Source organism: Bradyrhizobium sp. WBAH42, assembly GCF_024585265.1.
Lineage (GTDB): Bacteria > Pseudomonadota > Alphaproteobacteria > Rhizobiales > Xanthobacteraceae > Bradyrhizobium.
In genome coordinates this window covers 5,606,184-5,661,873 of sequence record NZ_CP036533.1, presented here as the reverse complement: position 1 = coordinate 5,661,873, position 55,690 = coordinate 5,606,184, and the positions used below count along the sequence as shown (strand labels likewise).

At 64.8% G+C, this 55,690-nt stretch carries 58 protein-coding genes, 1 tRNA gene and 1 pseudogene (2 of these 60 only partly in view); 39 read left to right on the top strand and 21 right to left on the bottom strand.

The features are described from left to right. The 8 genes from glyA to DCG74_RS26475 form a co-directional block, all read left to right on the top strand. Positions 1-168: the end of a serine hydroxymethyltransferase gene (glyA, locus tag DCG74_RS26510; protein ID WP_172783453.1), read on the top strand. The gene continues 1,131 nt to the left of window position 1, outside the view; the window shows 168 of its 1,299 coding nt (coding positions 1,132-1,299); the start codon falls outside the window, past its left edge; the stop codon is at positions 166-168. Between the two features lie 29 nt (positions 169-197). Next, entirely contained in the window at positions 198-680 is a 483-nt protein-coding gene (nrdR, locus tag DCG74_RS26505; RefSeq protein WP_172783454.1) for a transcriptional regulator NrdR, read from the top strand. After that, positions 677-1,825 (top strand): bifunctional diaminohydroxyphosphoribosylaminopyrimidine deaminase/5-amino-6-(5-phosphoribosylamino)uracil reductase RibD, encoded by a 1,149-nt coding sequence (ribD, locus tag DCG74_RS26500; protein WP_172783455.1) that lies wholly within the window; start codon positions 677-679, stop codon positions 1,823-1,825. The genes nrdR and ribD overlap by 4 nt, the downstream gene beginning before the upstream one ends. Beyond that, on the top strand, positions 1,825-2,454 hold the full coding sequence (locus DCG74_RS26495) for a riboflavin synthase (RefSeq protein WP_172783456.1): 630 nt from the start codon (positions 1,825-1,827) through the stop codon (positions 2,452-2,454). The genes ribD and DCG74_RS26495 overlap by 1 nt, the downstream gene beginning before the upstream one ends. Before the next feature lie 62 nt (positions 2,455-2,516). Then, positions 2,517-3,008 carry a 6,7-dimethyl-8-ribityllumazine synthase gene (ribH, locus tag DCG74_RS26490; protein ID WP_172783457.1) on the top strand — a complete coding sequence of 164 codons (492 nt, stop codon included), beginning with the start codon at positions 2,517-2,519 and terminating at the stop codon, positions 3,006-3,008. 4 nt (positions 3,009-3,012) lie between these two features. Beyond that, the gene (gene nusB / locus DCG74_RS26485) at positions 3,013-3,507 is read left to right on the top strand and encodes a transcription antitermination factor NusB (RefSeq protein ID WP_172783458.1); all 495 of its coding nucleotides are present in this window, start codon (positions 3,013-3,015) and stop codon (positions 3,505-3,507) included. A 137-nt stretch (positions 3,508-3,644) separates the two neighbouring features. After that, on the top strand, positions 3,645-4,643 hold the full coding sequence (gene thiL, locus DCG74_RS26480; protein WP_172783459.1) for a thiamine-phosphate kinase: 999 nt from the start codon (positions 3,645-3,647) through the stop codon (positions 4,641-4,643). A gap of 237 nt (positions 4,644-4,880) precedes the next feature. Beyond that, positions 4,881-7,001, top strand: a complete 2,121-nt coding sequence (locus DCG74_RS26475; RefSeq protein ID WP_172783460.1) for a sodium-translocating pyrophosphatase — start codon at positions 4,881-4,883, stop codon at positions 6,999-7,001. Positions 7,002-7,175: 174 nt separating this feature from the next. Here the strand turns inward: DCG74_RS26475 and DCG74_RS26470 are convergent, their stop codons facing one another. Further along, positions 7,176-8,189 (bottom strand): tripartite tricarboxylate transporter substrate binding protein, encoded by a 1,014-nt coding sequence (locus DCG74_RS26470; protein WP_172783461.1) that lies wholly within the window; start codon positions 8,187-8,189, stop codon positions 7,176-7,178. A 201-nt stretch (positions 8,190-8,390) separates the two neighbouring features. Then, positions 8,391-8,876 carry an outer membrane protein assembly factor BamE gene (locus DCG74_RS26465; protein ID WP_172783462.1) on the bottom strand — a complete coding sequence of 162 codons (486 nt, stop codon included), beginning with the start codon at positions 8,874-8,876 and terminating at the stop codon, positions 8,391-8,393. 98 nt (positions 8,877-8,974) lie between these two features. On the opposite strand from DCG74_RS26465, the gene DCG74_RS26460 reads away from it, so the two are divergent. From DCG74_RS26460 to DCG74_RS26425, 8 genes are all read left to right on the top strand, one after another. Continuing rightward, complete coding sequence (locus DCG74_RS26460) at positions 8,975-9,526, top strand: ubiquinol-cytochrome C chaperone family protein (protein ID WP_172783463.1); 552 nt, start codon at positions 8,975-8,977, stop codon at positions 9,524-9,526. Beyond that, on the top strand, positions 9,523-10,086 hold the full coding sequence (locus DCG74_RS26455; RefSeq protein WP_172783464.1) for a DUF177 domain-containing protein: 564 nt from the start codon (positions 9,523-9,525) through the stop codon (positions 10,084-10,086). The genes DCG74_RS26460 and DCG74_RS26455 overlap by 4 nt, the downstream gene beginning before the upstream one ends. A 298-nt stretch (positions 10,087-10,384) precedes the next feature. Continuing rightward, positions 10,385-11,446, top strand: coding sequence for a phosphate acyltransferase PlsX (gene plsX, locus DCG74_RS26450; RefSeq protein WP_172783465.1), 1,062 nt, complete (start codon positions 10,385-10,387; stop codon positions 11,444-11,446). Beyond that, the gene (locus DCG74_RS26445) at positions 11,443-12,423 is read left to right on the top strand and encodes a beta-ketoacyl-ACP synthase III (RefSeq protein WP_172783466.1); all 981 of its coding nucleotides are present in this window, start codon (positions 11,443-11,445) and stop codon (positions 12,421-12,423) included. Before plsX ends, DCG74_RS26445 begins: the two co-directional genes overlap by 4 nt. A gap of 132 nt (positions 12,424-12,555) precedes the next feature. Next, the gene (locus DCG74_RS26440; RefSeq protein ID WP_036010431.1) at positions 12,556-12,897 is read left to right on the top strand and encodes an integration host factor subunit alpha; all 342 of its coding nucleotides are present in this window, start codon (positions 12,556-12,558) and stop codon (positions 12,895-12,897) included. 24 nt (positions 12,898-12,921) lie between these two features. Further along, positions 12,922-13,503: a MerR family transcriptional regulator gene (locus DCG74_RS26435; RefSeq protein WP_172783467.1), complete on the top strand. Its 582-nt coding sequence runs from the start codon at positions 12,922-12,924 to the stop codon at positions 13,501-13,503. Positions 13,504-13,614: 111 nt separating this feature from the next. Beyond that, positions 13,615-13,692: transfer RNA gene (locus tag DCG74_RS26430), tRNA-Pro, on the top strand. Between the two features lie 164 nt (positions 13,693-13,856). Next, positions 13,857-14,732 carry an outer membrane protein gene (locus tag DCG74_RS26425; RefSeq protein WP_257187438.1) on the top strand — a complete coding sequence of 292 codons (876 nt, stop codon included), beginning with the start codon at positions 13,857-13,859 and terminating at the stop codon, positions 14,730-14,732. A gap of 179 nt (positions 14,733-14,911) precedes the next feature. On the opposite strand, the gene DCG74_RS26420 is transcribed toward DCG74_RS26425, so the two are convergent. Beyond that, on the bottom strand, positions 14,912-15,418 hold the full coding sequence (locus DCG74_RS26420) for a septal ring lytic transglycosylase RlpA family protein (protein WP_246570722.1): 507 nt from the start codon (positions 15,416-15,418) through the stop codon (positions 14,912-14,914). A 317-nt stretch (positions 15,419-15,735) separates the two neighbouring features. Beyond that, positions 15,736-16,359 (bottom strand): TetR/AcrR family transcriptional regulator, encoded by a 624-nt coding sequence (locus tag DCG74_RS26415; RefSeq protein ID WP_172783469.1) that lies wholly within the window; start codon positions 16,357-16,359, stop codon positions 15,736-15,738. A 121-nt stretch (positions 16,360-16,480) separates the two neighbouring features. On the opposite strand from DCG74_RS26415, the gene DCG74_RS26410 reads away from it, so the two are divergent. Next, positions 16,481-17,455 (top strand): alpha/beta hydrolase fold domain-containing protein, encoded by a 975-nt coding sequence (locus tag DCG74_RS26410; protein ID WP_172783470.1) that lies wholly within the window; start codon positions 16,481-16,483, stop codon positions 17,453-17,455. A 152-nt stretch (positions 17,456-17,607) separates the two neighbouring features. Here the strand turns inward: DCG74_RS26410 and DCG74_RS26405 are convergent, their stop codons facing one another. After that, positions 17,608-17,847, bottom strand: coding sequence for a hypothetical protein (locus tag DCG74_RS26405; RefSeq protein ID WP_025036674.1), 240 nt, complete (start codon positions 17,845-17,847; stop codon positions 17,608-17,610). Between the two features lie 405 nt (positions 17,848-18,252). Between DCG74_RS26405 and DCG74_RS26400 the strand changes: the two genes are divergently transcribed. Together DCG74_RS26400 and DCG74_RS26395 are read left to right on the top strand one after the other, a co-directional pair. Beyond that, a complete protein-coding gene (locus DCG74_RS26400) occupies positions 18,253-19,224 on the top strand; it encodes an SDR family oxidoreductase (protein ID WP_172783471.1) in 972 nt (323 codons plus the stop codon). Between the two features lie 251 nt (positions 19,225-19,475). Further along, positions 19,476-20,588 carry a S9 family peptidase gene (locus tag DCG74_RS26395; protein ID WP_172783472.1) on the top strand — a complete coding sequence of 371 codons (1,113 nt, stop codon included), beginning with the start codon at positions 19,476-19,478 and terminating at the stop codon, positions 20,586-20,588. Positions 20,589-20,602: 14 nt separating this feature from the next. Here DCG74_RS26395 and DCG74_RS26390 read toward each other — a convergent pair whose 3' ends face one another. Beyond that, entirely contained in the window at positions 20,603-21,109 is a 507-nt protein-coding gene (locus tag DCG74_RS26390) for a MarR family winged helix-turn-helix transcriptional regulator (protein ID WP_035712871.1), read from the bottom strand. Positions 21,110-21,520: 411 nt separating this feature from the next. Here DCG74_RS26390 and DCG74_RS26385 point away from each other — a divergent pair. Then, positions 21,521-23,008, top strand: a pseudogene (locus DCG74_RS26385) (porin). 272 nt (positions 23,009-23,280) lie between these two features. On the opposite strand, the gene DCG74_RS26380 reads toward DCG74_RS26385, so the two are convergent. From DCG74_RS26380 to DCG74_RS26370, 3 genes are all read right to left on the bottom strand, one after another. After that, positions 23,281-23,760, bottom strand: a complete 480-nt coding sequence (locus tag DCG74_RS26380) for a GcrA family cell cycle regulator (protein ID WP_172783474.1) — start codon at positions 23,758-23,760, stop codon at positions 23,281-23,283. Between the two features lie 72 nt (positions 23,761-23,832). Further along, positions 23,833-24,030 carry a hypothetical protein gene (locus tag DCG74_RS26375; RefSeq protein ID WP_007603456.1) on the bottom strand — a complete coding sequence of 66 codons (198 nt, stop codon included), beginning with the start codon at positions 24,028-24,030 and terminating at the stop codon, positions 23,833-23,835. 201 nt (positions 24,031-24,231) lie between these two features. Beyond that, positions 24,232-25,173 carry an acetamidase/formamidase family protein gene (locus tag DCG74_RS26370; RefSeq protein ID WP_172783475.1) on the bottom strand — a complete coding sequence of 314 codons (942 nt, stop codon included), beginning with the start codon at positions 25,171-25,173 and terminating at the stop codon, positions 24,232-24,234. A gap of 195 nt (positions 25,174-25,368) precedes the next feature. Here DCG74_RS26370 and DCG74_RS26365 point away from each other — a divergent pair, with 195 nt between their 5' ends. Genes DCG74_RS26365 through DCG74_RS26355 form a run of 3 tightly spaced genes read left to right on the top strand, consistent with a single transcriptional unit; the run spans position 25,369 to position 28,155 of the window. After that, on the top strand, positions 25,369-26,136 hold the full coding sequence (locus tag DCG74_RS26365) for a YdcF family protein (RefSeq protein ID WP_246708728.1): 768 nt from the start codon (positions 25,369-25,371) through the stop codon (positions 26,134-26,136). A gap of 48 nt (positions 26,137-26,184) precedes the next feature. After that, positions 26,185-26,967: a DUF169 domain-containing protein gene (locus tag DCG74_RS26360; protein WP_172783477.1), complete on the top strand. Its 783-nt coding sequence runs from the start codon at positions 26,185-26,187 to the stop codon at positions 26,965-26,967. 9 nt (positions 26,968-26,976) lie between these two features. Further along, complete coding sequence (locus DCG74_RS26355) at positions 26,977-28,155, top strand: trans-acting enoyl reductase family protein (RefSeq protein ID WP_172783478.1); 1,179 nt, start codon at positions 26,977-26,979, stop codon at positions 28,153-28,155. 113 nt (positions 28,156-28,268) lie between these two features. Here DCG74_RS26355 and DCG74_RS26350 read toward each other — a convergent pair whose 3' ends face one another. Further along, a complete protein-coding gene (locus DCG74_RS26350) occupies positions 28,269-29,465 on the bottom strand; it encodes an FAD-dependent monooxygenase (RefSeq protein ID WP_172783479.1) in 1,197 nt (398 codons plus the stop codon). Positions 29,466-29,612: 147 nt separating this feature from the next. Between DCG74_RS26350 and DCG74_RS26345 the strand changes: the two genes are divergently transcribed. Next, positions 29,613-30,089 (top strand): MarR family winged helix-turn-helix transcriptional regulator, encoded by a 477-nt coding sequence (locus DCG74_RS26345; RefSeq protein ID WP_172783813.1) that lies wholly within the window; start codon positions 29,613-29,615, stop codon positions 30,087-30,089. Here DCG74_RS26345 and DCG74_RS26340 read toward each other — a convergent pair. The 3 genes from DCG74_RS26340 to DCG74_RS26330 all read right to left on the bottom strand — a co-directional run bounded on the left by DCG74_RS26340 (position 30,058) and on the right by DCG74_RS26330 (position 34,270). Further along, complete coding sequence (locus tag DCG74_RS26340; protein ID WP_172783480.1) at positions 30,058-31,314, bottom strand: O-antigen ligase; 1,257 nt, start codon at positions 31,312-31,314, stop codon at positions 30,058-30,060. The two genes, DCG74_RS26345 and DCG74_RS26340, sit on opposite strands and share 32 nt — an antisense overlap. Positions 31,315-31,467: 153 nt before the next feature. Next, entirely contained in the window at positions 31,468-33,018 is a 1,551-nt protein-coding gene (locus DCG74_RS26335) for an undecaprenyl-phosphate glucose phosphotransferase (protein WP_172783481.1), read from the bottom strand. Positions 33,019-33,136: 118 nt separating this feature from the next. Then, positions 33,137-34,270, bottom strand: coding sequence for a glycosyltransferase family 4 protein (locus DCG74_RS26330; RefSeq protein ID WP_172783482.1), 1,134 nt, complete (start codon positions 34,268-34,270; stop codon positions 33,137-33,139). 201 nt (positions 34,271-34,471) lie between these two features. On the opposite strand from DCG74_RS26330, the gene DCG74_RS26325 reads away from it, so the two are divergent. After that, a complete protein-coding gene (locus tag DCG74_RS26325; protein WP_172783483.1) occupies positions 34,472-36,772 on the top strand; it encodes an exopolysaccharide transport family protein in 2,301 nt (766 codons plus the stop codon). 306 nt (positions 36,773-37,078) lie between these two features. Here DCG74_RS26325 and DCG74_RS26320 read toward each other — a convergent pair whose 3' ends face one another. Next, positions 37,079-38,260, bottom strand: coding sequence for a GNAT family N-acetyltransferase (locus tag DCG74_RS26320; RefSeq protein WP_172783484.1), 1,182 nt, complete (start codon positions 38,258-38,260; stop codon positions 37,079-37,081). A 129-nt stretch (positions 38,261-38,389) separates the two neighbouring features. On the opposite strand from DCG74_RS26320, the gene DCG74_RS26315 reads away from it, so the two are divergent. Next, entirely contained in the window at positions 38,390-39,436 is a 1,047-nt protein-coding gene (locus tag DCG74_RS26315; protein WP_172783485.1) for a polysaccharide deacetylase family protein, read from the top strand. Here the strand turns inward: DCG74_RS26315 and DCG74_RS26310 are convergent. Continuing rightward, on the bottom strand, positions 39,420-39,641 hold the full coding sequence (locus tag DCG74_RS26310; RefSeq protein ID WP_018320088.1) for a DUF2842 domain-containing protein: 222 nt from the start codon (positions 39,639-39,641) through the stop codon (positions 39,420-39,422). The two genes, DCG74_RS26315 and DCG74_RS26310, sit on opposite strands and share 17 nt — an antisense overlap. Positions 39,642-39,751: 110 nt before the next feature. Here DCG74_RS26310 and DCG74_RS26305 point away from each other — a divergent pair, with 110 nt between their 5' ends. Beyond that, positions 39,752-40,834, top strand: a complete 1,083-nt coding sequence (locus tag DCG74_RS26305) for a COX15/CtaA family protein (protein WP_172783486.1) — start codon at positions 39,752-39,754, stop codon at positions 40,832-40,834. Here DCG74_RS26305 and DCG74_RS26300 read toward each other — a convergent pair whose 3' ends face one another. The 4 genes from DCG74_RS26300 to DCG74_RS26285 all read right to left on the bottom strand — a co-directional run bounded on the left by DCG74_RS26300 (position 40,835) and on the right by DCG74_RS26285 (position 44,234). Then, positions 40,835-41,179 (bottom strand): hypothetical protein, encoded by a 345-nt coding sequence (locus tag DCG74_RS26300; RefSeq protein WP_172783487.1) that lies wholly within the window; start codon positions 41,177-41,179, stop codon positions 40,835-40,837. 106 nt (positions 41,180-41,285) lie between these two features. Further along, positions 41,286-42,566: an O-acetylhomoserine aminocarboxypropyltransferase gene (locus DCG74_RS26295; RefSeq protein WP_172783488.1), complete on the bottom strand. Its 1,281-nt coding sequence runs from the start codon at positions 42,564-42,566 to the stop codon at positions 41,286-41,288. Between the two features lie 150 nt (positions 42,567-42,716). After that, the gene (locus DCG74_RS26290) at positions 42,717-43,301 is read right to left on the bottom strand and encodes a CoA-binding protein (protein WP_172783489.1); all 585 of its coding nucleotides are present in this window, start codon (positions 43,299-43,301) and stop codon (positions 42,717-42,719) included. Between the two features lie 108 nt (positions 43,302-43,409). Then, positions 43,410-44,234, bottom strand: a complete 825-nt coding sequence (locus DCG74_RS26285) for an enoyl-CoA hydratase (RefSeq protein WP_172783490.1) — start codon at positions 44,232-44,234, stop codon at positions 43,410-43,412. Between the two features lie 85 nt (positions 44,235-44,319). Between DCG74_RS26285 and DCG74_RS26280 the strand changes: the two genes are divergently transcribed. The 6 genes from DCG74_RS26280 (at position 44,320) to DCG74_RS26255 (ending at position 48,000) form a co-directional block, all read left to right on the top strand. Beyond that, entirely contained in the window at positions 44,320-44,748 is a 429-nt protein-coding gene (locus tag DCG74_RS26280) for a PaaI family thioesterase (protein WP_025036650.1), read from the top strand. Positions 44,749-44,906: 158 nt separating this feature from the next. Next, entirely contained in the window at positions 44,907-45,371 is a 465-nt protein-coding gene (rplM, locus tag DCG74_RS26275) for a 50S ribosomal protein L13 (RefSeq protein WP_018642440.1), read from the top strand. 1 nt (position 45,372) lies between these two features. Next, on the top strand, positions 45,373-45,852 hold the full coding sequence (rpsI, locus tag DCG74_RS26270; protein WP_018642439.1) for a 30S ribosomal protein S9: 480 nt from the start codon (positions 45,373-45,375) through the stop codon (positions 45,850-45,852). A gap of 229 nt (positions 45,853-46,081) precedes the next feature. Further along, positions 46,082-47,302: a diguanylate cyclase gene (locus DCG74_RS26265; protein WP_172783491.1), complete on the top strand. Its 1,221-nt coding sequence runs from the start codon at positions 46,082-46,084 to the stop codon at positions 47,300-47,302. Positions 47,303-47,362: 60 nt separating this feature from the next. Continuing rightward, positions 47,363-47,599, top strand: coding sequence for a hypothetical protein (locus DCG74_RS26260; protein ID WP_172783492.1), 237 nt, complete (start codon positions 47,363-47,365; stop codon positions 47,597-47,599). A gap of 101 nt (positions 47,600-47,700) precedes the next feature. Continuing rightward, complete coding sequence (locus DCG74_RS26255; protein ID WP_172783493.1) at positions 47,701-48,000, top strand: antibiotic biosynthesis monooxygenase; 300 nt, start codon at positions 47,701-47,703, stop codon at positions 47,998-48,000. Between the two features lie 3 nt (positions 48,001-48,003). Here DCG74_RS26255 and DCG74_RS26250 read toward each other — a convergent pair whose 3' ends face one another. Next, positions 48,004-49,155, bottom strand: coding sequence for an AI-2E family transporter (locus DCG74_RS26250; protein ID WP_172783494.1), 1,152 nt, complete (start codon positions 49,153-49,155; stop codon positions 48,004-48,006). Between the two features lie 137 nt (positions 49,156-49,292). Here DCG74_RS26250 and DCG74_RS26245 point away from each other — a divergent pair, with 137 nt between their 5' ends. The 6 genes from DCG74_RS26245 to DCG74_RS26220 all read left to right on the top strand — a co-directional run bounded on the left by DCG74_RS26245 (position 49,293) and on the right by DCG74_RS26220 (position 54,439). Further along, the gene (locus DCG74_RS26245; protein ID WP_172783495.1) at positions 49,293-49,961 is read left to right on the top strand and encodes a hypothetical protein; all 669 of its coding nucleotides are present in this window, start codon (positions 49,293-49,295) and stop codon (positions 49,959-49,961) included. A gap of 90 nt (positions 49,962-50,051) precedes the next feature. Then, on the top strand, positions 50,052-50,825 hold the full coding sequence (locus DCG74_RS26240) for a gamma-glutamyl-gamma-aminobutyrate hydrolase family protein (protein WP_172783496.1): 774 nt from the start codon (positions 50,052-50,054) through the stop codon (positions 50,823-50,825). Between the two features lie 474 nt (positions 50,826-51,299). Beyond that, a complete protein-coding gene (locus tag DCG74_RS26235; protein WP_172783497.1) occupies positions 51,300-52,028 on the top strand; it encodes an alpha/beta hydrolase in 729 nt (242 codons plus the stop codon). Positions 52,029-52,064: 36 nt separating this feature from the next. Then, positions 52,065-53,447, top strand: coding sequence for a nodulation protein NfeD (locus tag DCG74_RS26230; protein WP_172783498.1), 1,383 nt, complete (start codon positions 52,065-52,067; stop codon positions 53,445-53,447). Then, on the top strand, positions 53,444-54,205 hold the full coding sequence (locus tag DCG74_RS26225; protein WP_172783499.1) for a slipin family protein: 762 nt from the start codon (positions 53,444-53,446) through the stop codon (positions 54,203-54,205). Before DCG74_RS26230 ends, DCG74_RS26225 begins: the two co-directional genes overlap by 4 nt. 63 nt (positions 54,206-54,268) lie before the next feature. Then, complete coding sequence (locus DCG74_RS26220; RefSeq protein ID WP_175421769.1) at positions 54,269-54,439, top strand: hypothetical protein; 171 nt, start codon at positions 54,269-54,271, stop codon at positions 54,437-54,439. Positions 54,440-54,557: 118 nt separating this feature from the next. Here DCG74_RS26220 and DCG74_RS26215 read toward each other — a convergent pair whose 3' ends face one another. After that, a protein-coding gene (locus DCG74_RS26215) for an outer membrane protein (protein ID WP_172783500.1) crosses the window boundary here: on the bottom strand, positions 54,558-55,690 show its 3' portion. The gene runs 349 nt beyond the window's last position; the window shows 1,133 of its 1,482 coding nt (coding positions 350-1,482); its start codon lies off the right edge, out of view; it ends in the stop codon at positions 54,558-54,560.

The following is a 55,690-nucleotide window of genomic DNA, read 5'->3' as shown; positions in this document are numbered from 1 at the left end:
GCGACCAGCCGCGGGTTCGGCGTCGCCGAATTCCAGCAGGTCGGCGGCATGATCGCCGAGGTCCTCAACGCGATCGCGCAATCCTCCGACGGCAAGGCGCCGCTGGTGGAGGCTGCGATCAAGGAACGGGTCAAGGCGCTCACCGACCGGTTCCCGATCTATCAGTAAGGTCCAAGAAAACCTTTCAAGGTACACGGATGCGCTGCCCGAACTGCAACAGTCTCGATACGCAGGTAAAGGACTCGCGTCCGACCGAGGATTCGTCCGCGATCCGCAGGCGGCGCGTGTGCGTCGCCTGCAATTTCCGCTTCACCACCTTCGAGCGCGTGCAGCTGCGCGAGCTCACGGTGATCAAGCGCAACGGCCGCCGCGTGCCGTTCGACCGCGACAAGCTGATGCGCTCGGTCCAGATCTCACTTCGCAAGCGGCAGGTCGAGCCGGAGCGGGTCGAGAAGATGGTCTCCACCATCGTGCGCGAGCTTGAGACCGGAGGTGAGGCCGAGATCTCCTCGGAGGTGATCGGCGAGACCGTGATGGAGCATCTGCGCACACTCGACGACGTCGCCTATGTTCGCTTTGCCTCGGTCTACCGCAATTTCCGCGAGGCCAAGGATTTCGCCGACGTACTCGGCGAGCTCTCCGGTGAGGAGGAAGCGCGGCTCGCCGCGATCCGCAAATGATCTTCCGCATCCTGGAAGACCAGTTCGCGCAGAAGGCCCGCGAGGCCAAGGATGCTGATCGCCGTTTCATGGAGCTGGCGCTCGCGCTGGGCAGGCGCGGGCAGGGGCGGACCTGGCCCAATCCGGCCGTGGGCGCCGTCATCGTCAAGGATGGCGTCATCGTCGGCCGCGGCTGGACGCAGCCGGGCGGACGGCCGCATGGCGAGCCCGAAGCGTTGCGGCGCGCCGGCGAGGCTGCGCGGGGCGCCACGCTCTATGTCACGCTGGAGCCGTGCTCGCATTTCGGCAAGTCGCCGCCTTGCGCCGATGCGGTGGTCGCCGCCGGCATCAAGCGGGTGGTGGCGGCGATCGAGGACCCCAATCCGGAAGTGGCGGGGCAGGGCCATGCGCGCTTACGCGCTGCCGGCATCACGGTGGATGTCGGTCTTTGCGCGGCGGAGGCCGCGTTCGACCATGCCGGCCATTTCCGCCGCATCCGGGAAAAGCGTCCGCATGTGATCCTGAAGCTCGCGGTCTCGCCCGACGGCAAGATCGGTGCGGCCGGCGGCAAGCCGCTTGCGATCACGGGCGAGGCGGCACGCAATCGCGTGCATCTGCTCCGCGCGCAAAGCGACGCCATCCTGGTCGGCATCGGCACGGTGCTGGCGGATGATCCGCAGCTCAACTGCCGCCTGCCGGGCATGGCGGAGCGCTCGCCGGTGCGTGTGGTGCTCGACCGCAGCCTGCGCATACCCGCATCGAGCCAGCTGGTTCGATCCGCGCGCGAGACGCCGCTTTGGGTGATCGCGTCCGAGCTTGCGGAAGCGGCCGCCGCGACACGCCTTGGCGCGGCCGGTGCGCAAATCATGCGCATGCCTGCGGGGAGTGCATCCGGGCTCGATCTTTCGGCCGTGCTGCATGCGCTGGGAGAGAAGGGCATCACGCGGCTGCTGGTCGAGGGCGGCAGCCGCGTTGCGGCGTCCTTCGTCGCGGCCGATCTCGTCGACGAGATCTGGCTGTTCCGCGGCGCGGAAGCGGTCGGCGACGGCGGCGTCGATGCGCTCGATGCATTGCCCCTGTCGAAAATCACGCAGTCGCCGGCCTACAAGGTTCATGCTAGCGAGACCTACGGCAAGGATACTCTCACCATCTACGAGCGCGCGTAATGTTCACCGGCATTGTCACCGATATCGGCGAGATCGTCAGCTTCACGCCAACGGCGCAGGGCCAGCTGCACCGGCTCCGCATCGCCTGCCGCTACGATCAGAGCACGATTGCGGACGGCGCCTCGATCGCCTGCAACGGCGTCTGCCTGACCGTGGTCGCCTCGGGCGTTGCGGACGGCAGGGACTCTAAGCAAAGGACCTGGTTCGAGGTCGATACCGCGGCCGAGACGCTGGCGCTGACGACGGCCAAGCACTGGAAGGTCGGGACGAAGCTCAACCTCGAGCGCGCGCTGAAGATCGGCGATGAGCTCGGCGGCCATATCGTCGCTGGCCACGCCGATGGCATTGCAACCATCGTCAGCCGCGAGGACTTGCCGGATATGGCGCGGTTCGTGCTCTCGACGACGCGGGAGCTGGCACGATTCATCGCCACCAAGGGCTCGATCACGCTCGACGGCGTCTCGCTGACGATCAATACGGTTGCAGACGTGACCTTTTCGGTGCTCATCATTCCGCACACGCTTGATGTCACGACGATCGGCAGCTGGAAGGCGGGCTCCGAGGTCAATATCGAGGTCGATTTGATGGCCCGGTATGCGGCGCGGCTGACGGAAATGACGGTCTCTTAGAACTTGGCTTACATGCTGCCGGCGACTACATAGCGCCGACCCCATTCGAAACGGATTGAACGATGGCAGACGCGCGGCGCGCACCCCTGAAGGACCAGACCGACATTTCCGGCGCGCGCGCGCTTGTAGTCGAGGCAAGGTTCTATGACGATCTCCAGGATGCGCTGCTGGACGGCGCAGTCGCCGAGCTGAAGGCAGCCGGCCTGACGCATGACGTCATCACGGTTCCCGGTGCGCTGGAGATCCCAGCGGCAGTGGCCATCGCGGTCGATGCCGCCGCGGCGAACGGCAAGCCGTATGACGCGGTGATCGCGCTCGGCTGCGTGATCCGCGGCGACACCATCCATTTCGAGATCGTCTCGCAGGAATCCTCGCGCGCGCTGATGGACCTCGCGGTGGCGCGAAAGCTGCCGCTCGGCAACGGCATCCTCACCGTCAACACCGAGGCGCAGGCCTGGGCGCGGGCGCGCGCCAGCGAGCTCAACAAGGGCGGCGATGCCGCGCGCGCCGCGCTTGCGATGCTGCGCATCAAACGCCGCCTGGCGCAGGCCTGAAGCCATGGCTGAGATCAAGAAACCGGCGGGCGTTCCGGAGAAGAAGGCGAACCGGCGCGGTGCGGCGCGGCTCGCGGCCGTGCAGGCGCTGTACCAGATGGACATCGCCGGCGCGGGCATCAACGATATCTTTGCCGAGTTCGAAAGCCATTGGCTCGGCAACGAGGTCGAGGGCGACACCTATCTGCCGGCGGAAGCTGCCTTTTTCCGCGACGTCGTCTCGGGCGTCGTACGCGACCAGAAGAAGCTCGATCCCCTGATCGACGAGGCGCTGTCGAAGGGCTGGCCGCTCAAGCGGATCGAGGCGATCCTGCGGGCGGTGCTGCGGGCCGGAGCCTATGAGCTCCAGCACCGCAAGGACGTGCCCGGCCGGGTGGTGGTCTCCGAATATGTCGACGTCGCCAACGCCTTCGTCGATCGCGAGGAGACCGGCATGGTCAACGCCGTGCTCGACCAGATCGGCCGGCAGTTTCGCGGCGACGAGTTCGGGCGGGGGTAGTCACACATTCCGCTGTCATCACCCGCGTAAGCGGGTGATCCAGTACGCCGCGGCAGCGGTTATTGAGATCGGCTTCTCGGCGTACTGGATCGCCCGGTCAAGCCGGGCGATGACAGCGGAGGGTGGAGTTGGCGCCGATGACGAACGCACAGGATCCCTCCGGCGAAGACTCCCTCATCGCCCGCTATTTCAAGCCGCTGGCGACCGATCCCGGCGCGTTCGGGCTGGTCGACGACGCTGCGGTCCTGTCCTCGTCCGGCGAGGACGTCGTCGTCACCACCGACGCTATCGTCGAGGGCGTGCATTATCTTGCCGGTGATCCGCCTGACACCATCGCGCGCAAGGCGTTGCGGGTGAACCTGTCCGATCTCGCGGCGAAGGGAGCAACCCCAGCAGGCTTCGTGCTGACGCTGGCGTTGCGCAGCAAGGAGGATGCCTGGCTGCGCCCCTTTGCGGACGCGCTGGGCGAGGTCGCCAAGACCTTCGCTTGTCCTCTGCTCGGCGGCGACACGGTGTCGACGCCGGGCCCGCAGATGATCTCGATCACCGCCTTTGGCCGTGTGCCTCGGGGACGGATGGTCGGCCGGACCGGCGCAACGCCGGGCGACCGCATCCTGGTGACGGGGACGATCGGCGATGCCGCGCTCGGCCTCGACGTGCTCAAAGGCGGCGCTGTGGCCGCCGCGCTGGCATCCGATCCCGCGGCACGGGATTTTTTGGTCTCGCGCTATCGGGTGCCGCAGCCGCGCAACGTGCTGGCGCGGGCGGTGCGCGACCATGCCACCGCAGCGATGGACGTCTCCGATGGCCTCGCCGGCGATCTGACCAAGCTCTGCACCGCGTCCGGGGTCTCGGCCTCGGTCGACGTGACGAGCGTGCCCCTCTCGGCCGCGGCGGCCGGCCTGCGCGCCCGCAACGTCGTGTCTGTCGAGACGCTGCTTGCCGGAGGCGATGACTACGAGGTGCTGTGCACCGCTCCGCCGGCACAGTGTGACGCGCTGATTGCCGCGGGGCGGGCCCTGGGCGTTGCCGTGACCGCGATCGGTACGATCACGGAAGGGCAGAAGCCGCCGCGCTTCCTGGATGGTCAGGGCCAGGACCTGCTTTTGACGCGGCTGTCCTACAGCCACTTCTAGCAATTGCTCCAACCCGGCATCTTAGTTCTCAGCACTTGGTCCTAAATACCTGCCGAGATCGGCCTTTTCGGCCTTATCCGGCGTTGCACCCTCAATTTGATTTTGGCAAGCTCGCGGCCGACTGGAGCCGCCCCTTAAGGGCAAGGGGGCGGCTTTGTTCAAAATCAAGGCGCCGCACCGCACGACGGAACACAAAAGGCGCCGGGGGTACATCAAGGAATCTGAGGCAAAAATCACATGACAGCATTATGGTTGATAGTGCTCTGCGGAGCGCTTTCCGTCGCCTACGCGATTTGGGCGACGTCTTCGGTGTTGGGCGCGGATGCGGGGTCGCCGCGCATGCAGGAGATCGCAGGTGCCGTGCGCGAAGGCGCACAGGCGTATCTCCGGCGCCAGTACACCACGATTGGTATCGTCGGCATCGTCATCTTCGTGCTGCTTGCCTATTTCCTCGGGCTCTATGTCGCGATTGGTTTCGCCATCGGCGCGATCCTGTCCGGCGCTGCGGGCTTCATCGGCATGAACGTCTCGGTGCGCGCCAATGTGCGCACCGCCCAGGCTGCGACGACGTCGCTCGCCGGCGGCCTGGAGCTCGCCTTCAAGGCGGGCGCCATCACCGGACTTCTGGTGGCCGGTCTCGCGCTGCTGGGTGTGACCCTCTATTTCGGCTTCCTGGTCCACTCGCTGAAGCTCGCGCCCGACAGCCGTGTCGTCGTCGACGCCCTGGTGGCGCTCGGCTTTGGCGCCTCGCTGATCTCGATCTTCGCCCGTCTCGGCGGCGGCATCTTCACCAAGGGTGCGGACGTCGGCGGCGACCTCGTCGGCAAGGTCGAGGCCGGCATTCCCGAGGACGATCCGCGCAACCCCGCGACCATCGCAGACAACGTCGGTGACAACGTGGGCGACTGCGCCGGCATGGCCGCCGACCTGTTCGAGACCTATGCGGTGACCGCGGTCGCCACCATGGTCCTGGCGGCGATCTTCTTCGCCAAGACGCCGATCCTCGCCAACATGATGACGCTGCCGCTCGCGATCGGCGGCATCTGCATCATCACCTCGATCATCGGCACCTTCTTCGTCAAGCTCGGGCCGAGCCAGTCGATCATGGGCGCGCTCTACAAGGGCCTGATCGCGACCGGCATCCTGTCGCTGATCGGCATCGCCCTGGTGATCTACTACCTGATCGGCTTCGGCAAGCTCGACGGCGTCAATTACACCGGCATGGCGCTGTTCGAGTGCGGCGTGGTCGGTCTCGTCGTCACCGCGCTGATCATCTGGATCACCGAATACTACACCGGGACCGACTATCGTCCGGTGAAGTCGATCGCCCAGTCCTCGGTCACCGGCCACGGCACCAACGTGATCCAGGGCCTCGCCATCTCGATGGAAGCGACCGCGTTGCCTGCGATCGTGATCATCGCCGGCATCCTGGTCACCTACAGCCTCGCCGGGCTGTTCGGCATCGCGATCGCGACCGCGACCATGCTGGCGCTGGCCGGCATGATCGTCGCCCTCGACGCCTTCGGCCCCGTCACCGACAATGCCGGCGGCATTGCCGAAATGGCGGGACTGCCGAAGGAGGTGCGCAAGTCGACCGACGCGCTCGATGCGGTCGGCAACACCACCAAGGCGGTCACCAAAGGCTACGCGATCGGCTCGGCCGGTCTGGGTGCACTGGTGCTATTCGCGGCCTACAACGAGGACCTCAAGTTCTTCGTGGCCCGCTCCGCGCAGCATCCCTACTTCGCCGGCGTCAATCCGGACTTCTCGCTGAACAATCCCTACGTGGTGGTGGGCCTGCTGTTCGGTGGCCTCCTGCCGTACCTGTTCGGCGCGATGGGCATGACCGCGGTCGGCCGTGCGGCCGGCGCGATCGTCGAGGAGGTTCGTCGCCAGTTCCGCGAGAAGCCGGGCATCATGCAGGGCACCGACAAGCCTGACTATGGCAAGGCGGTCGACCTGCTGACCCGCGCGGCGATCAAGGAGATGATCATCCCCTCGCTGCTGCCGGTGCTCTCGCCGATCGTCGTCTACTTCCTGATTTATGCGATCGCGGGCGGCGGCGCGGCCGGCAAGTCGGCGGCGTTCTCGGCCGTCGGCGCGATGCTGCTCGGTGTGATCGTGACGGGTCTGTTCGTCGCGATCTCCATGACCTCGGGCGGCGGCGCCTGGGACAACGCCAAGAAGTACATCGAGGACGGCCATTTCGGCGGCAAGGGCTCTGATGCCCACAAGTCCGCGGTGACCGGCGACACTGTCGGCGATCCCTACAAGGACACGGCGGGACCTGCGGTGAACCCGATGATCAAGATCACCAACATCGTGGCCCTGCTGCTGCTGGCGATCCTGGCGCACTGAGCGGCGCAAAGCGGGACAAGAAAACCCCGCGGTGCAAACCGCGGGGTTTTTGTTTTATTGATCCGCCGCACTCACCACGTCATTGCGAGGAGCTCTTGCGACGAAGCAATCCAGGGTCTTTCCACGGAGAGATTCTGGATTGCTTCGCTTCGCTCGCAATGACGAGGGAGAGACCTACTGCACGTCCATCTGCAGGCCTTCCTTCTGGATGATGCCGGCGAACTTCTTCGTCTCGGCGTCCACGAAGGCGGCGAACTGCTCCGGCGTGCCGTAGTCGGCACGGGCGCCCATGGCGGCGATCTGCTTCTTGACGTCGTCGCGCTCCAGCATCGCCTTGACCTGGAGATTGAGCGCATTGAGCACCTCGGGCGAGACGCCCTTCGGCAGGAACACGGAGAACCAGGAGGAGATGTCGAAGTTCGCGAGCTCCGGTGCGCTCTCGCGCATGGTCGGCAGGTCTTTCGCGAGCTCGCTGCGCTCGGGCGTGGTGACGCACAGGCCGTTGAGCGTGCCGTTCTGCACCTGCGGCAGGCTCGGATAGAGGTTGTCGAACAGGATCTGGATGTCGCCGGCGAGCGCCGCCTGCAACGCGGGTCCGGCCCCACGGAACGGGATGTGCGTCATCTTCAGGCCGGTGAGCTGGAGGAACCAGGCGCCGGTGAGGTGAGGGCTCTGGCCGACGCCTGAAGAGGCGTAGCTGAGCTTGTCCGGATTGGCCTTCAGGAACGCGATCAGCTCGGGAATCGACTTGATGCCGGTCTTCGGATGCGCCGAGACGATGTTCGGAATCCGGATCATGTTCGAGACCGGCTGAAGCTGCTCCGGCTTGTAGCTGAGGTTCTTGAAGATGCTGTAGGCGATCGCGTTCGGGCCCGGATTGCCGACCAGGATGGTGTGACCATCCGGCTTGGCGCGCACGGCCTCGGCCGTGCCGATGGTGCCGCCGCCGCCGGAGCGGTTTTCCACCACGGCCGACTGGCCCCAGGCGGCTTGCAGATGCGCAGCCAGGAGCCGGCCCATCACGTCGGTCGAACCGCCGGCCGCGGCCGGCACGATGAGCCGAACGTTTTCTGTGGGCTTCCAGTCGGCAAGGCTCGATCGCGGCAGAAAAGCTGCGGCCGAAAGGCCGGCAGCACCGGCGAGCACGCGACGGCGCGACAATAAAGTGTTCTGAAATTTCTTGGGCACGAATCCACTCCTGCTTCTTGCTTTGCAGGAAGCGTAGGGAACGCTACGTGCGACCGCAAGTCGCGCGCGACGACAAGTGCCGCGCAGAGGGCGGCACGACGACGCAGGCGCGAAGCCATTTACCTTCCGATGGAATTAGCCGGCTCCGAAGGCTGGTTCGACGCGAAGCGACGAGCGCTTCGATCGAAACCTTCGGCGGCTTCAGTTGAAGCTCAGCAGCTTGAACAGCGGTGTGAGGTAGCTCATCTCCTGACCCGACGTCGGCGTGGTGCGGCTGATGAAGTCGAAGATCTTGCCATCCTGGAGACCGTAATTCGCCAGCCTGCGCACGCGCCGGTTCTTGTCGAAATAGACCGCGATGACGCGCTGATCGACCACCTTCTGGTTCATGAAGGCGACCGGGCGCTCCGAGCGCTGCGAGATGTAGTAGAACACTTCACCGTCGAGGGTCGCGACCGTCGAGGGCGTACCCATCACGATCAGCACCTGGTCCTGGCTCGCACCGATCGGAATCTGCTCGAGCGCGCCGGGCGGCAGGATGTAGCCCTTCTGGAACTGCTCGCCGGTGCAGGCCGCAAGGGCCACGCCGACCATTGCGGTCGCCGCGAGCATGCGCAAGCCGCGCCAGCAGGCATGAAGGCCGCGCCGCACGTCCGCGCGCGGGCTGATCTGGTTCGTTGTCGTCATAGCGGAACTGATTCCGTCCCCTTGCGTCGCGCGAGGCGCTGAAGTACCGGGCTGGGCGTCTGAATGCAACTCGCGCGCGCCCGCTTGCGGAAACCACAATGCTTTGGCCGTTCAATCACTTCAGGAAACCCCGGCGAACCCCGCCAGGCACCATTGAAGCCATCTATGGCATGATCGTGACGCGGGCGCGAGAACCCATATTTTACCGGGACTTGGGCGTACCCGACACGGTTAACGGGCGTTTCGACCTGTTGCTGCTGCATCTGTGGCTGTTGCTGCGCCGCCTGCGCGCGGTTCAGGGCGCCACGGAGCTGTCCCAGGCGCTGTTCGATCGCTTCTGCGAGGACATGGACGACAATCTGCGCGAGATGGGGGTGGGCGACCAGACCGTGCCGAAGCGGATGCGGGCCTTCGGCGAGGCCTTCTACGGCCGCGTCCAGGCCTATGACCAGGCGATGGAAGCCGGCGGCGAGGCTCTGGCATCGGCGATCTGCAAGAATATCTTGAATGGGACCGGTTTCGACCAGGCCAAGCGGCTCGCGGTCTATGCGCGGGCCAGCGAGGCCGATCTCGGCCGGGCCGAAGAGGCTGCGCTGCTGCGCGCGTCCTTCACGTTTCCCCCGGCGTTGCCAGAGGGTGTCACGCCATGAGCCGACCAGATTCCGCACCCGATCCGTGGCGGGCGCCCGTCATCGTTGCCCAGATCCCGGACGCCGGGCTGCATCGCGAGCTCGAAGCATCGGCGGCCGAGCGGCAGGCGATGGCGGAGGTCGCGGGCCTGCGCGAGATCCTGTCCGCTCATGCCAGCTTCAATGTCGTGCCGAAAAGCGGCGGGCGGGTCCAGGTCACGGGCCTCGTCCGCGGCCGCATCGGCCAGACCTGCGTCGTCACGCTCGACCCGATTGAGACCGAGATCGAGGAGGAGGTGGACCTGATGTTCGCCCCCGAGGCCGAGGCGCGCCGCCTGGCCGACCTGATCGAGGAGGGGCAGGACGATGAGGCGCCGCCCGAAGTCGCCGACCCGCCCGAGCCGATCACGGGCGGCATCATCGATCTCGGCCGGCTCGCCACCGACGTCCTGTTCCTGGCGATCGATCCCTATCCGCGGAAGGAGGGCGCCGTGTTCGAGGTGGAGGTCACCGCTCCCGACCCCGAGGACCATCCCTTCGCCGTGCTGAAGGCATTGCAGGACAAGAAGAAGGAACAGTGAGGGGCATTTTCCGCTCGCGGCCGCCTTGCCAGGGCACGCGAGCCATTTGCCTCGATGGTTTGAGACAGCCGTTTATCCGTCTGATTTCAATGTGTTTCCTGCGAAATCCGCGGCCGGCGGCCGGATCGCCTCGGATGCAAAAGGCTGGGGGCAAGAGGTTGTTTCGGGGGCACAAAACGCTATTGTCGCGCCCCGGTTCGGGTGCGGCGTGGCGCTTGGCCGGTCGCCATCTCGGTGGCAAACCCATTTTGCGGCCCCGCTAGCTCAGACTGCACCAGACCAGGTTTCCAGGACTTTCATGCCAAGCAAGGTTCGCATCGCGCTGGACGCCATGGGGGGCGATGTCGGCCCCGCAGTGGTCATTCCGGGCGCCGCCATCTCGCTTGGCCGGCATCGCGACACCGAGTTCCTGCTGGTCGGCGACCGCGCCCGGATCGAGCCCGAGCTCGACAAGCACCCGAAGCTGAAAGCCGCCTCCAGAATCGTCCATACCGACGTCGCCGTCAGCATGGAGGACAAGCCGAGCCAGGCGCTGCGGCGCGGCCGCAAGACCTCCTCGATGTGGCTCGCGATCGATGCGGTCAAGAAAGGCGAGGCGGATGTCGCGATCTCCGCCGGCAATACCGGCGCGCTGATGGCGATGGCCCGCTTCCACCTGCGCACCCTGCCGGGCATCGACCGCCCCGCGATCTCGGCGATCTGGCCGACCCTGCGCGGGGAGTCGGTCGTGCTCGACCTCGGCGCCACGCTCGGCGGCGATGCCCACCACCTGGTCTCCATGGCAGTGATGGGCGCGGCCAAGGCGAGCGTGCTGTTCAACAAGCCCCGACCCACGGTCGGGCTGCTCAATATCGGCGCCGAGGAGATCAAGGGCCACGAGGAGATCCGCGAGGCCAGCGAGATCTTGCGGGCGCGGAACCTGCCGGAGCTCGACTATATCGGCTTCGTCGAGGGCGACGGCATCGGCAAGGGCCTGGCCGACGTGATCGTCACCGAAGGCTTCAGCGGCAACATCGCGCTGAAGGCGGCCGAGGGAACCGCACGGCAGATGGCGGAATTGCTCCGTAACGAGATGCAGCGGAGCTGGACGTCCAAGCTCGGCTATCTCTTCGCCCGCAGCGCCTTTCAGGCCCTGCGTAACAAGATGGACCCCAATAAGTCCAATGGTGGCGTGCTGCTGGGACTGAACGGGGTAGTGGTCAAGAGCCACGGCGGAACCAACGCCGAAGGCTTTGCCTATGCGATCGATGTTGGCTATGAGATGGCTCACTACGATCTCCTGAACAAGATCAATCAGATGCTCAACCGCGAGGGTGGTGCACTCAAATCCGTGCAGCCCGCGCCGGAGGATGTTTCGTGACTCAGATTCGTTCGGTCGTGCTCGGCTGCGGCTCTTATCTGCCGGAGCAGGTGGTGACCAACGCCCAATTGGCGGCGCGCATCGACACCTCCGACGAGTGGATCGTGCAGCGCACCGGCATTCGCGAGCGGCACATCGCGGCCGAGGGCGAGTTCACCTCGCACCTCGCCATCAAGGCGGCACAGGCGGCGCTCCGCGACGCCGGCGTGGACGCGCAGTCGATCGAGCTGATCGTGCTGGCGACCTCGACGCCCGACAACACCTTCCCTGCGACGGCCGTCGCCGTGCAGCACGGGCTCGGCATCAATCATGGCGCGGCCTTCGATCTCCAGGCGGTGTGCTCGGGCTTCGTGTTTGCGCTGGCCACCGCCGACAATTTCCTGCGCACCGGCGCCTACAAGCGCGCGCTGGTGATCGGCGCGGAGACCTTCTCGCGCATCCTCGATTGGAATGATCGCGGCACCTGCGTGCTGTTCGGTGACGGCGCCGGCGCCGTGGTGCTGGAGGCGCAGGAGCAGCCCGGCAATGCCGCGACCGACCGCGGCATCGTGACCACGCATCTGCGCTCCGATGGCCGCCACAAGGCAAAGCTGTTCGTGGACGGCGGGCCGTCCTCGACCCAGACCGTCGGTCATCTGCGCATGGAGGGCCGCGAGGTCTTCAAGCATGCGGTCGGCATGATCACCGACGTGATCGTCGATGCCTTCAAGGCGACCGGGCTCAATGCCGACGGCATCGACTGGTTCGTGCCGCACCAGGCCAACAAGCGAATCATCGACGCTTCCGCGCACAAGCTGCACATCGCGCCCGAGAAGGTGGTGCTGACGGTGGACCGCCACGGCAACACCTCCGCGGCCTCGATCCCGCTGGCGCTCTCCGTGGCGCGCAGGGACGGCCGCATCAAAAAGGGCGACATGGTCCTTCTGGAGGCCATGGGCGGCGGCTTCACCTGGGGCTCCGCGCTGGTGCGCTGGTAAGCCACACCGATAAAATTTTGCCGGAATCCACGCCGATTATCGCTAGGTCTGCATTGATGTGCGGTGTTGACCGCCGTATCGTAAGCTCATAATTTCAGACGAGAATTGTTCGCCGTGAGGTGGGGCAGGGCGATGAGCGAGACCAGCAAAACCGTAACGCGTGTCGATCTGTGCGAAGCCGTCTACCAGAAGGTGGGCCTGTCGCGCACGGAATCGTCCGCCTTCGTGGAACTCGTGCTGAAGGAGATCACCGACTGCCTGGAGAAGGGCGAGACGGTGAAATTGTCCTCGTTCGGCTCCTTTATGGTGCGCAAGAAGGGCCAGCGCATCGGCCGCAACCCGAAGACCGGCACCGAGGTGCCGATCTCGCCGCGCCGCGTCATGGTGTTCAAGCCCTCGGCGATCCTGAAGCAGCGGATCAACGCCCAGCACCGCACCAACGGCGACGCCACCCAGGCTCAGGAAGAGGCGTAACCGCCTTTCGGAAAGGACTGGCATTTGGATAAGGCGCCGGATGCGTTCCGAACCATCAGCGAAGTAGCGCAGGAACTCGACATTCCGCAGCACGTGCTGCGGTTCTGGGAGACCCGCTTCTCCCAGATCAAGCCGATGAAGCGCAGCGGCGGCCGCCGCTATTACCGCCCCGACGATGTCGACCTGCTCAAGGGCATCCGCCGGCTGCTCTACGGCGAGGGCTACACCATCCGCGGGGTGCAGCGGATCCTCAAAGAGCACGGCGTCAAATCGGTGCAGGGCCTCGCCGACAGCGCGGCCGCGGTCTCGTTCGGCGCCATCGAGGACGCCATCGGCGCGAGCCTGATGGAGCCCGAGGACGAGGAGGCGCCCATCAAGGGCGTCACCGACACCGACGATGACGACTATCAGGGCGATGAGGAGGAAGGCATCGACTTCCGCTTCACCGAGATCGACGACGAGGAGATTCTCACCACCTTCCGCAAGGGCGGTGCCGCCGCCGCGCCCGCCGGCCCCAGCGCGCTCGACCGGGAGCGGCTGGAGCGGGTGCTCGGCGACCTCGTCGCCTGCAGGGACATGCTGGACCAGGCCCTCAAGGACGGCTAGGGGCGGGCCCGCCGGCTTTCCGGGGCAGTTCCGGCCCGCTTGGGCGGATACACCAAAATGCTGCGGCCTCGCCTTGCGCAAAGCGGCGATCCTAGCTAATGGAACGACATTCGGAGCGTGGCGCAGCCCGGTTAGCGCACTAGTCTGGGAGACTAGGGGTCGGAGGTTCAAATCCTCTCGCTCCGACCAAATTCTTCAAGAATCGAATTCCTTTCCGGCCGTCGGTTTACCGCGGGCCGGCCGTTTGCGGTTGATTTTGCAAGGTCCCGCAGGTGTTGCCCTCGCGTCACAGCGTCCAGCGTCAACATGATTTATGAATTTCGGGCACTTTGGAATCGCGGAGGGGGCGTCCCGTGAGAAGAGGACTGGCTGCTATAGCAGTCTTGGCGAGCGTCGCGTCGGGGGCGGAAGCTGCTGACCAAAGCCCTGCACTTTTGACGAAGGCGCGCCCGGCTGACTCCAACCCAAGCTGGACGGGATTTTACGCTGGCGGCAACGTTGGCGGCGCATGGGCAGACCGGTCGGTGAATTTCACGAGTGACGCGGCCTCCGCTTTCATCTTCAATCCTGGAGTCCCGCTTTTGCCTCCGTTTGCGGGGCAGGTTGCTCCCAGCCCTCACGATTTTTCGATGAGTGGTGTAACGGGAGGGCTGCAAGCGGGCTACAATTGGCAACTCGATGGCAAATGGCTGGTCGGCGTAGAAGGTGACTTGAGCGCATCCAGCTTGCGCGGCGGCGGTCGTGAAACAACGCCGCTTCTACCCCCAGCTTTCGCACAGACCATCTCGGCTGAGCAAAAGATTGACTGGTGGGGGAGCATTCGTGGGCGTCTGGGGGCGCTGGTCACGCCTAGCGTTCTTTTGTATGGCACCGGCGGCTTTGCTTTTGGTCGAGTAGCGACATTTGACGACTACATCGCGAACGGACCGGGTGGCGCTTTCGATATCTCCGTCGCCGGCACTTCATTCAACTGTACGATCGGATCGACTTGCTTCACGGGGACCGATTCCCGCATTCAGACTGGCTGGACGGTCGGTGGAGGCGGCGAATGGCGCTTTGCGCCTCGTTGGAGCTTCAAGGCCGAATATCTCTACGTTGACCTCGGCAAATCGTCGGTGGCAGTCAACGCACTCGCAACGGGCATCGGTCCGAACCTGTCCAGATACACCGCAAATTTCGGCCGGGCGGATTTCCACGTCGCCCGAGTCGGCGTGAACTATCATTTTTGACCTTTGGAGCAGATCGTGCCCTCGGAATGATAGGGACCTCCGGCAATCGGTCGCGCAACACGGTATTGTGCGCGACCGCCTTTATCGCGCTGACGCCGATGAAGGCGGCGAGTACTGGAAGGGTTATATCCACAAGCGCGTCGGGTTATTTAATGTCACCGCCCTTCAAATGTCATCCGCTACAACACCTCGGCACGAACCTGAGCTACGCCGCGATTCGTAATCCCCAAGCTGCGCGCGGCAGCGAGCGAGAGATCGAGGACGCGGCCACGAATGAACGGGCCTCTGTCATTGATGGTGACGATGACGCTGCTTTCTCCATGGGTCACGCGGACCTTGGTGCCGAATGGCAGGCTGCGATGCGCTGCCGTGAGGTGATTCCGATTGAATGACGAACCGCTCGCTGTCTTGCCTTTGGAATACGAATAATAGGAGGCCTTTCCCGAAAAGACTCGATTGAACGATCGCATGCCCGAGCGATCAGCCGATGGCTCTTGTGCGGTTGGAGGTGGCGCCTCAATCTGATCCTTCTTCGTCTGTTCGACTCCAGCAGGCGCCGGCTCTGCCTGCGCGCTCGGAATGATGGACCATCGGTCCTTGAAATCCTGTGCCGCAGCGCCGTTCGCGTTCAATCCGATCCAAGCAGGGAATGTTGCAATCGCCGCCATTCTGATGAGAAGATGCATTGTCGACCTCATGAACGATTGAAGATCAAGCCGACAATGCAAGCTCCCGAGGTCGCGTTCCTAACAAGCGCAGAACGGTGATGGCGTACCGACACCGCGGAGCACCTCCCGCTCTCCAACCTCAAATAATAAGGCATTTATTTTCCGGAATTAAATATATTTAAATATTTAAATCAACGAGGTGGTCGCGTCCGGGCGGAGGTGGGCGCGCGATACGATCAGCTTCGGAGGCAGGGAGAGCGATCTTCATCAGGCCAGGTGCGAAGCTAGAAGCGTCGTGCGTAGCTAGATCGCAAGTGCCCTGGCTCGGCGCCCACCTATCTCAAATACCCCACCACCATCCGGGTCGTCTCGTCCACCAGCACCTTCAGCATCTTCTCCGACAGCATCTCGGCGCCGTTCAGCACCGTGTTGTGCGCGATGGCTTCGATCGTGCTCACGCACATGAACGCTGCGAGCGCGGGATCGATCTTGCGCATCTCCTTGCGGTGGCGTTCGAGATAGGTGCGCACGAGGGCGTGGATCTCGTGGCTGTAGGCTTCGACCTCCGCGAGGTGGCCGGAGCGGGGGATCTGCTCGGCGAGGACGCGGTGCAGGTTCGGATCGATGTGATGGGCCTCGATCGCGACCGTGACGAGGCGGCGCACGGCCTTCTCGATCGGCAGGTCGGCGACCTCCGCGAAGGCGGCGCGCACGACCGTCATGATCGCATCGTTGTGGCGGTCGATCACGGCGGCGACGAGGGCTTCCTTGCTTGGAAAATATTGATAGAGCGAGCCGACGCTGACCCCGGCGATCTCGGCGATGCGGTTGGTGCTGGCCTTCTCGAAGCCTTCCTTGACCAGAATGCGAGCAGTTGCCTCGACCAGCGCGTCGACGGTGGCGCGGGATCGCTCCTGCGAGGCGTTTTTCCGGGGTTTTGTGGGCGGTTTGCGGGCCACGGTCTTGTGATCTGAATGCGAGTAGGAAAAGCGAGCGAATGCTCGCATTATATCGGCAAGTGGCGGCGGGTCGGCAAGCCTCTTTGTCGCCGGGTCGAAACAGCCGGATGGGGATGTGGCGATGAGCGTTGCGAGACTTGTATCGGCCCTTCAATTCTGTCCGGGCGGCTGCGTATTCGGCGCGCGGGCACCGCGCGATCCAGCACCAAGCCTGCAAAGCCGGGCCTTCAACCTGCTGCTGCGGCTGCTGCCATTCAAGAAGCAGCTGGCATCAGCCGAGGTCGTGCAGGCACACGTGCAGAAGCTCGCATTGGATCCGGCCTCGTTCGAGCCGACGGGACTTGGCGGCGGCGTCGAGGTGACCCTGACCAAGATGGGCGGCTGGCCGGTCTATTACACCGCGCCGGCGTCAGGCCACGAGGGCTGCAACTACGTCATGTTCCTGCATGGCGGCGGCTACATCAACGAGATCGTGCCGGCGCATTGGCGCTTCGCCGGCGAGATGACGCGCAAGGCGCGCGTCTGCTGCGTCGTGCCGATCTATCCGCTGGCGCCGCGGGCGACCGCCAAGGACGTCGTGCCGGCGACGGCCGAGCTGCTGCGCATGCTGCTGGAAGACGCGGGCGACGCAAAGGTGACAGTCGTCGGCAATTCGGCGGGCGCTGGCCTTGCGCTCGCCGCCTGCCAATGGCTGCGCGATCGCGGTCATCGGCAGCCGAGCCGGATGCTGCTGATCTCGCCTGCGGCCGATGCCTCTATCAGCCGTCCGGAGCAGGTTGCGATCGCGGCGCTCGATCCGATCCAGGACATTCCGGGCATCGTCGAGGCGGCACGTCTTTATGCCGGCGAGCTCGATGTCGGCCATCCCTTCGTCAGCCCGCTCAACGGCTCCTTCCGCGCGCTGGCGCCGATGACGATCTTTTCGGGCACGCGCGATCTTCTGTATCCCGACAGCGTCGATCTTGCCGCGAGGGCGAGGGCGGTGGGCGTGCCGGTCGAGCTGCATCTCCTGCGCGAGCAACCGCACAACTTCGCGCTGATGCCGACCCCGGAAGGGCGGCGGGCGCGTGCGATCATCGTGCGTGAGGTGGCTTAGAAGGAGGGCGTGATCATTGTCACAGAGCGCCTGCCGCGATCGGTCTGGCGCTGGCACTGTCCGCACGGAGGGATAAGCGGCCCCCGGGGCGTTTCCTCTTGGCTCGGTCGTCCTGGTATCCGTGGTCTTGGCACCAGTAGTTTTGCGGGGCCTTAAGCGTGGCCCTTGATCTCATAGTGACCCGGCACGCATTTGTAGCGCTCGAGGCGCCAGTTCGCGTGATAGATCGGATGCTCGCCCATCCACTTCGCAAGAGGCGCTTGTGCGCCGATCGCGCACTGCATCAGCGAAATCTCGGGCGTCATGTTGCTGTCGGTCACGATTTCCTCGACGCAACTGCCTGAGCTGGCTGCGCCAAGCCGGCAAAGCACGGCAACGACGGTCACGAACATTCCTATCACCTCGTCGGTTGTTTCTGACCACGAAGAGGATGCAAGCGGAGTGCCAGAGCCTGTGACACGCAAACAACACGCTGGCCCAGTCGACTCAACCCAGCGTCCGCCCCCATTTGACGATTCGGATTGTAAAAAAAATGCCATTAACCCGAAGCCGGACAAATACGGGGGACCTGCAGGAAAATACCCGGGAATGATCGATTGTCCGGGCCGCGTTGCCTATGAGCCACTTCACAAGGCCCGCACAGCGTCGCCCGTAGTCCGCCTGCCGAAATAACCGAAGGCGAGGATGGCAGCGCACGCTTTTACCCGTGGATGTCGCGCTGCTACAGTTTTGCGCGCGCCGCGGTCAGCGGCGCCGTGACCAAGAAACACACCGACAAGGGGAGGGACCGAAGTCCCATGAAGGATTTTGCTGGAAAGATCGCAGTCATCACCGGCGGCGGCACGGGAATGGGGCGCGAGCTCGCGCGGCAGCTCGTCGCCGAAGGCTGCAACGTCGCGATGTGCGACGTCTCGGAAGCGGCCATGGCCGAGACCAAGCGGCTCTGCGAAGTCGAGAAGCTGCCGCAGGGCCTGCGCGTCACGACGCACGTCGCCGACGTCGCGATCGAGGATCACCTGAAGCGCTTTCGCGACGAGCTCGCCGAGCAGCAGAAGACGGACAGGATCCATCTGTTGTTCAACAATGCCGGCATCGGCGGCGGCGGCAGCCTGTTCACCAACACCCGCGAGCAATGGGAGCGCACCTTCAACATCTGCTGGGGCGGCGTCTATCTCGGGGTGCGCACGTTCCTGCCGATGCTGGTCGCCGCGGACGAGGCCCACATCGTCAACACCGCGAGCGTCAACGGCTTCTGGGCCTCGATCGGCATGAACCAGGCGCACACCGCCTACAGCGCAGCCAAGTTCGCGGTGAAGGGATTTACCGAAGCGCTGATCAACGATCTTCGCCTGCATGCCCCGCACGTCAAGTGCTCGGTGGTGATGCCCGGCCACATCGGCACGTCGATCGTCTCCAATTCGCGCAAGGTGCAGAGCGGCGACGGTTCGGAGCAGCTCAATGCCGACGAGGTGGCGCTGACCCGCAAGCGCATGGCTGCGGCCGGCGTGCCGGATACCGACAAGATGTCGGACGAGAACATCCAGGCGGCGTTCGCCGAGCGCGCCCGCAGCTTCCTGGAGGACGCGCCGACCACGGCCGCGCAGGCGGCGACGATCATTCTCGACGGCGTCAAGGCGGAGCGGTGGCGCATCCTCGTCGGCGAGGATGCCAAGCGCCTCGACGAGCGCGTGCGCGCCACGCCGGAGCAGGCTTACGACCGCGCCTTCTACGAAAGTTTGACGCAGGAGGTCGGCTGGCGGCTTGGTTGAGGCCGCCCTTGGGGGCGCGCCAATATGGGTATGATGATCGTCATGGCAAGAGAGGCTCGAACAATTTTGTGTGCCAGCTCCTGCCAACGTTCGCCCCACTCGATGAGCTGTGGGGGAGGTCACGCATGCATCATGACGATGTTCAAGCGATGTTGATCTCAAATGCCTGTAGTGGCGCGCGCGGCGGCTTGGTCGGCGATCTGAAATGGTTTAGTCAGTCCTGTGTAAGGCGACATAGAACGTAGCTCCCGATGATCCCCGCATGCCTCTCCGAAGACTGGACCCTTTGCCCGGAACGAGAGGACATCTCGGCTGAGTTCACGCGGCTCCTCACCGCAGCCCAAGAAGGCGGCGCCACGATCGCGGAATGCCTGATGATCGCGCGGCGGCTGAAAGGCGCCGACGACAATTCCTGGTATCGCGAGTGGAAGAAGCTGGCGCAGACCAATCGGCAGCGCGCGGAGACCGCGTTCGCGGAAGGACACCTGGCCAGCGCGCAGCGCAATTGGCTACGCGCGATGAACTATTATGGTGCCGCGGCGATGCCGCTCGACCCCTCCGATGAGCGCCGCTGGGTCGCGGTGCTGGCGATGCAGGAATGCGCGCGCCGCTATCTCGCCGCGCGCAGCCCCGCCGGAGAGGTGGTGACGATACCCTGGCTCGACGGGCATTCGCTGCAGGGCTATTTCCTTCCTGCGTCATCGGGGAAGGAGCCGGCTCCGACCGTGATCTGCATCGGTGAGCCCGGCCACCGCAAGGAAGAATTTCTGTTCAAGCTCGTGCCGCATGCGCGCGAGCGCGGCTTCTCGATGCTGGCGCTCGACCTGTTCGGCGATCAGCGCGACGATTTTCTCGATGCGCTGCTGCGGCGCCAGGATCTCGAGAGCGCGATCCCCGGCGTCATGGACTATCTGGAGACGCGGCAGGACGTCGACTTCGCCCGCGTCGGGATCATCGCCGATGGCTGGGGCTCGTCCTTCGTCGCACGTGCGGTGCTGCAGGAGCCGCGGCTTGCCGCCGCCGTCTGCGACGGCGGCCTGTGGGACCTGCACGAGCGGGCCTTCTTCGCCAGCCGATTCGCGATGAGCGACGTCAGCATCGTCCCGGTGCCGCATGCGCCACTGATGGCCTCCAGCGCCGACTGTCCGGTGCTGATCACGCTCGGCGAGGACGGCTGGCTCAAGGCGGACCGGGCGCGTCAGCTCGTCCGGGACTCCCGGCTCGGCAGCTCGGATGTGATGCTGAAAGTGTTCACCGCGGCGGAGACCGGCGCGGCGCAGGCCCATGCCGACAATCCGAGTCTTGCCAACGAATACATCTTCGACTGGCTGGAATCGCGGCTCGGCGGCGGCCTGCGAATCTAGCGGCGGCGCGACCGTCAGAAGTCCAGGGTGAGGCGGACGCAGGCCTTTTCCAGGCGGGTCTTCAACGTCGCGAGCTTGGTGGTGAATTCGGTGAGCTCGGCCTCGTCGAACTCCTGGAAGACGAATTCCTTGATAGTCTTGTACTGCTCGTTGAGGCTCGCCAGGTGCTTCTGCGTCTTCTCGGTCAGGGACAGCCGGACCACGCGCGCGTCGGTCGGCGAGGGGCGGCGGCGCAGCAGGCCCTTCTTTTCCAGCAGCTTGGACTGGGTGGTGACGAAGGAGGGATCGACGTGAAGGAGCTTGGACACGACGTTGACCGGAATGCCGTCGTCCTTGTCGAGGTCGGAAATCGCCATCAGGATCAGCCATTGCGGCCCGCTGATGCCGAGCGTCCTCGCCCAGAACTGACGCAGCTCCTCAAGATACATGTTGATCGACGATATCTCCCAGGTGAAGCGCCTGATGATATCCAGGTTGCCGATGGTGCGCAGGCGCGCGCCTTCCTTCCTCGTCGCGGACACAGCGTCACTCCCGCAAGCTGATTCTCTTTCCCACGGCTCATATGGGGTGGGCATAGTCCACGCAACTCTGCTCTGATGCAAGTGCAGAGCAGGGTAATCGTGTCACGAAAACTACAAATATGACCCAGTCAGTCTTTTTCGCTCAGCACCGGTGTTGCGCCGCAGACACAGGGTTAGTGAAACCACAAAGCTGATCTAATAAACTATTTTGATTAACGGAACTGTGCGGGCATATTGATCCGTGACGGTGGGGGGTTCTCGATCGTCCCGTTGCAGGTGGTTCGCTCACGTCCCTCGCGAATGCGGGTACGTCCGAAAACGCGAAGCGGCCGAGCGGATTTGATGAAGAGACGGGGATCTGGGGGGCCGCACGGTCCGGTCTCCGTCAAATGAGCAACTTGGAGGTTTTAAATGAAAATGGTGAAGAGCCTTTTGCTCGGCACTGCGGCGACCCTGATCGCCGTCGGTGGAGCTCAGGCGGCTGATCTTCCGGTCAAGGCCAAGGCGGTCGAATACGTGAAGATCTGCTCGCTGTACGGCGCAGGTTTCTACTACATCCCGGGCACCGACACCTGCATCAAGCTGGGTGGTTACGTCCGCGCTGACATGCTTCTCGGCGGCGGCGGCGACTATGGCTTCAGGAACAGCTCGAGCACTGTGAACGGCGGGTCCAACAACCGTCTGACCAACTACTATTTCAGCCGCGCTCGTTTCGACTTCAACGTCGACACGCGCACGGCGACCGAATACGGCGTCGTTCGCACCTACGCCGACGCGGTCTTCAGCTATGACTCTACGAACGTCACCGGCAGCAATCCCTCGGCGTTCTCGGCCAGTTCGGCTTCGCTCGGCCTCTAGCATGCGTTCATTCAGTTCGCGGGCTTCACCTTCGGCCGCACGGTCTCGATCTTCGACGCTCCTTGGCAGAGCTATCCGGCTGGCGGCCCCGATACCATTCCGGGCGGCTCCAACCACGTCAACGGCGTGAACCAGGTTGCCTACACGGCTGACTTCGGCCAGGGCATCACTGCTTCGTTTGCGCTGCAGGACGAGACCTCGGCGAATAATGGTCAGTCGAACCTCTGGAACGTGTCCTCGGGCACGGCTGCTCAGTTCGTGACCGGCGTCTATGGCGCCAGCGCCTGGGGCGGCACGCGTTCGCCCGAAATCATCGGTCAGGTTCGTGTCGACCAGGCCTGGGGCATGGCTCAGCTGTCGGTTGCCGCGCATGAGCTCCATGCAGCCTATTACGGCGCGACCGAAGTCTCCGGTCATCCCTCCGACAAGTGGGGCTGGGCCGTGCAGGGCGCTTTGTCGATCAAGAACATCCCGACCGGCGCGGGTGACGTCATCAACCTGCAGGCTGTCTACACGGACGGCGCGACGCGCTACAACTTCCAGAGCCTGTTCCCGCAGAGCTTCTTCATGTTCAGCGGAAGCAGCAATGGCGCGTATCAGAGCACCGGGTTCGCCGGTCTGGCTGACGGCGTGTTCGGAACGGCTACCGGCATCGATACCGTCAAGACCTGGGGCGTCCGTGGTGGCTACACCCACAACTGGAGCCCGAACTGGGCGAGCGCAGTGTACGGTGGTTATGCCCAGCTGAGGTACGGCACGACAGGCAAAGGCCTGATCTGCACCAACTTCGCTGCGATCGCCGTGGCCGGTGCGACCTGTAATCCGGACTTCAACTTCGCGGTGGTCGGTGTCAACACCGTGTGGACCCCCGTCAAGAACCTGGCGTTCACGGCCGACTTGAGCTGGTCGCGTCTGGACCAGAAGTACTCTGGCTCCATCGCCAGCCCGGGCATTGCCTCGGCTGCGAAGCCGGCGGCCGTGTACGAGCTGAAGGACCAGAACTCGGTCAGCATGCTGCTGCGCGCTCAGCGCAACTTCTGATCATCGATCGCGCAATCGATCGGAGAACCCCGGCGGGAAACCGCCGGGGTTTTTTCATGGGCATTTGTCTTCTGAAAAATCGAATTGCCGTTGCGGAACACGAAGGCGAGCCATGCGATTCGATGGCGTCAAACTTATTTACTTACTTGAGCTACTAAGCTATATAGCTTTCAGCCAGATACGAAAGTTGCGGCTCTTAGCTTCATGCTAAGCCTCCAGAAACCTCCGGCGATGCCCCGCCGGAGGTTTTTTGCGTTGAGATGCGGCCAACGTCAGCCGCGTATCGCGCGGGCGCGCACAGGCGGCCGGTAGGCGAGGCGGCTATGGCCGGCGCAATAGGGCTGGCCGTCCGGCGCCGTGTTGCCGCAGAAGCAGAAATCGTCTGCGCCCGGCGTCGAGATCGGCCAGCGGCAGCGATTCTCGGACAGCTCCAGCAGCGAGCAGCGGTTGGCCTCGTCGATCGGGCCTGCAAGTACCGGCGCATCGGTCTCGCCATAGATCGTGGCGAGCATCTCGTATTGGAGCCGCGGCACGGCCTTGCGCACCCGCGCCGGAGCCAGGCCTCTGTCCTGAACCTTGCGGTCGTCGACCGTCCGGCCGCGCGTCAGATTCAGGCGCGACAATTTGCCGATCACCGCGTTGCGGCTGACGCCGATGTCGGCGGCGATCTCGCGACAGGAGAGGCCGGCCTCGAAGTGCTGCTTCAGGAGTTCAATTCGTTCGTCGGTCCAGGTGGGTGAGAGAACAGGCATGTGTCACGGTCCCAGGTTGCAGATGTGGCCATCCGCCTTCCGAGATCCGTCCGCCTCACGTTCGGCGCGCGCTCACGTTCTGCCGTTGTCGCGAATCGACAGCAGTCCGTCCTTGATGGCGAGACGGATGCCTTCCTCGATCAAGGTACGTGCGACGCCGGGAACGCTGGTGCCGTGGGTGCCCTGTCTCACCAGCTTCTCCAGGTAGGTGATGGTCGAGAGCGCCAAGGTTACGGGAATGCGGTCAGTCTCGGCTTTTTCGGTGGCCATGGCCCGAACGCTAGCCTCTTACTCGGGTACATAAAAGTAACGATTAAGACTCTATTTAGGTTCGGGGGTGGAAGTCAAATACGGGCTGGGCGTGACGCTCAGCATGTTGGAATCGCACGGGAAATTATCCGCGCCTCGGCGCGCCGCGCGGCAGACTAGGCGGCGGGGGGGCGTCAAGCGGTCGGGGAAGGGCGGCCCGGCTCAGCCGTGCACGATCGCCTTTTCGATCATGCAATGGATGCCTTTGGCGCCGTTGACAGTCTGGGTCACCCGGAGATCGGCGGCCAGGCTGCACAGCGTGTAGGCGTCCTCGCGTGACAGATTTCGCGTCTCGCCGAGCAGCACGATCATGTCGCGCAGCGCGCGCACCACGCATTGGTCGAGATCGGGGTCCATCGCCATGGTCATGTAGTGCGTCGGCGTCTCGGCGCGGGGATAGTCGAGCTTCAGGTCCTTGCGCAGCGTCAGGCGGAAGCGGCCCTTAAGCGCGGTCTCGATCGCGGTGACGCAGACCTCGCCGTCGCCCTGCACGCCATGGCCGTCGCCGCAGGAGAACATCGCCCCCGGCACGAATACCGGCAGGTACAGCGTCGCACCGGCGCCCAGCTCCTTGTTGTCGAGATTGCCGCCCATGGCGCGCGGGATCAGCGATGAGATGCGGCCCCAGGCCGGCGGCGGCGACACGCCCATCACGCCGAAGAACGGCTTGAGCGGCAGGTCGAGGCCCCACGGCATGCGGCCGACCATCCGCGTCCGGTCGAGCGGGATGTTCAGGATCCGCGTCTCGTGAAAATCGTCGGGCAGGGTGCCGGACAGCGGCTTGATCAAGTTCCAGCCCCAATCCTGCCGGAGCTGCACGTCGAGGATCTCGACCGCAAGCACGTCGCCGGGCTCGGCCCCCTCGACCGCGATCGGACCGGTGAGGATGTGGCCCGGCAGCATGCGCTCGCTTGTGGCATGAACCTGGTGCATTTCGGGCGGAATGTGAAACTTGTCCCGATCAGGCAGCACATCAGGCCCGCCGCTGATGGTGTCGACCGTCACCTCGTCGCCGCTGGCCACGGTGAGGACGGGCTTGAGTGCGGCTTCGAAGAAGCCCCAATGGCGGGTTCCGGGGCTGGAATGCAGGTGATGATGGGTCATGTGCCGCGTCCGCTTTCGTTTCATCAGCGCGGGCTTGACCCGGCGATCGATCCTCTTTCAAGAAGATTTCTGAAGATGGCGGGGCCGGTCAAGCCCCGCACAGACCGGCCAGGTCAATTCAGGCCGGTCATTCAGACCAGTGATTTCAGCGAGGCTCCCCTGTTTTTCGTTCTTTCCAAGACCTTGGGCACCGCGCTGCTGCCGATCAATCTCCTGGTCGAGCTCGGAATTGTGGCTGTGGTGTTGATGGGGACACGCTTTGCCGCATTTGGCCGCAGGCTTGCGATAACGACGCTGGTGCTGCTGGCGCTCGCGGCGTTCTCGCCGCTCGGCAATCTCCTGCTCTATCCGCTGGAGTCGCGCTTCCCGCCCTGGGACGCCGCGCGCGGCGAGCCCGACGGCATTATCGTGCTCGGCGGCTCGGTCGACACCGATCTATCGGCGGCGCATCGCACGCCGGTCGTCGCGCGCGCGGCCGATCGCCTGTTTGCGCCGGCCGAGCTTGCGCGCCGCTATCCCCATGCGCGCATCGCCTTCACCGGAGGCACCGCGAACCTGATGTCGACCGAGGCCAGGGAGGCCGACTATTCCGCGCCGATCCTGGAGAATCTCGGCATCGCGAAGGACCGCCTGATCCTCGAACGTCACTCCCGCAACACCTGGGAGAATGCGATTTTCACCAAGCAATTGGTCGCGCCAAAGCCCGGCGAGCGCTGGCTCCTGGTGACGTCGGCCTTCCACATGCCGCGCTCGATGGGAATCTTCCGCAAGGCCGGATTTGACGTCGAGGCCTATCCGGTGGACTGGCGGATGGGAGGACGCGACGATCTGTTCTCCTTCACCAATATGGGCGCGGACGGGCTCGGCCGAACGGAAGTCGCCATTCGCGAGTGGATTGGTCTCGTGGCCTACCGCCTGATGGGCAGGACCGGCGAGTTGCTTCCGGGACCGGGCAAGGACTAGAACGAGGCCACAAGAACACGGCGCGCGATCGCCGGCGCGGAGGAAGCCATGCAACAGCAGAGTGCGGACAGGATCGATCTCGCCGGCCTCGTCGCCGATCTCAACAGCCTCTTGCGGCTGAAGACGAATGTGATCGGCATGAAGCTGTTCGCGAGCGTCGCGGAGATGGAGGCGATCCCGAAGATCCGCCGTCCGAACGCAATTCACACCACCGACCAGATCGTCAGCATGGCCGCGCGCCTGGGCTGGACCGTCGGTATCACCGCCGACGATCTCGTAGGCGCGCAATGCCGCGCGGTGATCGGTCTCAGCCCCCAGGACGAGAAATGGCTCGCCGGCGAAAACTATGTCGGGGTCTGGCACGGCACCGCGGAAGACGCGCGCAAGCGCCAGGAGGCGCTGGACGTGGTTCCGTTCGGACACTATCAGGCGCTCGTCGTCAGTCCGCTGGCGAGCGGCCGGCTCGATCCGCCCGACATCTGCCTCGTCTATGCAACGCCCGGGCAGATGATCATCCTGATCAACGGGCTGCAATATACCGGCTACAAGAAGTTCGAATGGGGTGTGGTCGGCGAGACCGCCTGTGCGGATTCCTGGGGGCGGGCGCTCAAGACCGGGGAGCCCAGCCTGTCCTTGCCATGCTATGCCGAACGGCGCTATGGCGGCGTGCCGGACGAGGAGATGCTGATGGCGCTGAAGCCCTCGCATCTCGCCAAGGCAATTGAAGGCATGAAGGCGCTGGCGAAGAACGGCCTGCGCTATCCGATCCCGCCCTATGGCATTCAAAGCGACGTCCGTGCCGGCATGGGCGTGAGTTATGCGAAGAAGTAAAGGCCGATCATGAGCTCTGCGAAATTCGACATCGTCGTCTACGGCGCGACCGGTTTCACCGGCCAGCTCGTCGCCGAATATCTGGCGGCACATTACAAGGACGACAAGGCGCTCAAATGGGCGATGGCGGGCCGCAGCCTCGACAAGCTGAAATCGGTGCGCGATACGATCGGCGCGCCGGCCGACACGCCGCTGATCGTCGCGGACGCGTCGGACGCGGCGTCGCTGAAGGCGATGGTAGCGCAGACCAAATCGGTGATCACGACGGTCGGTCCGTATCAGCTCTATGGCGAGGATCTGTTAGCTGCCTGCGTCGCTGCGGGTGCGGATTATTTCGATCTCTGCGGCGAGCCGGTGTGGATGCGGCAGATGATCGACAAGTACGAGGCGGCGGCCAAGGCGAGCGGCGCGCGCATCGTGTTCTCCTGCGGCTATGATTCCGTGCCGTTCGAGCTCGGCACCTTCTTCGTGCAGGAAGAGGCCAGGCGCGTGTTCGGCGCGCCGGCGCCGCGCGTGAAAGGCCGCGTGCGCGACATGCGCGGCACGCTGTCAGGCGGCACCGCGGCGAGCGCGAAGGCGACCTTCGATGCCGTCGCCAAGGACCTCAGCCTCGTCGCCATCCTCAACGACCATTTCGCGCTGACGCCCGGCTTCACCGGCCCGAAGCAGCCGAAGGGCAACAGGGCCGTCTTTGAGGAGGACCTGCAGTCCTGGGCCGCGCCGTTCATGATGGCGCTGATCAACACGCGCAACGTCCACCGCTCCAACATGCTGATGGGCTTTCCCTACGGCCAGGACTTTGTCTACGACGAGATGGTCCTGACCGGCGCCGGCGAGAAGGGCGAGGCCAACGCCAAGCGCGTCATGGCGGCCAATGCCGAGAAGACCGGGCCGAACGCGCCGAAGCCGGGCGAGGGGCCGTCGAAGGAGGAGCGGGAGAACGGCCTGTTCAACCTGCTCTATGTCGCGATCGCCCCCGACGGCCGCATGGTCCGCGCCGGCGTCACCGGTGATCGCGATCCCGGCTACGGCTCGACCTCCAAGGTGATCTCCGAATGCGCGATCTGCCTGCTGCGTGATGCGAGGGACGTTCCCGCCGGCGTCTGGACGCCGGGCGCGGCGATGCAGCACAAGCTGATCAAGCGGCTGCAGGACAACGCGGGGCTGACGTTCAGGGTGGAGAGCTAATTCGGTATCGTAGGGTGGGCAAAGCGGAGCGTGCCCACCGCTTCTATTGCGATTGCGGAGAGATGGTGGGCACGGCGCAAGTGCGCCTTTGCCCACCCTACAGCAGCGGAGTCCTACGCCGCCCGCGCGTCATACGCGTACATGAAGTCCATGCCCTTGGCGCCGAGCGGCAGCAGCCATTTCAGCATCTGATTGCGGACCCAGGCGCCGGTGGCGCTGAACTCGCGCTTGCTGTTGCCGTTGCGACGGGCCATGGCAACGATCTTCTCGGTGCGCGGGCGGCGCTCGGCCTCGAAAGCCTGGAAGGTGGCGCCGAGCTCCTGGCCCTCCTGCATCAGCCGCGCGAAGCGCATCGCGTCCTCCAGCGCGAGCGAGGCGCCTTGGCCGGCATGGGGGCTGGTTGCGTGCGCGGCATCGCCGATCAAGAGCGAACGCTTGCGCGACCAGGTCGGCAGGGTCGCGACATCGAGCGTGTCGGTGACGACGATGCTCTCGGCCGCTTCGATGATGGCGGGAATCGGATCATGCCAGCCGCGATGGAAGCCGCGCAGATGCTGCTTCAGCGTCGCAGGGTCAAGCGCGCGGAACATCGCCGCGCCCATGCCGTGCGCGGGCTGCGTGCTCCACCACATCAGGCCGTCGTTCGGATCCGGGCTGCAATAGCCATAGCCGAAGAAGCCGCTCTGGCCGAAGGTGGTCTCGACATGCCGGCCGATCGGCCTGCCGTCGAGGACGGCGTACGGCACGAAGCCGCCGAAGCCGATCAGGCCGGTGTCGAACGGCTGCGGGCCATCAGGCACGACCTGGCGGCGCACGACCGAGTGGACGCCGTCGGCGCCGATCAGGAAGTCGCCTTCGGCGGTGGTGCCGTCGGCGAAGTAGGCGATGATCGGCTGGTCGCCGCGGTCCTCGATCTTGATCAGGCGCTTCTCGAAATAGAGCGAGACGCAGGCGCACCAGGCCTTGTCGATCAGGATCTCGTTCAACGCGGCGCGGGCGATGTTGACGGCCGGCTGGCCGAAGCGCCGCGCCATGTCGCGATTGATCGAGCCGAGCTTCTCGCCGCGCTGCGAATAGAAGTCGAAGGCTTCCGCGACCGAGCCGCGACTGATCAGCTCCTTCGCAAGCCCGATCTCGTCCAGGACATGCATGCCGTTCGGCGCGATCTGCAGGCCGCTGCCGATACCTTTCGAATAGGGCCACGCCTCGTAGATCGCGGATTCGATGCCGGCGCGGCGCAGCAGGATTGCGGCGACGGGTCCGGCGATGCCGGCGCCGATGATCAGCGCCTTGCGGGGACGGTGGGCCATGGCTTGCTCCCGACGTTTGCGTGGTGCTAGGAGAAAATACGGTCGCTAAATATCTTAGCGACTAAGATATATATCAGCTAAGATAAGAGGCCGGTCTTGTCAAGGACGAAGGCGCGCGCGGCGCTGTTGCTGGAGCTCGAGGAGGCGATGCGCAGGTCGTCGGCGCAAGGCGTGCTCTACGGCCAGACCGTCGCCAACGTTGCCGGAATTGCCAATTCCGACCTCGAATGCATGGACATCCTGTATCTCGAGGGCCGCGTCACCGCGGGCCGGCTCGCGGAGGTCACCGGCCTGACCACCGGCGCGATCACCGGCGTGGTCGACCGGCTCGAGAAGGCGGGCCTCGTGCGCCGCGAGCGCGACGAGAAGGACCGCCGCAAGGTTTTCATCGCGGTCGTGCCCGAGGCGATCGCAAAGCTCGGCCAATTCTACGTGCCGATGCAGCAGGCGATGGAGAAGGTCTTTGGCGCCTATTCCGACGAGGAGCTGCGCTTGCTGCTGCGCTTTGCCAATGAGGCTTACAAGGGTGTGCTGACGGCAACCGAGGCGCTGAAGGGGCTGCTCGACACGCCGCCGGAGAAGCGGCCCGAGCTCAAGCTGAAGAAGCGTCCTCGCCAGTCCTAGTCTTGTAGGCCTGCGCGGCCGCGATCATGCCCCACACCGCGCCCAGCATCATCCAGAAGTGCCGCCAGTGGTCGGTGTCGATCACGAAGCTTTCGCCGACGGTGCCGAGGAAGGCGGAAAACACCGCGAGGTATGCGCGCTGCCACGGCACAGGGATGAAGACGTGGCGGAACCCCATGATGACGGTGGTGAAGACCAGCGCGGGATAGCACACGCCGGACAGCCAGCCGCCGGACATGAAGGCGTTGAGGTAGGAGTTGTGAGTGTCTTCGGGGAAGTAGCGGTGGAATTGCAATGGGCCGATGCCGAACGGCAGGTCGAGCGCCATCTCCGCGCCGAGGATGTGGCGGCCGAAGCGGCCGAAGCGGCCTTCGTCATAACTCTGGTCGAAGCTCGCGCGCTGCTTGAACATCTCCGCGGTGGCATCAAGCGACAGCAGCACGGCGATCAGCGCGAGGCCGAGCACCGCGGCGACGATCGCCATGATGACGATGCGCGAGCGCTGCGCGTTGGTGCGGCTGGTCAGCACCATCAGCGCCAGCATGAAGGCGGAGGTCAGCACCAGGCCGCCCCAGGCGGCGCGCGAGAAGGCGAGCAGGATCGCCAGCGACATGATGCCGAAGGCGATGACATTGCGGAAGGCCTTGGCCAATTTGTCGGAGACCACGCTCTGGAGCGCGAACAGCGCCGGCAGGATCAGGAAGGCGCCGAGCACGTTCGGGTCCTTGAACGTGCCGCGCGCGCGGCCGTAGAGCGTGAGCAGGTCGTTTCCCCCGGGGATCAGGTGGAAGTAGCCGGCGACTGCCAAAAGCGAGGCGATCATCGCGCCGACCACGAGGCCTCGGCGCAGCATGTCGAGCCGCGCCGTCGTGTCCTCCGAGACGACCATCGCGAAGAACACCACCGTCACCGCCATGTACCAGGAGGTCGCGATCCAGCTCACCACCTCTGACTTGTCGAACAGCGGAATCGCGCTGATCGTGTAGCCGACATTGAGCAGGACCAGCAGCAGCACCAGCGGCATCAGCACGAGCTTCAGCCGCAGGCCGGTGGCGAAGAAGGTGATGGCGGCGAGCAGCGTGGCGATCTCGTAGGGGCTCGGCTCGATGAACACGATCGCGCCAGAGGCGCCGACCAGCCACACCATCGCGCGCTGCAGCGCCAGCACGCCGGGCGCAGCCGGTGCGGCTACGTTCACTCCACCGGCTGTCGCCGCATACATCATCACACGCTCTACGCTACTCTTAACGCTACAAATACAGCTGTCATCGCCCGGCTTGACCGGGCGATCCAGTACGCCCCGGCGGCCATTTGCGGAAAATCACTGGCGCCGCGGCGTACTGGATGCCCCGGTCAAGCCGGGGCATGACAGAGAAACTCAATACGCGTTCTCGTTCTTGGTCAGCAGCGAGATCGGCGTCTTCAGGAGAATGACGAGGTCGAACAGCACCGACCAGTTCTCGATGTAATAGAGGTCGAACTCGACGCGCTTCTGGATCTTCTCTTCGTTGTCGATCTCGCCGCGCCAGCCGTTGATCTGGGCCCAGCCGGTGATGCCCGGCTTGACGCGGTGGCGGGCGAAATAGCCGTCCACGGCTTCGTCGAACAGGCGGCTCTGGAGCTTGCCCTGCACCGCATGCGGGCGCGGGCCGACCAGCGAGAGATTGCCTGAAAACACCACGTTGAAGAGCTGCGGCAGCTCGTCCAGGCTGGTCTTACGGATGAAGCGGCCGACGCGGGTGACGCGCGGATCGTTCTTGGTCACGACCTTGGAGGCGGTCGGATCGGCCTGATGGTGGTACATCGAACGGAACTTGTAGACGTCGATGCGCTCGTTGTTGAAGCCGAAGCGCTTCTGGCGGAACAGCACCGGGCCGGGGCTGTCGAGCTTGACGGCCAGCGCAACCAATCCCATCACCGGCAGGGCTGCGAGCAGCGCGAGGCTGCCGACGATGCGGTCGAACAGCCATTTCATCACGAGGTCCCAATCGGTGATCGGCGCCTCGAACACGTCGAGCGTCGGCACCTCACCTAGATAGGAATAGGAGCGGGGCCGGAAGCGCAGCTTGTTGGTGTGCGCGGAGAGGCGAATGTCGACCGGGAGCACCCAGAGCTTCTTCAGCATCTCCAGGATGCGCGTCTCCGCCGAGATCGGCAGCGCGAATAGAACGAGATCGACGCGGGTGCGGCGGGCGAACTCGACGATGTCGTCGACCTTGCCGAGCTTGCGCGCGCCGGCGCAGGTGTCGAGCGCGCGGCTGTCGTTGCGGTCGTCGAACACGCCGAGCACGTGGATGTCGGAATCTTCCTGCGCCTTCAGCGCCTCGACCAGCTGCTCGCCGTTGCTGTCGGAGCCGACGATGATGGTGCGCCGGTCGAGCCGGCCCTCTCGCGCCCAGGCGCGGACCAGCGAGCGCAGCATCAGACGCTCGGCCATCAGGGCCGCGAGTCCGAGGAAGTAGAAGGCCGCCAACCACAGCCGCGAGACCTCGCTGCCGAACTTGGCGAAGAAGGAAATGCCGATGAAGAGCAGGAAGACGAACGACCAGGACGAGATCATCCGCGTCATCTGCCGGAGCTGACCACGGAACAGCTGCACCTGGTAGATGTCGGCGGCCTGGAAGCAGACCACGGCGGCGATGGCGACGGCGATGACCTCGGCTGGATAGACCCAGCTGAACGCCCCCGCGAGCGGCATGACATAGCCGAGATAGACCGCGATACCGACGAGGCTCAGCAGCGCGAAATCGGCAAGGCGCACGAAACCGGCGATCACGATCGGCGAATAGGCACGCGCGACCTTCTGGTTGACGACGTCGAGCGCCGCAGGCGAGAGCCGGCGACGGCGCTCCACGAAGGGCTGGTCAGCAGGCTTTGCCGCAGCGCTGGCCGCGGCATCGAACATCGAGCGTGCGTTGAGCGGTTCCACGGGCGTCCACGTCCATTCCAAAACCCGCGGCACGGCCTTGCGCGCCCGGGCAAGCATCCCCTGGCGCTTCGATTATCGGACAAATCGGAAGATTCTCTAAAGCCGGACTTAAGGGTGGTTAATGATTGGCAAATGCGTCGCGATAGCCGGCGAGCACGCCCTCGACCATCGCGGCCTGCGAGAAATGCGCCGAGATGCGCTCGCGCAAGGAGACCGCGCGTTGCGCGGTGGTGTGCGGATCATCGAGTGCTGCGGCGATCGCCTCTGCCATCGCTTCGGGATCGCTGGGCGCGAACAGCGCCGGGCTGTCGGCGCCCAGGATCTCGGGGATGCCGCCGATCTTGGATGCGATCATCGGAATGCCCGCCGCGCCGGCCTCGATCACCACGTAAGGCATGGAATCGCCGCGCGAGGGGACGACGAGCAGCCGCCCCTTGGAGAAGCCGTAGCGCGCCTTGACGTGACCGATGAAGCGGATGGCGCTCCCGAGGCCGAGCCGCTCGACCTGTGCCTTCAGCGCGGCCGTCTCCTCGCCGTCGCCGCCGAGCGTGAGCGTGACCTTCTTGCCGCCCTCGTGCAGGCGCGCCACGGCGTCGACCAGCAGGTCGGCGCCCTTGATGTGCCTGAACTCGCCGACATAGCAGAGGTCGGTCGCATCCTCGCCGGTAATGACCGGCTCGAATTCCTCCGGCGTCACACCGTTGAAGACGCAATGCACCACGCCCTTGGGCGTGCCGACGATGCGCTGATAGGTGTCGCGCGCAAAGGCACTCTCGAACAGGAACAGGTCCGTCGAATCCATCAGCGCACGCTCGAGCCGCGCGTAGAACTCGCCCTTGAAGGTGTTGAGCGGGTAGTGCAGCGAGCCGCCGTGCGGGGTGTAGATGCGGATCGTTTTGTCCGCGCGCCGCCGCATGCGGATGAAGGCGCCGGCCTTGGCGCCGTGGCCGTGCATCACGTCGGGCTTGAGTACGGCGATGAGCCGCCGCATGCGGAGCCATACCAGGACGTCGTCAGGCGACGGTTCGCGGCGGATCGCCATTCGGTGAACGCCGAGCTTCAAGCGCGGCGCGAGCTCGGTCAGCGCCTTGTCGGCGCGCTCGCCGCCGGTGAGGCTGTCGGCGAGGATGCCGACATGATGGCCGCGGTCGACCTGGCCGTTGGCGACGTCCAGGATGTGGCGGAAGATGCCGCCGACTGGAGCGCGCACGGCGTGAAGGATGCGAAGCGGCCGGTCGGGGGAGGGGGGCATGATCAAAACCAGCTCGACGGCGACTGCCGAACAATTGTCACGAAATAATCGCGATGGATTAAGGGGCCTCGTGGTTAACAAACGGTGACGGGCGCGCGCGCGTCAGGCGCGTGCTGTCGCGATTAACCCAGCGGCAACCTTAATGGAGTGTAATCGCCCCGGTTGAGGTAGAGTCGCAGCGTTGCCCTGCGGGAGTGTTCGATGCGTTTAGCGTTCTGGCGTGCCGGCAAGGACAAGGCTGTAATCGAGCGGGCCGTCGCGAAGTCCAAGGGCGAGGCTGCGCCCAAGATCGAAGCCACCATCGAAAAGATCGACGCCAAGATCGAAGCGAAGCCTGCGTCCGTCAGCGCGAAGCCGGGGCAAGTCGAATCCGGCGATATCGACCTGCATGCGCTCGGTGCCGCCCTGGCGCGCAAGCGCGGCTGGGTCATCGTTCCGACGGTGCTGGCGCTCGTTGCGTCCCTCGCCATCGTCAATCTCGTCACGCCGCGCTACAAGTCCGAAACCCGCATCCTGATCGACGGCCGCGAGAACGTGTTCCTGCGTCCGAACAGCGACCGCACCGAGGAGCGGCAGGCGCTCGATGCCGAGGCCGTCACCAGCCAGGTGCAGCTGGTGCTGTCGCGCGATCTCGCGCGCGAGATCATCAAGAAGAACAAGCTCGCCGAGCGCCCGGAATTCGATCCCGTCCTGCAGGGCATCTCGCCGCTGAAGTCGCTTGCCGCGCTCGTCGGCATCGGCCGCGATCCTTTCGCAATGACGCCGGAAGAGCGCGTGCTCGATTCCTATTATGAACGCCTTCAGGCCTACGCCGTCGACAAGTCGCGCGTGATCGTGGTCGAATTCCAGTCCGCCGATCCCGAGCTTGCCGCGCGCGTCGCCAACTCGATCGCCGACGGCTATCTCGTGCTGCAGCAGGCGGCGCGCCAGGAACAGGCCAAGAACGCCAGCCAATGGCTGGCCGGCGAGATCGAGAGTTTGCGCAAGAAGGTCTCGGAGGCCGAAGCCAGGGTCGAGGACTTCCGTTCCAAGTCCAGCCTGTTCGTCGGCACCAACAACACCACTCTGTCGAACCAGCAGATGGGCGAGGTCAACACCCAGCTCAACAACGCGCGCTCGATGAAGGCGGATGCAGAATCCAAGGCACGGCTGATCAAGGAGATGCTCCAGAGCGGCAAGCCGATCGAGGCATCCGAGGTCGTGAACTCCGAATTGATGCGCCGGCTGTCGGAGCAGAGGGTGACGCTGCGGGCGCAGCTCGCCGAACAATCTTCGACGCTGCTCGGCAATCATCCCCGGATCAAGGAGCTGAAGGCGCAGCTCGGCGACCTCGACAATCAGATTCGCGACGAAGCCGCCAAGATCTCGCGCTCGCTCGAGAACGACGCCCGGATCGCCAGCGGCCGGGTCGATGGCCTGACCGTGAGCCTCGAGCAGCTCAAGAAGCAGGCGGCGTCCACCAACGGCCAGGACGTCCAGCTCCGCGCGCTCGAGCGCGAAGCCAAGGCGCAGCGCGATCTGCTCGAGACTTACCTTGCCAAGTATCGCGAGGCCAACACCCGCGAGACCATCGACACCGCGCCGACCGATGGCCGCATCATCTCGCGCGCCATCGTCTCGAACACGCCGGCCTATCCGAAGAAGCTGCCGATCGTGCTGATCGCGACGATCGCCACGCTGCTGCTCTCGTCCGGCGTCGTCGTCACCGGCGAGCTGCTGCGCCAGACCGCGCCGCGCGCGGCTTTGGGCTCGGTGCGGGCGCCGGTGCGTGAGGAGCGGCTGGTCGTTCAGCGGGCCATCGAGCCCGCGTTCGACAGGGCCGGCGAACCAATATTGGATCCGGTGTTGGCGGAGCCCGCGCCGCTGCAGCCGGAGATGACGGCCGATTTGGACACCGGCGAATTCACCGAGATCGAACGTCTGGCCGACGATCTGCGTGCCGCGGGCGCCGCGGCCAAGAAGGTGACGGTGCTCGGCACCGCGCCGGGCGAAGCCATCACGCTGTCGACGCTGACGCTGGCGCGGAACCTAGCGCGCGATGCCCGCGTCGTCGTAGTCGATCTCGCCGCATCCTCGCCGACGATTGCCGCAGTCTCCGTCGATGCGCAGTCGCCGGGCCTTGCCGAGCTGATGCAGGGCGAGGCCTCGTTCGCGCAAGTCATCACCCGGGACAAGCTCTCGCGGCTGCATCTGGTCATGGCCGGCCGCCCCGGCTTCGATCGCAGCCTGCTGCAATCGCCGCGCGTCGCGCTTGCGATCGACGCGCTGCTGCGGGCCTACGATCACGTGCTGATCGACGCCGGCAGCGCCTCCGACCTTCCGGCCGAGCTGTTGACGGCGCATGCCCGCGCCGTCGTGGTGCCTGACGCCGCGATGGCAGCGGATGCGCGCGCGCAGATGTGCGAGCAGCTGAGAGCCGTCGGCTTCAGCGCGGTGACGATGCTGAGCAAGCCGGTGCAGCCGTCCGATGCCGCCGAGACGCCGCGCGTGGTGGCGGCGTAGGCGTTCTTACCCTCTCCCCTTGTGGGAGAGGGTGGCTTCGCGTAGCGAAGCCGGGTGAGGGCTCTATCCTCACGAACAATCCGGCGAGTCGAGAGAACCCCTCATCCGGCGCTTCGCGCCACCTTCTCCCACAAGGGGAGAAGGGAAGACAGAACTCGTAGGGTGGGCAAAGGCGCCCTTGCGCCGTGCCCACCGCCTGTCCAATGCAGTAACGGAAGAGGTGGGCACGCTTCCGCCTTCGCTCTTCGAGCTACGGCGGACAAGTCGCTTTGCCCACCCTACGAAATTGGCGTTTGTGGAGAGATCTTACCCGAACGCCTGCCGCAGCCGCCGGGCCATGTCGAACAGCATCTGGTTCTGCTTCACCAGCCGCTTGCCATGGCTGAGCGAGGACATCGCCATGGCCGCGAGCTTGCCGCGCGAGGTCAGGGGGACGAAGCTGTCGAAAATCGCATCGTCGTCCTTGCAGAACATCCGCTTGTAATCGTCCGAACCGATGCCGAGGTCGAGCGAGCGGTAGCCGCGCTCGCCGTAGCGGTCGATGATGTAGCGCATCAGGATCAGGCCGGGGCTGTAGCGGGCGTGCTCGGTCATCGTGTAGGTGTTGAACATCATCGAGAAGCGCGTCCCGTCGGCGACGCCGGCGAAGATCGCGATCACCTCCTCGTCGCATTCCAGCGCATGGATGTCGATGACATGACCTTCACCGCGCGGTGCAAGGCAGGCGCTGCGGACGAATTGCTCGACTCCGGGTTCGGCGAAGACGTTCGGGAGCTTCTGCTCCGCCATCCGCGCCGGCTTGACGCGGAAGAACCAGTCGAGCAGGCGGGTGATGTCTGCGTCTGACGTCGCCAGGTGATAGCGATAGCCGGCGAGGGACTGAAGCTTCTTTTCCTTGCTCTTGAGGCGGCGGCGGAGGGAATTGCTGATCCGCGATGCCGGCGGGCCGCCCGGCTCCATCAGCAGCCGCGGACAGGCGTTGATCGCGCGCTGCCGCGGCAGGGCTGCAAACGGGTTCTGCTGGTCGTGCCAGCGCTCGGGCTGCTGCGTCAGCGCGAGCACGTCGACGTGCTCACCCAGCGGCGCAAGCAGTGCATCGAGATCGGCGCCGGCGGCCTCTGCCGCGAACTCGGCGTTCCACAGGCCCATATTGAAGGTCGTGTGCTTGCCGCCCATGAAGCAGGCGGTGCGCATGCCGTGGCGCTCGCGCAGCGAGAGCGGCAGCAGCAGGAGCGGCCGGCGCTCGGCGTCGCGGGCGATCACGATGAACGGCCGCGCACCTTCGTGGGCGCCGACCAGTCGCTGCCACGGACTGAGCAGGTCGAAGCGCTGGTAGGGCGTGAAGAGATGGCCGTGTTCCTCGAAGGCACGCCAGACCGCCTCGGCCTCGGCGAGATCGGTGACGATATCGACCTGCGCAATACGGCTCGCTTTCGACCGCGCTGGCGCTTCTGCCGTCCGGCTTTGCATCGCCGCAGCCATGGTCATTCGCGAAACCTGTCGAGAAATCGAAAATACGTATTTCGGCCTGTGGCCGACCTTTGCAAACAAAGGTCAACAAAGGGTAATGACAATGGGCGAGGGAACGGACCGCCGGCGCGCGCGAAGGGTGGGATTTTGGCTTCCGACGACAGATGGCTGGAACGGCTGCGCCTCGAGCTGGCCTGGTTCACCGGCCAGGCCATGCTGCGCAGTCGCGGTGCCGGCGCCATCCTGCGCTTCCAGCACGTGCGGCCGCGGCGGCGCGGATTTCAGCCGCTGCGCGAGCACGAGATCACGCCGCAATTCCTCGATCGCGCCATCCGCGCGCTGAAGCGGTGGAAGTACGATTTCCTCGGCATGGACGAGGTCTGCCGGCGCGCGGTGACGCTGCCGGAGAAGGGGCGCTTCGTGGCGCTGACCTTCGATGGCGCGCCCAAGGATCTCATCACCTTCGCCTATCCTGTGCTGGCGCGTCACGCCGTGCCATTCACGGTCTATGTGCCGACCGCTTTTCCCGACGGCGTCGGCGAGGCCTGGTGGCTCGGGCTGGAGCAGGCGATCGCACGCGAGAGCCGCATCAGCCTGATGATGGGCGAGAAGGAGCAGCGCTTCACCGTCGTCGACAAGGCCGGGAAACAGGCGCTGTTTTCGTATCTGGAGAGCTGGTTGCGCTCGCTGCCGCCGGCGGATCTGTCGGCCGCGATCGCCGATCTCTGCACGCGCTACCGGATCGACCTCGCCGCGCTCTCCCGCGAGGCGTCGATGGATTGGGAAGACCTTGCCAGGCTCGCCGCCGACCCGCTCGTGACGATCGGCAGCGCAACGGTGAACTATCCGGTCCTGGCCAACCTGAAGGACGCAGCCGCGCTGCGCGAGATGACGATGGGCAAGGCCGTGGCGGAATCGGCCTTCCAGCGCGAGATCAGGCATTTCGCCTTTCCGTTCGGCGACCGCGCTTCGTTCCGGCGCGGCCACGTCGTGATGGCGGAGGAGGCGGGCTTCGCCAGCGCCGCCTCGACGATCCCGGGCATCGTTGAGGCGGAGGGACGCACAAACTTGCGCGCGCTGCCGCGGATCCCCTGGGACGGGCGCGTGCGCTCGCTGCGGATGCTGCGCGTGCTGGTGTCGGGCGTCGCCTTTGCGCCGGTGAGACCGACCGGGAGCGCTACGAGCCAGACTTGACGCGATCGGGCCGCTGCATCCAGCTCACGATCGGCATCGCCGGCAGCACCCAGCCCATGCCGACCACCACATAGTAGATCGCCTGCCGCCAGCCGGATTCGGCGATCCACGGCATCTGCGCCGCCGCCATGCCGAGCAGGGCCCAGACGGTGGCCAGCACCAGGAGCAGGATGGCGCCGAGGAACTTGCGGGTGCGGATCGTCATGGCCGGGACTTTAAGGCTTTCGCGTAACTTGCGCTGCGGGAGCGGGGGACTATAAGGGGCACGCAATCCGGTTCAAGTCTCTTAGCCACAGGCTTGGTTTTATCTCTGAAATGACGACGATTTCCGCCCCATCCGAGCCGCATCGCGCCGTGCGCTGGTGGCTGATCTGCGTGGCCGTGCTGATCGCGCTGATGGTGCTGGTCGGCGGTGCGACACGGCTGACGGAATCCGGCCTTTCGATCGTCGAATGGAAGCCGGTCACGGGCAGTGTTCCGCCGCTGTCGGAGGCGGCGTGGGCCGAGGCGTTCGAGGCCTACAAGAAGATCCCGCAATATCGCGAACTCAATTCAGGCATGAGCCTGTCCGAGTTCAAGCAGATCTTCTGGTGGGAATGGAGCCACCGGCTGCTCGGCCGCTTCATCGGCGTCGCCTATCTCTTGCCGTTCCTGTTCTTCCTCTGGCGCGGCGGGTTGTCGGGTGAGCTGAAGCGCAGGCTGTGGCTGCTGTTCGCGCTCGGCGGGCTGCAGGGGGCGGTCGGCTGGTGGATGGTGGCCTCGGGCCTCACGGAGCGGGTCGAGGTGTCGCAATATCGGTTGGCGACGCATCTTTCGCTCGCGCTCCTGATCTTCGCCGGCATCGTCTGGACGGTGCGGCGGCTCAAGGAGCGGCCGCACATCGCCGTGTCCGCGCGGCTGCGGTTCACGAGCGCGCTGCTGCTCGTGGTGACGTTCGTGCAGATCTATTTCGGCGCACTGGTCGCGGGCCTGCGCGCCGGGCGGGCCTACAACACCTGGCCTACGATCGATGGCGCGTTCATCCCGTCGGCGGATCGGCTGTGGTTCGAGACGCCGTGGTGGCGCAACATGTTCGACAATGTGCTGACGGTACAGTTCGAGCACCGCATGACCGCCTATGCGCTGTTCGTGCTCGCGCTGCTGCACGCGATCGACGCGGTGCGCTCGCGGGCAGGGGCGGCAGCCAGCGGCGCGTTGTGGCTGTTCGCGGCGGTGAGCGTGCAGGCGGTGCTCGGCATCCTCACGCTGCTCAACCAGGTGCCGATCGACCTTGCGCTTTCGCACCAGGCCGTAGCGATCGTGGTGTTGACGCTGGCAGTGATGCAGGTCGAGCGGCTCGCCTCACGACAGTCCGCGCAAGCGCAGCCGCGCGCGGTCCCCTTGGGGCAGCCCGGCTGATCAGCAATAGCCGTAGACGCCGCACGCATAGGGCAGGCGCCAGAAATAATCGACCTGCTTGCCGCCGTAATACGCGCCTTGATAATCGTAGCTCCAGGGGCGGCCATAATAGCCGGGCAAGGTGTGGGAGCCCGGCAGCAGCGGCGTACCAGGAAGGTTGCGGATATAGCTGCCGATGCCATAGGCCGGCGAGATCAGCGCATCCGGATCGGTCTCGACATAGACCTGTGGCGGGTCCTGCGGCGGCCCGGCCGCGCGCCGCTTCGGCGTCGCCGGCAGATCGGCGGCAACGGCAGCCGAGACCATCAGCATCACTGCCAGGGCGGGCACCATCCAGCGCAGCATCGTCGGCTCCGAATCAAAGGGGCGATCCAAGGACGATGTATGGGGCAGATATGGTTAATGAGGGTTAACCGGCGGCGGCCGAAAGGGCCGCCGTCGTTCCCAGGCGCTACGCGCCCAGCGCCTGCTCCAGATCCGCGATCAGGTCTTCCTTGTCCTCGATGCCGATCGAGAGGCGGACCACGTCGGGGCCGGCGCCGGACTTCACCTTGGCGGCGTCGTCGAGCTGGCTGTGCGTGGTCGAGGCCGGATGGATCACCAGCGAGCGGGTATCGCCGACATTGGCGAGGTGCGAGAACAGCTGCAGCTTCGACACCAGGCTGACGCCGGCATCATAGCCGCCCTTCAGGCTGAAGGTGAACACCGCGCCCGCGCCCCGCGGCGCGTATTTGCGCGCGAGCTGGTTGTACTTGTCGTTCGGCAGGCCAGCATAGCTCACCGAGGCCACCGCAGGATGTCCCGCGAGGTATTCGGCAATGGCCTTGGCATTGTCGCAGTGCTTCTGCATGCGCAGCGGCAGCGTCTCGATGCCGGTCAGGATCATGAAGGCGTTGAACGGCGACAGCGCCGGGCCGAGATCGCGCAGGCCGAGCACGCGGCAGGCGATCGCGAAGGCGAAATTGCCGAAGGTCTCCTGCAGGCGGATGCCGTGATATTCCGGACGCGGCTCCGACAGCATCGGATATTTGCCGCCGGTCGACCAGTCGAAGGTGCCGGCATCGACGATGATGCCGCCGAGCGAGTTGCCGTGGCCGCCCAAAAATTTCGTCAACGAGTGTACGACGATGTCGGCGCCGTGATCGATCGGACGGATCAAATAGGGCGAGGCCAGCGTGTTGTCGACGATCAGCGGAACGCCCGCCTTGCGTGCCACGGTCGAGATCGCCTCGATGTCGGTGATGCTGCCGCCGGGGTTGGCGATGGACTCGATGAAGATCGCCTTGGTGCGCGGCGTCACCGCGCGCTCGAAGCTTGCGATATCGTCGGGATCGGCCCAAACCACGTTCCAGCCAAAGCTCTTGAAGGCGTGCGTGAACTGGTTGATCGAGCCGCCATAGAGTTTTCGCGCGGCGATGAACTCGTCGCCGGGTTGAAGCAGCTGCTGCAGCACCACGACCTGCGCGGCATGGCCGGAGGCCACCGCGAGCGCGGCGGTGCCGCCTTCGAGCGCGGCGACGCGTTCTTCCAGCACGGCGTTGGTGGGATTGCCGATGCGGGTGTAGATGTTGCCGAATGCCTGCAGGCCGAACAGCGAAGCGGCGTGGTCGGCATCGTTGAACACGAAAGAGGTCGTTTGATAAATCGGAGTTGCGCGCGCGCCGGTGGTGGGGTCGGGCTGTGCACCGGCATGCACGGCAAGCGTTGAAAATCCCGGAAGGCGATCGCTCATTGAGGGCGTCCTGTTCTTGTGGCCTGAAAATCGCGCGGCATGCTGATGGGCGGGGCGCCCGCCGTCAAGGCGCCGCTTCACATCAGGATCATTTGGGAATGATCGTGCTACGCATTGTCGCGCTCGCGAAACGAAGCCTTCGCAAGTGCGTCAGCTTTGCTCGCTCTTGTTCTTCGCAGCACGATCCGATGCGGCGGTGTTGCCACCGCCGACGCTCATCCGATTGAGTGATAGCCGCATGCCCTGCGTCGGCGCCGGCGCGCGCTTGGAGCTGAGCGTGCGCGAATTCACGCCCATCCAGGAGATTTCGGACGACAGGCGGCCATATTCGATCTTGGGGCAGCGGTTCATGACCACCTTGATGCCGACTGATTCCGCTTTCCCCGCAGCGGCATCGTCGCGCGCGCCGAGCTGCATCCAGATCACCTTCGGCAGCGGGTCGAGCGTGAGCGCCTCCTCGACGACGGGCATGATGTGGCTGGAGTTGCGAAAGATGTCGATCATGTCGACGGGACGGCCGATGTCCGAAAGTGACGCGACGAACGGCTTGCCGAGCAGCTCCTTGCCGACATGGCCGGGATTGACCGGGATCATGTCGTAGCCGCGCTGCATCAGGTATTTGAACGCGAAATAGCTCGGCCGCACATTGACCGGCGAGGCGCCGACCATCGCGATCGACTTCACGCCGTTGAGGATGCCGCGGATGTAATTGTCGGGATAGGCGTCGTGGTTCATTTGTCGTTCTTCTTTCTTGTCATTGCGAGGAGCGAAGCGACGAAGCAATTCAGGCTGTTTCCCCGGAGGGATTCCTGGATTGCTTCGCTTCGCTCGCAATGACGAATTTCACTCATCCCGCCATGTCGGCGCGCGCTTCTCGATGAAGGCACCGATGCCTTCCTCGGCATCGCGCGCCATCATGTTCTCGGTCATCACCTCTGCGGCATAGCGATAGGCATCCGCAAGGCTCATCTCGGCCTGGCGGTAGAACGCCTCCTTGCCGAGCTTGATCGTGTAGGCGGATTTCAGCGCGACCTGTTGCGCGAGCTCGATCGCGGCGCCGAGCTCGGTGCCGGCAGGCACCACGCGGTTGACGAGACCGATCTCGCGGGCGCGGTCGGCCGTGACAGGCTCGCCCGTCAGCAGCATCTCCATGGCCTGCTTGCGCGTCACGTTGCGCGACAGCGCCACCATCGGCGTCGAGCAGAACAGTCCGATGTCGATGCCGGGCGTGGCGAACTTCGTCGCCTCCGATGCGATCGCCAGATCGCAGCTTGCCACCAGCTGGCAGCCCGCCGCGGTGGCGATGCCTTGGACGGCAGCGACCACGGGCTTGGGCAGGCGCACGATCGCCTGCATCATGGCACTGCATGCCGTCATGATCTGCGCAAAATAAGCCCGGCCGTGATCCGGATCGGTGCGGCGCGCGGTCAGTTCCTTCAGGTCGTGGCCGGCGGAAAAAGCCGGGCCGTTGGCTGCGATCACGACCGCACGGATGTGCTTGTGTTCCGCGATCGCATTGAGGCTCGCATGCAGCTGTCCGATCATTGCCTCCGAAAGGCTGTTGCGCGCGGCTGGTCGGTTCAGCGTGAGCACGGCGACGCTGCCGACGATCTCGCGCAGCAGGATCGGCGGTTGCGGGGAGGGGGCGCGGGCGGCTTGGGAGGACATTGACGCGATTTCCCCTAAATGATTGCAATTGGATGACACCGATAACTTAATGTAACAGGGCAGGCGAAGCGAGGGTGGGGACGGCATGGCGTTAGCGAAAATGAGCGTGGCGGAGCTGGAGCAGTTCCTCCGTGACGAGTTTCCCCAGGCCTTCAGCGGTGACGACATCACGATCGAGAGCGCGGACGGCCAGACCAGCCTCTTGCGCCAGCGCTACAGCGAACGGATGCTGCGGCCGGGCGGAACCGTGTCGGGCCCGACCCTGATGGCGCTCGCGGATTTCGCGATGTACGTGGTGCTGCTGTCCGCGATCGGGCCGATCGGGCTCGCCGTTACCACCAATCTCAACATCAACTTCCTGCGCAAGGGCCAGCCCGGGCAGGACGTGCTGGCCGAGGCCCGGCTGCTCAAGCTTGGCAAGCGCCTTGCTGTGGGGGAGGTGAACCTCCTGTCCGGGACCTCACCCGATCCGATCGCCCACGTCACCTCGACCTATTCCATTCCAAATGTTTGAGCTTTTTGCAGGTAATATCGCACCATATTTTTAAGCCATTGATTTTACGTTGCTAATTTGCACTCTGGGGCATTGACCGTTGCGCCTCTCTTCTCTAGAAACCCGCGCAGTCCGGCGCGATGTTCGCGCCGATATCTCCCGTCCACGGAAACTCCGACATGAAAACCTTTTCGGCAAAGCCGGCTGAGGTGACGAAGAAGTGGGTGCTGATCGACGCCAAGGGTCTGGTCGTCGGCCGTCTCGCCACCATTGTCGCCATGCGCCTGCGCGGCAAGCACCTCCCGACCTACACCCCGCACGTCGATTGCGGCGACAACGTCATCATCATCAATGCGCAGCATGCGGTACTCACCGGTCGCAAGCGCGAGCAGAAGACCTATTACAAGCACACCGGCTATGTCGGCCACGTCAAGGAGCGCACCGCGCGCCAGATCCTCGAGGGCCGTCATCCCGAGCGCGTGCTCGAGAAGGCCGTCGAGCGCATGATCCCGCGTGGTCCGCTCGGTCGCGTCCAGATGGGCAACCTCCGCGTCTACGGCGGGGCTGATCATCCGCACGAGGCGCAGCAGCCCGAGAAGATCGACATCGCCAAGTTGAACCGCAAGAACACGAGGGCCGCATAACATGGCCGAATCCATTCAGTCGCTCGACCAGCTCTCGCAGCTCAAGACGGCGGCCGCGCCCGAGGCGCCCAAGCACGAGAAGAAGGTCGACAAGTTCAACCGCGCCTATGCCACCGGCAAGCGCAAGGACGCGGTCGCCCGTGTCTGGATCAAGCCGGGTGCCGGCAAGGTCACCGTCAACTCGCGCGAGGTCGAGGTCTATTTCGCCCGTCCCGTGCTGCGCATGATGATCGAGCAGCCGTTCTCGGTGGCCCAGCGTTCGGGCCAGTACGACGTGATCTGCACCGTCGCCGGCGGCGGTCTGTCCGGCCAGGCCGGCGCGGTCCGTCACGGTATCTCCAAGGCGCTCACCTATTTCGAGCCGGAGCTGCGCTCTGTGCTCAAGAAGGGCGGCTTCCTCACCCGCGACTCGCGCGTGGTCGAGCGCAAGAAGTACGGCAAGGCCAAGGCCCGCCGGTCCTTCCAGTTCTCGAAGCGTTAATCGCTTCGGTCGCATTCGCCGCGAAAGCGGCTTCAATGAGATGCAAAAGGGCGCTGATTTCAGCGCCCTTTTTGTTGTTCGTTTGTATGCAAATTGATGGCGTGTTTCCCGAAAACTTAGAGATCCGCGAAAACCTGAATGGAACCCGCGCGACCTAGCGTCGCCTTCGGAAGGGCGCGCAAATCGGCTGGGCCGATCGCGTAACTGCTATTTTCTAAAGGGGGCCGACATGATGTCGCTCGATAGCATCACGCTCTATTTGGTCGCCACCATGGTCGCCGCACTGCTCGGCGCCATGATGGTGTTTTTCGGCAAGCAGGAGAACAGCCCGGCGCTGAAATGGTGGGGCACCGCCTATCTGCTCGGTGCCGCCTCCGTCGCGTTATGGACCGCGGCGGGCGACAGGCTGGGGCCGCACTTGTACCTCGCGCTGAACGCCGTCGGTTTCGTCGCCTGCGGCATGGTATGGAACGCGGCGCGCGTCTTCCACGGACGCAAGCCGAACTGGCCCGGGCTCGTGCTCGGCGCGCTCGCCTGGGTCGCGGCTGCGACGCTGCTCGATCCCACGGCATCGATGCTGCGCATGCTCGTCGGTGCCGGCATCGTCTCGGTGTACGCGGCGCTGACTGCGAGCGAGCTCTGGACCGAACGGCGCAAGAGCGTGCAACGGCGCTGGCCGGCCCTCGTGATGCCGGTGATGCACGGCTGCGTGTTGATGCTGCCGATCGTGATCGGCAGCGTCCTGCGTCCGCATGATGCCGGCTTCTCCTCGAGCATCTGGGTTACGGTGTTCGCGGTCGAGCTCATCCTCTATGCCGTCGGTACGGTGTTCGTGATCTTCATGCTGGTGTCGGAGCGCACCGTCACCGCGCACCGGACTGCGGCATCGACCGATCCTTTGACCGGTATGCTCAACCGCCGCGGCTTCTCGGAGGCCTGTGCGCGCGTGATCGAGCGCGAGGCCAAGGCCGGGCGGCCCGTGACCGTGATGATCTTCGACATCGACCACTTCAAGTCGATCAACGACCGTTTCGGCCATCCCGCCGGCGACGAGATGCTCAAACTGTTCTCCACCGTCGTGGTCAGCAATTTGCGCATCTCCGACCTTTCGGGCCGCATCGGCGGCGAGGAGTTCGCCGCGCTGTTGCCGTGCGCGCTGGAGGAGGGCGTGCTGGTCGCCGAGCGCGTGCGCGAGGCGTTCGAGACCTCCGGCGTCGTGGTCGACGAAGGTCCGGTCGACACCACCGTCAGCATCGGCGTCGCCGGCGGTCCGGCCGGCACCGAGCTCGAGGTGCTGCTGGCCTCGGCCGACACCGCGCTCTACCAGGCCAAGCGCGGCGGCCGCAACCGCGTCGAGGCGGCCGAGGAGCTGCCGCTGTCGCTGGAGAACTGGCGGCGCCAGAGCGCGGCGCGGATCGGCGCATCGCAGGCGCGTCCGGTCACCGCGTGAGAATGCAGGGCGGGCTTGCGGTAAATCTCTGTTTACCATTCGATCCCTACCATCGTGGCCATGGAATCGATCCGCCGACAGAATCCGCAAGCCGCCCTGATGTCGCTCGAAGCCGAGGCCGCCTCGGCCCGCGGCGGCTTCGCCTGTCTGTTCTCGACCGCGGACGAATACGAGAGCGCGCTGATCACCGAGCGCCGCGCGCAAGGGCGCTACACGCAGCACCGTAGCTACTGGCCGTTCGTGCTGTTCGTGGGGTGTGCGCTGATCGTGACCGGCACCGTTCTGCTGTTCGCCTGACGCACCCGCAATTCGGCTGGGGCAGGGCGCCGTTCCGGCGCCTTTTTCTTTGGCTCCGGCTACGCTAGACACGGCCATCGAACAAACAGGGTGGAAAGCCGATGATCACCGAGATCGCGCAAATCGACGTCAAGCTGGGCAGCGAGAAGGATTTCGAGGCGGCCGTCGCCAAGGCCAAGGCCGCTTTCGGCCGCTCCAAGGGCTTTCACGGCTTCGAGTTGCACAAGTCGATCGAGAAGCCGCAGCGTTACCGGCTGATGGTGAAATGGGCGACGCTGGAGAACCACACCGTGGACTTCCGCGGCTCGGAGAATTTCGCGGAATGGCGCGGCCTGGTCGGCCAGTATTTTGCCGCGCCCCCCGAGGTCGAGCACACCGAGACCGTGCTGACCACGGAATGAGTGTCAGGCCGCCTCCGCCAGAGGCGGCGCCTCATACGTCTTGACATGGTCGATCATGACCTTGGCGATGGCGACCAGCGGGAGCGCCAGCGCGAGGCCCCAGATGCCGAAGACGACGCCGAGCAGGATCTGGAACGCGAACAGCGTGGCCGGCGGGATGTCGAGCGCCTGGCGCTGCAGGATCGGCGTCAGCACGTAGCTTTCCATGGCGTGCACGCCCATGAAGAGCAGAAACGCCGACAAGGCGGGAATCCATCCCGAGGCGAGGCTCGCCAGCACCACAATGACGCCGGCGATGATGGCTCCCACCGTGGGGATGAAGGCGAGCAGGCCCGCCTGAATCCCTAAGATGAACGCGCCGGGGATGCCGATGACGGCAAGTCCGATCCAGGTCACGGCACCGACCGCGATCATGACGATGATCTGGGCGATCAGCCAGCGCTCCAGCGTCTCCGCGATACGGTCGATGACGATGGCGACACGGGTACGGTGCCGCGCCGGTGCCAGGAACAGCAGGCCGTCATGATAGACTTTGGGCTGGGCGGCGAAGGCAAGGCCCAGGAACAGAACGATGAAGATGTTGCCCACGCCGTGAATGGTGCCGAGCAGCAGCTTGAGGGTCTGGCTCACGATCGCGCCGCCGCTGGAGGCGAGCGCGCCGGCGCTAGGCAGGGGAGCGCGCGAGGGCGTTGCCGGCGCGGGCGTCGTCTCCGAGGACGCGTTGGTCGCGGAGTCCGCCGCAGCGTTGCCGAGATCGAAGAAGCTGGTGTCGATGCCGTGGTTCTCGAGCAAGGACCTGACATTGGTGATCTGCGACTTGATGGTCTTGCTCAGGAGCGAGGCCTGTTCGGCAATGGTGGCGCCGCCGAGATAGGCGACGCCCGCAAGCAGCAGAGCGAGGGCGACGCAGACGATTGCAAGCCGCATCGTGTGAGGCAGGTGGACCCGCCGACCGAGCGCATTGACCAGCGCGTTGAGACCGAGGCCGAGCAGCATGCCGGTGAAGATCAGCAGCACGGTGGTCGCAAAAAACCAGGTGAAGGCGAGCAGCGCGGTGAACAGCACGACGCCGATGCCGCCGACCGCGATCGCCCAGGCCTGATCCCGCGCGAGGTCGGCACGGGCGCGGGGTCGTTCATCTGCAGGAAAGGTCACATCGTATCCTGTCTTTGGTAGCTGCAATCGGGGCACTCTTTCGACAAAACGCGCCTCCGATCAAGAGCGGCAACGCGCCCGTTTGACGCCCCCGCGTGAACGGTGCAGAGCGGTGAGGAAACAGAAGTGAGGGGCGCTTGGGCACTATCAGCAAGTGGGCCGGTCTGCTCGGGCTCAACCGGCCGGACCATAAATTCCGCCTGACGGTCGAGGTGACGACGCCAGCTGGGATCAAGACCGCCTCGGGCATTCTGGCTGTCGTGCCCGATCGCAACTATAACCGCAGTGGCCGCACCACGATGCGTGGGGAGGCTGTGTTCGTCGATCTCGGCCAAGGCAAGAACATCGTGGTCTTGCTGGCGCATCAGCAGGGCGCCAAGCTCGACCTCGACGACATCAACTATGTGGCGCTCCGCGCCTATGGCATCGCGCGCGGCAGCCGGGTGTCGTTCAAGGACATGAGCCGGCAGACCGGCGTTGTCCCGGTGCAAGGGGAGCTCATCCCCGTGCTCGTGAGCTTCGGCGATCCTAGGGATCCCAAGACCGCGCGCCTTGTCGACAGCGGCCATGCAGAGGCAATCCTGGGCGACGGCTACGCGATCCGCGGCTTCTCCGCCGAGGTGGTGCCCAACGGGTTCTGGCCGATCGACTTCGGGGGCGCTCTCGGACAGCCCGTGACGCGCGGTATCGAGGCCAGGCTTCCCTGGCTGGACGCGCCGGGCGAGACAGCGGCAATTGCGCTGAAGGCGGCCGGTCTGCCCGTGACCGGCGGGATGGAAGCCCGGGAGGCATTTGCGCGAAAATAGCATTGCCGTCCCGCGATCCCTTCTGTTGAATTTGTTTCATCTGAGGGGCATGTTTGGGGAATCTTCTTATCGGGAGGCGCGGAACGACAGATGAGAAAGCCGGTCGTCGGCGTGATCGGGAATTCCTATCGCGTCGAAAATCGATTTCAGGTCCAGATGGTTGGCGAGCGAAACCTGCGCGCCGTGGCCGAAGTCTCCGGCGGCTTGCCGCTGATGTTCGCGGGCTCGCCCGACATCACCGATATCCCGGCGCTGCTCGATACCGTGGATGGCATCATCCTGACCGGCGCCCGGGCCAACGTTCACCCGACCCGCTTCAACGTCGATCCCTGCGAGAAGCACGAGCCCTACGACATCCACCGCGACGAGGTCGCGCTGGCCCTTTCGGTCGCCTGTGTCGCCCGCGGCATTCCGCTGTTCGGCATTTGCCGCGGCCTGCAGGAGATGAACGTCGCCTTCGGCGGCTCGCTGCATCCCGAGATCCGCGAGATCCCCGGCCGCATGAACCACCGCATGCCCAGGCTCGAGAACGGCGATATCCATCCCGATCCGACCGTGGTGTTCGCCGATCGTCACGACGTCGACCTGACGCCTGGCGGCGCCTTCGCGACGATTCTCGGCTGCGAGAAGATCCGGGTCAATTCGCTGCACGGGCAGGGCATCCTCGATCCCGGCAAGCGCGTGCTGATCGAAGGCATCGCCGAGGACGGCACCATCGAGGCGATCCGCATCGCCGAAGCCCCGAGCTTTGCTCTCGGCGTGCAATGGCACGCGGAGTACGACCCGCAGCACAATCCGATCAACCGCAAGCTGTTCGAGGCCTTCGGCGAAGCGCTGGTGACACGGCAAAAGGCGGCGGCGTAGGCCACGCGGGCGCGAGTCTCGCTCTGTCCTCGTCATTGCGAGGAGCCCTTGCGACGAAGCAATCCAGGATCTTCCAGCGGAGGCAGTCTGGATCGCTTCGCTGCGCTCGCAATGACGGAATACGCGGCATTGCCGGTATTCTCCAGTTCTCAGCTCAACTTGCAAGCACGCGTTGACGATCTCCCGGCGGCTTTTGCCCGAGGCCTGACGTTGCGTGCTCGCGACCCGCGTTATGCAATCATGGTTCGTTCGAAATTCCGCCCGCGATAAACCAATCAGTAGGAATTGGTCCGCCGCGATAATCGCGGCTCTGATTTGTTCTTTGAGAACGAACTGGAGTCAGATGCAGAACGAAAGCTGACATCAGTATCGGCTTGCGGAAAGCCTTGCGAGCTGCAGAAGGCTTTCACGGCGACGTGGTATAGTGGAGGTAGATCCCATCTTAGTTGCGCGGTTGAAGGTGAGGAATTGCCATTGTCGGCTCATGACCATTGTTTCATCAAGGGTGCCGCTCCGGATCACACCCCGTTGCTGATGCTTCACGGTTCGAGCGGCACGGAGCTGGACATGGTGCCGCTGGCTGGGCGGCTCGCCCCGGGCTCGATGGCCGTCGCGCTTCGAGGCGCCGTGCCCTGGGAGGCCGGCTTCGCTTTCTTTCGCCGGTTCGAGGATCGCTCGATCGATGAACGCGATCTACTTGCCCGAGCCGATGTGCTGGCCGGCGAGGTGGTCCGGATCGGGAAGAACTATCGCTTCCCGAGGCCGCCGGTCGCGATCGGCTTTTCGAACGGCGCCATCATGGCCGCTGCGCTGCTCATGCTCTATCCTCGCTGTCTCTCCGGTGCCGTTCTTTTCAGGCCGCTGTCGCCGTTCGCGGTCGCTCCAGACACGCGCCTCTCGCGCGTCCCGGCTCTCCTGGTCGATGGTGACAATGACGAGCGGCGGCTGCGCGGCGACGGGGCTGGTCTGGCACAACGGCTGGCGCACATGGGCGCCGACGTAGCGCATCACGTGCTGCCGACGGGGCATTCGATCACGGAAGACGACATTGGGCCTGACGCGCGAATGGTTGAAGCCGCTGCTAGGCCAGGCAGAAAGTGGATAGAGCCGCGCCGCGAGCGCGTCGGCAATCCTGCATGGGCATTCCCATTGCGTTGCACAATCGGAACGTTGATCTCCATGCGCAGCATTGAGGTTTCATGAGAAGAATACCATATGCTCTGCAAGGGAGCCCGTGCCGTGCAGACCATGAAGGCGGCCCTCGTTGCGGCGATCACCGTCGTGGCTTTGATCTGCTGCCTCCTTCCCAGCTCAGCGGAGGAGAGCAAGCGCGTAGCCCTCGTTGTCTCGATCGACGGGGCGATTGGCCCGGCGTCAGCCAGCTACGTGCGGGAGGCCTTGGCCAGCGCGAGCGAACGGCGCGCCGAGGTCGTGCTTCTGAGGATGAACACGCCCGGCGGGCTCAATTCCAGCATGCGCGAGATCATCGCGGATGTGCTCGCCTCGCCCGTCCCTGTCATTGGCTACGTCGCTCCCTCCGGCGCCCACGCGGCGAGTGCGGGGACCTATATCCTTTATGCGACCCACATCGCGGCGATGGCACCAGGCACCAACATCGGTGCGGCGACGCCGGTCCAGATTGGCGGGCCGCTTCCGGGCCTGCCGAGCGGCACACCCGACAAGGATGGCAAAGACAAGAAGCATGAGCCGAAGGACGCGATGACGGCGAAGGCCACGAACGATGCCGTCGCCTTCATCCGAAGCCTCGCCGAGCTGCGCAACCGCAATGTGGACTGGGCAGAGAAGGCGGTCCGCGAGGCTGCAACACTCTCTGCCAACGGCGCGCTGGAGGCACATGCCATTGATCTCGTCGCGCGCGATCAGGCTGAATTGCTGCGGCAGGTTGATGGCCGCGTGGTGGAGCTCGCAGGCGGCAGGACGCAACGCCTCGCAACCAAGGATGCTGTCGTCGAAGCGGTCGAGCCCGGACGGATATCCCGGTTCCTGGCGGTCATCACCGACCCCAACGTGGCGTTCATTCTGCTGATGGTCGGCATCTACGGCCTGATCTTCGAGTTCATGTCTCCCGGAGCCGTCGCCCCGGGAGTCGTCGGCGCGATCTGCCTGCTGATCGGCCTCTATGCGCTCAATTTGCTGCCGATCAACTATGCCGGCCTCGCCCTGATGCTGGTGGGACTCGTGCTTCTCACCGTCGAAGCCTTCAACCCGACCGTGGTGGTCGGCTTCGGCGGGATCATCGCCTTCGTGCTCGGAGCAATGATGCTGTTCAGGAGCGAGGCGCCTGGATACCAATTGTCGTGGTGGGTGATCGGTGTCACTGCGGTCGTGTTCAGCGGCTTTGCTCTGGTCGTGCTTGGTTCGCTGCGGCGCGTCCGCAAAGCTCCTGCGCTGGTCGGCGCGCAGGCCATGCGCGGCTTGCCCGCCGAGGTTCTCGACTGGAACGGGAACGAAGGCCATGTCTTCGCCCATGGTGAGCGCTGGCAGGCGCGCGGCGCCGAAACCTTCAAGCCCGGAGAGACGGTGGAGGTCGCCAATGTCGTCGACCTGACGCTGCTGATACGCCGCACACCCGCCCGGACAGGCGAGGGAGGTCCATCATGATGCTGGAATATCTGACGTATGCGGCGCTTGCGCTGCTTGTCATCGTGTTTCTATCCCAGGCTATTCGAATCCTGCGCGAGTACGAGCGCGGCGTCGTCTTCACGCTCGGCCGCTTTACCGGTGTGAAGGGCCCAGGCCTCATCCTGCTCGTCCCGATCGTGCAGCAACTCGTCAAGGTCGATCTGCGGGTGATGGTGCAGGTGGTGCCGCCGCAGGACGTAATTTCGCGCGACAACGTCTCCGTCAAGGTCAACGCCGTCCTGTACTTCCGCATCGTCGACCCCGAGCGCGCCATCATCAAGGTCGGTGACTACATGGCGGCGACCAGCCAGCTCGCCCAGACCACGTTGCGTTCGGTGCTCGGCAAGCACGAGCTCGACGAGATGCTTGCCGAGCGCGACAGGTTGAACGCCGATATCCAGGAGATTCTCGACAAGCAGACCGACGTCTGGGGCATCAAGGTCACCGGCATAGAGATCAAGGACGTCGATATCAACGAAACCATGGTTCGCGCGATTGCCAAACAGGCCGAGGCGGAGCGCCTGCGGCGGGCCAAGGTGATCAATGCGATGGGCGAGCAGCAGGCCGCCGAAAAGCTCGTCGAAGCCGGCCGGATACTGGCGCAGGAGCCTCAGGCAATGCAGCTGCGTTACTTCGCGGCTCTGCACGACATCGCCGGTGAACGCTCGTCGACAGTGGTGTTTCCGCTCCCCACCGGCCTGCTCGACCATTTGATGCCGCGACCTAACAACCCGTAACGGAAGGCCGCGAGGTGCTGATCGCGAGCGCGTCGAGGCCGGCCTTTGCGGGACGGCTGCACCGTGACGATCCGCTTCGGCAAGAAGGCCGGAGCGCCGAGGTCGCTCTCCGGTGACGGCGTGAAGATCGCCTTCGACAACGCGACGCTGGTGAAATGGGCGCCCATGGTGACCGAGATCGGCGTCAACTTTCCGGACAAGTGGCGTGCGCATTCCAAATCTCGATCCGAATAAACCAATCGGTAGGAATTGCTCCGATGCGATTTTTGCGGCTCTGATTTGTTCTTCGAGAACGAATTGGAGTCAGACGCAGAACGAAAGCTGACGGCCGCATCGAAGCCCGGTCATCGGGTCAGTAGCGTGCGGTGATGGCTCCGGGCAGCGGATTGAAGTGATAGTTCACGCCTAGCTTGAACAGCTGCAGATCCTGCGTGATCGCGCTGTTGACCGCGGCCGCTGCCGGGGCCCACAGGGGCTGACTGTAAGTGCCGCTCTGACTCGTCTGCTGGTTGAGCATGCGGATGTAGTTGTACTCGCCTTTGACCGACCAATTGCCCGCCAATGCATATTCAAGCCCGGTTCCGATCACGGCGCCTGAGTGTAGGGCCTTGCCGCTGGCTGCGAGAGATTCGCTGAGGGCTCCAAAGACTTCTACGCCATTCATTGCGTGGTTTTCATTGGCGAGCGCAAGACCAGCCTTGCCATAGACAAGCAGGCGATCGCCGACGACAAAGCCGGCGCGGCCGCTGGCGATCGCAAGCCAGTCGGTCGAGGTGTTCAGACCGGACGTTACCATCGATCCGCCCAACGGGAACGTGGAGGATCGGCTGCCCTTGATACCCGTCCACATCCATTCGCCTTCCACGCCGAGCACAAACACGCCGGACTGAACGTTGACGCCGCCGTCAAAGCCTCCAAGCCATCCGCTGACATCAAAACTGCCACTGCCCGGCAGGGGTGCGGGAGCTTGGCTCCGCCACTCGCGACCAAAGCCATAGCCACCCTGCACGCCGACAAAGCCGCCGGTCCAGTTCGTGCCGGGCACCGCCCTGACGGGCGGATATTTGGGATCGACCGCAGGATCAGCAATTCGGTAGTTCGCGCCCACCTTGATCAGATGGATGGAATCCTGCGTGATCGGTACATCAACCGAGAAAGGAGTCGGGAGAGCTGTGGAGCTACCGCTCATCCGCACCGACCGCGTGCCGAAATGCAAGTAGTCGTATTCGGCTTTGACCGACCAATTCCCCTCCAATGCATATTCGGCGCCAAGGCCGATCATCGGTGCCCAACGGTATTCATTCCCGCTGAAGCTCGATGACGCGGTGCCGGCGAAGAAGTCGTTGCTCGCTGCATTGCTACTGTGCTTTTCCCACGTGCCGGCGATGCCACCCTTTGCGAACACCAGCCAGCGGTCGGCCGCCAAGCCGACGCGGCCCGCCGCCGTTGCCAATGCCTCGATCCTCGATGTGACCGTGGCGGTCG

Bases quoted from the DNA above. Each gene is read 5' to 3' on its own strand.
- nrdR (WP_172783454.1), top strand. From the start codon at position 198: ATGCGCTGCCCGAACTGCAACAGTCTCGATACGCAGGTAAAGGACTCG.
- ribD (WP_172783455.1), top strand. From the start codon at position 677: ATGATCTTCCGCATCCTGGAAGACCAGTTCGCGCAGAAGGCCCGCGAG.
- DCG74_RS26495 (WP_172783456.1), top strand. From the start codon at position 1,825: ATGTTCACCGGCATTGTCACCGATATCGGCGAGATCGTCAGCTTCACG.
- ribH (WP_172783457.1), top strand. From the start codon at position 2,517: ATGGCAGACGCGCGGCGCGCACCCCTGAAGGACCAGACCGACATTTCC.
- nusB (WP_172783458.1), top strand. From the start codon at position 3,013: ATGGCTGAGATCAAGAAACCGGCGGGCGTTCCGGAGAAGAAGGCGAAC.
- thiL (WP_172783459.1), top strand. From the start codon at position 3,645: ATGACGAACGCACAGGATCCCTCCGGCGAAGACTCCCTCATCGCCCGC.
- DCG74_RS26475 (WP_172783460.1), top strand. From the start codon at position 4,881: ATGACAGCATTATGGTTGATAGTGCTCTGCGGAGCGCTTTCCGTCGCC.
- DCG74_RS26465 (WP_172783462.1), bottom strand. From the start codon at position 8,876: ATGACGACAACGAACCAGATCAGCCCGCGCGCGGACGTGCGGCGCGGC.
- DCG74_RS26460 (WP_172783463.1), top strand. From the start codon at position 8,975: ATGCTTTGGCCGTTCAATCACTTCAGGAAACCCCGGCGAACCCCGCCA.
- DCG74_RS26455 (WP_172783464.1), top strand. From the start codon at position 9,523: ATGAGCCGACCAGATTCCGCACCCGATCCGTGGCGGGCGCCCGTCATC.
- plsX (WP_172783465.1), top strand. From the start codon at position 10,385: ATGCCAAGCAAGGTTCGCATCGCGCTGGACGCCATGGGGGGCGATGTC.
- DCG74_RS26440 (WP_036010431.1), top strand. From the start codon at position 12,556: ATGAGCGAGACCAGCAAAACCGTAACGCGTGTCGATCTGTGCGAAGCC.
- DCG74_RS26420 (WP_246570722.1), bottom strand. From the start codon at position 15,418: ATGCATCTTCTCATCAGAATGGCGGCGATTGCAACATTCCCTGCTTGG.
- DCG74_RS26410 (WP_172783470.1), top strand. From the start codon at position 16,481: ATGAGCGTTGCGAGACTTGTATCGGCCCTTCAATTCTGTCCGGGCGGC.
- DCG74_RS26405 (WP_025036674.1), bottom strand. From the start codon at position 17,847: ATGTTCGTGACCGTCGTTGCCGTGCTTTGCCGGCTTGGCGCAGCCAGC.
- DCG74_RS26400 (WP_172783471.1), top strand. From the start codon at position 18,253: ATGAAGGATTTTGCTGGAAAGATCGCAGTCATCACCGGCGGCGGCACG.
- DCG74_RS26395 (WP_172783472.1), top strand. From the start codon at position 19,476: ATGATCCCCGCATGCCTCTCCGAAGACTGGACCCTTTGCCCGGAACGA.
- DCG74_RS26380 (WP_172783474.1), bottom strand. From the start codon at position 23,760: ATGCCTGTTCTCTCACCCACCTGGACCGACGAACGAATTGAACTCCTG.
- DCG74_RS26375 (WP_007603456.1), bottom strand. From the start codon at position 24,030: ATGGCCACCGAAAAAGCCGAGACTGACCGCATTCCCGTAACCTTGGCG.
- DCG74_RS26370 (WP_172783475.1), bottom strand. From the start codon at position 25,173: ATGACCCATCATCACCTGCATTCCAGCCCCGGAACCCGCCATTGGGGC.
- DCG74_RS26360 (WP_172783477.1), top strand. From the start codon at position 26,185: ATGCAACAGCAGAGTGCGGACAGGATCGATCTCGCCGGCCTCGTCGCC.
- DCG74_RS26355 (WP_172783478.1), top strand. From the start codon at position 26,977: ATGAGCTCTGCGAAATTCGACATCGTCGTCTACGGCGCGACCGGTTTC.
- DCG74_RS26350 (WP_172783479.1), bottom strand. From the start codon at position 29,465: ATGGCCCACCGTCCCCGCAAGGCGCTGATCATCGGCGCCGGCATCGCC.
- DCG74_RS26345 (WP_172783813.1), top strand. From the start codon at position 29,613: ATGCGCAGGTCGTCGGCGCAAGGCGTGCTCTACGGCCAGACCGTCGCC.
- DCG74_RS26340 (WP_172783480.1), bottom strand. From the start codon at position 31,314: ATGATGTATGCGGCGACAGCCGGTGGAGTGAACGTAGCCGCACCGGCT.
- DCG74_RS26330 (WP_172783482.1), bottom strand. From the start codon at position 34,270: ATGCCCCCCTCCCCCGACCGGCCGCTTCGCATCCTTCACGCCGTGCGC.
- DCG74_RS26325 (WP_172783483.1), top strand. From the start codon at position 34,472: ATGCGTTTAGCGTTCTGGCGTGCCGGCAAGGACAAGGCTGTAATCGAG.
- DCG74_RS26320 (WP_172783484.1), bottom strand. From the start codon at position 38,260: ATGACCATGGCTGCGGCGATGCAAAGCCGGACGGCAGAAGCGCCAGCG.
- DCG74_RS26310 (WP_018320088.1), bottom strand. From the start codon at position 39,641: ATGACGATCCGCACCCGCAAGTTCCTCGGCGCCATCCTGCTCCTGGTG.
- DCG74_RS26305 (WP_172783486.1), top strand. From the start codon at position 39,752: ATGACGACGATTTCCGCCCCATCCGAGCCGCATCGCGCCGTGCGCTGG.
- DCG74_RS26300 (WP_172783487.1), bottom strand. From the start codon at position 41,179: ATGCTGCGCTGGATGGTGCCCGCCCTGGCAGTGATGCTGATGGTCTCG.
- DCG74_RS26295 (WP_172783488.1), bottom strand. From the start codon at position 42,566: ATGAGCGATCGCCTTCCGGGATTTTCAACGCTTGCCGTGCATGCCGGT.
- DCG74_RS26290 (WP_172783489.1), bottom strand. From the start codon at position 43,301: ATGAACCACGACGCCTATCCCGACAATTACATCCGCGGCATCCTCAAC.
- DCG74_RS26285 (WP_172783490.1), bottom strand. From the start codon at position 44,234: ATGTCCTCCCAAGCCGCCCGCGCCCCCTCCCCGCAACCGCCGATCCTG.
- DCG74_RS26280 (WP_025036650.1), top strand. From the start codon at position 44,320: ATGGCGTTAGCGAAAATGAGCGTGGCGGAGCTGGAGCAGTTCCTCCGT.
- rplM (WP_018642440.1), top strand. From the start codon at position 44,907: ATGAAAACCTTTTCGGCAAAGCCGGCTGAGGTGACGAAGAAGTGGGTG.
- rpsI (WP_018642439.1), top strand. From the start codon at position 45,373: ATGGCCGAATCCATTCAGTCGCTCGACCAGCTCTCGCAGCTCAAGACG.
- DCG74_RS26265 (WP_172783491.1), top strand. From the start codon at position 46,082: ATGATGTCGCTCGATAGCATCACGCTCTATTTGGTCGCCACCATGGTC.
- DCG74_RS26260 (WP_172783492.1), top strand. From the start codon at position 47,363: ATGGAATCGATCCGCCGACAGAATCCGCAAGCCGCCCTGATGTCGCTC.
- DCG74_RS26255 (WP_172783493.1), top strand. From the start codon at position 47,701: ATGATCACCGAGATCGCGCAAATCGACGTCAAGCTGGGCAGCGAGAAG.
- DCG74_RS26240 (WP_172783496.1), top strand. From the start codon at position 50,052: ATGAGAAAGCCGGTCGTCGGCGTGATCGGGAATTCCTATCGCGTCGAA.
- DCG74_RS26225 (WP_172783499.1), top strand. From the start codon at position 53,444: ATGATGCTGGAATATCTGACGTATGCGGCGCTTGCGCTGCTTGTCATC.